The sequence below is a fragment of the Serratia sp. CY33525 genome (assembly GCF_052169115.1).
Classification (GTDB): Bacteria; Pseudomonadota; Gammaproteobacteria; order Enterobacterales; family Enterobacteriaceae; genus Serratia; species Serratia sarumanii.
On the sequence record NZ_JBJNLK010000004.1, the window covers coordinates 392835 to 448488 of the forward strand.

Here is a 55654-nt window from a genome sequence, read left to right on the forward strand (position 1 = left end):
TTCGATGCCGGTATAGAACAACTCCCACGGCTGCTGCGCGGAGCGGCGCACCTGCATGCACTTCATCGGGGCGACGCCCACGCAGTCCACCAGCGCGCTGTTCACCAGCAACACTTCCGTTTGGCCGCCTTTCTCGTTTGCGGGCTGATTCATCGAGGTTCCCTCCTGGCTGCAGCCGGCCAGTGCGGCCAACGCAACAAATAACAACGCTTTAATTTTCAATGTACTGCACCAATAGTCATGTAGGTCGGGCGATCCTAACAAATTGGCTGGGTGAATTGAACCTTGCTGCGCGCCGGTGGCGGCGCCATTCATCGTAAAGAACGTCTTGTTAAGCGAAATGACTCACGCAGGAATATCAATCTCCGGCACGCTTATCAGCCTGGTAAATACCTGCAAATAAATCCCCTGTTCTTATCCGAACCGGTAATTATCCCCGCCGTTTTTTCTGTTAAAAACAGCTGGCTTGCGCAAGCTATACGCCATTTAACCGAATCGATAAAGAGGGAGTTTTATGCAAGAGATCGAGGCTAAATATTTTCACCTGATCGCCGGCGCAGGTAACTTTGCCAACAACCGCGGCAGCAATGGACGCGTCAACAACAACGGTGGCAACAAGAACAACAGCAGCAGCAGCAGCAGCACAGCAATAAAGGCGGCAATACCTGCTCACGCTCAGCTGTTTTAACTAATCAGAGCTCCGGCTGAGTCTCTCCGCTCGGTCGGTACTTTCAGCATTTCGGTGATAACGATGTTTAAACTGTTCCGTACCTTGTGCCTGCTGCTCGGCTTTTGGATCGCCACCCTGCTGCTCAGCGGCGCCGGGGTTTCTTTTACTCACGGCTACGCCGCGCCGAAAAACCTGTCGCATTTCGTCGTCTCGCTGGTGGTGGTCGGCGCAATGCTGCTGTGGACCCATAAATTGCTGCGGTTCTTTTTTGCCGAGAAATTTGAGAAGAAGCCGCGTTAAGCCGTGTTCTCATTTTGGCTGTCGCCCGCAATGGTAAAACCGGCATCGCGAATTGCCGCCTTCACCTGCCTGGCGTCCATCACCGCCGTTTTCACATAGCCAAAGAAGGCTACCCGTGCGCCGGGCAAACGGATTGGCGTCGCCAGTTGGGCACTGAGCTCACGATTGCGCTGCGCCATCAGCTCGGCGCGCGCCTGCCAAAACGCGGCGGGATCGGTTGGGGTTTCAGTCGCGGTTTCGAACAGCGACGCCAATTCGCTCAGCGCCTCCCACTCCGCCAACAGGGCGGCAACCACTTCAGGATTAGCCACCTGCCCCCAGTCAGAGGGTAAAGCGCCCTCACGCCACGCCTCAAGATAGGCGGGCAACACCCTCTTCAACTGGCTCAACCGTTCGTTCAACACAGGTTTCCTTTTATAACGCCTAATGCCTTGATATTCCCCATAATGCCACTCTCATTTAACCGGTGATGGGAGCAATGACCGGAGCTTATCAGCGCCATAAATGACGTAATGACTTTTGGTGCGGCTAAATTAGCGATATGTGCGGGTGGGGAATGCGGAGCTGAGGTGTTACGACTGGAAAGAGAAACCAAAGTTTTATTGGCGCTTTAAGTGGAATTTCCTTATAAATCAATCACACAAAAAAAGACCGAATACGATTCCTATATTCGGTCTAGGGAAATGGCTCTTGGGAGAGAGCCGTGCGCTAAAAGTTGGCATTTAATGCAGGGCTTGTTCAGCCGTGCACTTTAAGAGTAGCCTACCGCGCCAGTTTTGCCAGCCGCCCGGCGGCCGCGTGATAGTTTCGTGACGAAATAACTATGCGGCAAATGCGCATCAATCCGCGCGCGCTGGGCAAGGCGTTGGCAAACAAGCGGTTAGTCAGCGCACAGCTTCTCGGCGCGTTCGATAAACGGCGCCAGGCTCATTTTTTTCCCCGGTTCGGCAGGGTCGTCCAGCAGGAGCACCTCCAGCGGCTGCGCACGCTGATGGCCCTTCTTCACCTGCTGCTCCGCTGCGTCGTTGAGCGGGTATTGCATCAGGGTGCTGTTATTCAGCACGAACAGCGCGCCGCCGCTGCGGCACTGCAGCGTCACTTCTTCCTTGGTGAACGCCCACTGTTTGCCGTACTCCAGTTTGGTGATGTTCACCAGTTTGTCTGCCGCCAGCGCGCCGGTCGCGGTTGCCAGCAGCGTAATGCCGAGTAATACCGATTTCATGTGTTGGCCTTAAGGTTGCTATTCACGTCGATTTTCCCGCAGCTTGCCCGGTTGCGGCAAGCCGAAATGTCAAACCGGCGCATAGGTTGCAAATAAACTGACCAGCAGCAGCACCGCCACCCCCAGCCCGACTTCGAGCCAGCAGGCCAGCACCACGCCGCGCTGCGCCAGCGCCGGTACGCGGCTCATTGCTGGCACGATGGCGTAGCGATTGGCCAGCGCCACCATCACCATCAGCGCCACCAGCGCGGTTTTAATCAGCAGCAGGCGCTGATAAGGCGAGCTGAGGTTGAGCGGCCAACCGCCGAGAATGATCAGGCTGTTGACGATACCGGTGACGATCACCGCCGCCACCGCCAGGTGTCCCCAGCGCGAGAAACGGATCAGCGTGGTGATGGCGTCGCTGCGCCACTGCGGCGGCTGCAGATAGCGCAGGCAAACCAGCAGCGGCGCCAGGCTGCCGAACCAGTAGCCGGCGGCCAGCAGGTGTACCGCATGGTTGGCGCGGTGCAGCGCGCCCAGCGCGCCTTCGTGCATCGCCGCGTGGCCGATGAACGCCAGGCTGACCAGCAGCAGCGCCGAACACAGCGCCAACGCCTGCGCACGTGGCCGTTCCGGCAGCAGCAGGCTCAGGATCGCCAGCAGCGACAGCCCCAGATGCCAGCGCCACACTTCGCCGAAGGTGGTGCCGAGCACCGCCCACCAGACCTCCAGCCGCCAGGCGTCTTCCCAACCGTCGCCCATTTGCCCGGCCTGAATGGCCAGCAGCGCCACGGCGGAAAGCCCGGCAATCCAGGTGCCGGCAAGCAGCAGCGGGCGCACATCGCGGGAGAGGATCGGGGAGAGGCGCTGCGGTGACAATAAGGCGGTGAACAGACTGATGCCGAACATCAGCATCACCGCCGCAAAGTGCACCAAGCGACACAGAACGAACAGGGTCGCCAGACTCACGATCAGTTTACGGTGAAGCTGTACTGGCCTTTGGTTTTATGCCCGTCGACCGAAACCACATGCCAGCTGACGTTGTATTTGCCCGCGCTCAGCTCGCCTTCGATCGGCACATTGACCTGGGTGTTGTTGTTCGGATCGAGCTGCAGCTTGCCGGTTTTCACCACGGCGTTGTCCGGGCCGGTGATTTTCACGCCGCTGAAGTTCGGTTCGATGCCTTCGGAGAAGCTGAGGGTCAGCGCCTTCGGCGCCGGGCTGACGCTGGCGTCGGCCTTCGGCGTTTCCACTTTCAGGTGGGCGTGCGCCAGCGCTTGCTGCGAAGACAGGCCGACGAACAGGACGAAAACGGTGGAAAGCAGGCGACAAGAGGAACGAATTTTACCGATCACAGTGGTATCCCTTAACAGTAAAAGAGGGTCATAAGGGTTAAGGCCACAGCCAAGGCGATGTATCAGCGGCCCCAACCCACCGCAAATGATTGCGCCACGGGTAAACAGAAAAACGGGTTGTATCGGCTAACCCGCTGTTTTGACTCTACCATCCCTGTAGCGTATCGCGGTAAATCATAACGACCGCGCTGCGGCAAGTCGAGCGCATCACTGGCATTTTGCGATCCGGCAGCACGTATCGCCGCATAACCGCGATAAACGCAGGGTAAAAAAAACCGCGCGTCAGGCTCGCCCACGCGCGGTTTTTCGGTGTTTTGTTGCAGATTAAGCCTGGCCGTTGCCGCCCTGGCCCATCGCGCCCATTTTCTTCAGATCTTTGTCGATGAAGAACAGGCCTTTGCCGCTGGTGCCCACCAGCGCCAGCTTATCCAGCACGGATTTGAACAGTTTCTCTTCTTCGTGCTGCTCCGCCACGTACCACTGCAGGAAGTTGAAGGTGGAATAATCGTGTGCGGTCATGGCGGCGTGCGCCAGTTCGTTGATCTGACGGGTGATCAGCTGTTCGTGTTCGTAGGTCTGCTGGAACACGTCCGCCAGCGATTCGAACGCCACCGGCGGCGCGGCGATGCTGCCCAGCAGCGGCAAAGAGCCGGTGTCGCTCAGGTAGTCGAACAGGCGTTGCATATGCTGCATCTCTTCCTGAGAGTGCTCTTTAAGAAATGCGGCGGCGCCTTCAAAGCCTTTATCGCTGCACCATGCGCTCATTTGCAGGTACAGGTTGGCGGAGTAGAACTCCAGATTCAGTTGCTCATTCAGCTTTTGAGTCATTTCTTGCGTCAGCATAATGATTCCTTTTATTTTGCAGGTCATGAATTTAATTTCCGCGCATTATGCCCTGCTGCCGTAAAAATAAAAACACCTTATTTACATCCGATCAATATTAATTATTTACTTGATTAAAATCAAATACATAAAAACATATTCAGATTCGCGCTAATTATTATGATAATTATTCCCATCTTTTATTTTAATCAAAAAGCGAATCATTCTTATTTAAAAGAATAAATAGATTGCATTACTCTTTGGAAAATATCGTCCGCCGCGGCGGCGCTACGGGCTTGCCAAGCGTCGCCGGGTGGATTACCTTCTGCGCAGGTTCAATGCGGCAAAGTAAGTAAGGAGCATAGCGTGGGTTACAATCTGGCCGAGCTGTCCAAAGAAGAGATGGACAGGGTGAACGTGGATCTCGCCGCCTCAGGCGTGGCGTATAAAGAGCGCTACAACATGCCGGTGATCCCGGAAGTGGTGGAGCGCGAGCAGCCGGAACCGCTGCGCGACTATTTTCGCGAGCGTGTGGCGCACTACCGCGCGGAATCCCACAAGTTTTCGCGCCTGCCGTACGAGCCGAAGGCCAAATAACAAAACCCGCCGTTACGGCGGGTTTTTTGCGTCACTTGCCGGCGAACCGGTCGGTGGCGATCATCAGCTGGTGCAAGATGCCCGGCTCGTCATACGAATGCCCCGCCCCTTCCACGATATGCAATTCCGCTTCCGGCCAGGCCTTGGCCAGATCCCAGGCGTTCTGCACCTGGCAGGCCATATCATAGCGGCCGTGGACGATCACCGCCGGGATATGGCGGATCAGCGGCACGTTGCGCAGCAACTGGTCATCGCTCTCCAGGAAGCCCAGATGGGTGAAATAGTGGTTTTCAATGCGGGCGAACGCCAGCGCGAAATCATCCTCGCCGAACGAAGCGGATTCGCGGCTCGGCAACAGCGTGACCGTCTCCCCTTCCCACACGCTCCACAGCTTGGCCGCTTCGAGTTGCACCTGCGGATCGGCCGAGGTCAGCCGCTGCCGGTAGGCGGCGATCACATCTTTACGCTCTTCATCCGACAGAATGGACAGCACGCGCTCCCATTTGTCCGGGAAGAAGCGTGACGCGCCGTCCTGGTAATACCAATGCAGCTCCTGCTTGCGCAGGGTGAAAATGCCGCGCAGCACCATTTCACTGACGCGCTCCGGGTGGGTCTGCGCATAGGCGAGCGCCAGCGTCGACCCCCAGGAACCACCAAACACCAGCCATTGATCGACGCCGGCCATTTCGCGCAGCCGCTCGATATCGGCCACCAAATGCCAGGTGGTGTTGTTGTCCAGGCTGGCGTGCGGACGGGAGCGGCCACAGCCGCGCTGATCGAACAGCAGCACCTTGTAGCGTTCGGGATCGAACAACTGGCGATGATGCGGGGAGATGCCGCCGCCCGGCCCGCCGTGAATGAAGACCGCCGGCTTACCGTTCGGGTTGCCGCTCAGCTCCCAGTAGATCCGGTGGCCATCCCCAGTGTCCAGCCAACCGCTGTCGTATGCCGCTAACGGCGGGTACAAACCTCGTAATTGTTCCATGGCGCTTTCCGTCTCTCTGTGAGTCATGCTTTCATCAAAGCGGAACCCGCCCGGCAGGTCAACGGTAAAACCCGAAAACTCGAACGCGCGCCGAGAACTCGGCGCGCGTTTGCTCAAAATCACAACGACCTGCCTGCAAAATGCCCACAGGCCCTATCGGTTGAGGGGCGCATTCGCCCCCCGGGAACTCAGTTAGCCACCTTTGCGCATATGCGGCTCGCGCATCTCCTGCGCGGTTTTCGCCTCGATGCTCAGTTCCGCCGTCGGGCGCAGCAGCAGGCGCGCCAGCCCGATAGGTTCGCCGGTTTCCCGGCAGTAGCCGTACTCGCCGTTCTGCAACCTTGCCAGCGCCGCATCGATTTTCGGCAGCAGGCGGCTTTCGCGATCCAACTGGCGGAACAGCAGGCGCAGATCCTCTTCGCGCGCCGCCTTGTCGGCTTCATCGCCCGTCGCTTCGCCGCCGTCGATCTCTTTTTTCAGCTCATCGATGTGCAGCAGCAGCTTTTGCCGCTCATCTTGCAGCAGCTGGCGGAAAAACGCCCGTTGAACCGAGTTCATATAATCAGAATCCGGCATGGCCAGCAGTTGCTGCGCATCCGGTAACGTCATGACTGTCATTGCGCTCTCCCAACACCAAAAGTGTAACATTATAACATAATATTTATTTTTAGCACCCGGTCATCCAAAAACAAAATTTCATGCAAAAACAGCCAGTTAACCTAAACCTGCACTTTGCCGCTTGCATCCTCTTGGCTTTAGGCGGTTAATGGCTGAGCAAGCCACCCAATCATAGGTAACGAGAGGCCATCATGAGTAAGGGAATGGATAGCAAAAAGAATGCGAAGAAGAAGCCGTTGAAAACCCCAGCTGAGAAACGTGCGGAGAAACGCGCCAAAAAAGCGCATCCGTCTGGTGAGTAAGCGCCCTTCCATCCGTCATTAAACCCGCCAAGGCGGGTTTTTTATTGGCTGCAGCAAGGCGCGGTTGGCACGGCCGCCTGCGCCGGTTAAGCTGAGGCCTGACGGCAACGCGGAGGAAAACATGACGTTACGCGTAATAGATACCGAGACCTGTGGGCTGGACGGCGGCGTGGTGGAAGTGGCCTCCCTCGATCTGCTCGACGGCCAATTGACCAACCCGATGAGCGATCTGGTCAGCCCGGATCGCCCCATCAGCCTCGACGCGATGGCGATTCATCACATCACCGAACAGATGGTGGAAGGCAAACCGCGCATTGCGGTGGCGATCGGCCGCTATCAGGGCAGCCCCTACTATGTCGCGCACAACGCCGCTTTCGATCGCGGCGTGCTGCCGGAGATGAACGGCGCCTGGATCTGCACGCTCAAGCTGGCGCGCACGCTGTATCCGGACATCAAGTACGGCAACCAATATCTGCGCTACGCGCTGAACCTGGACGTGCAGCTGCCGGCAGACGCCACGCTGTACCCGCACCGCGCGCTGTATGACTGCTACGTCACCGCCGCGCTGCTGCAACGCATCATCAAGGATTCGGGCTGGACGCCGGAGCAAATGGTGCAGATCACCGAACAACCGGTGCTGCTGAAGAAGTTCAAATTCGGCAAGTATCGCGGGCAGGAGATCGATCGCATCGCCCAAGAAGATCCCGGCTATCTGCGCTGGATGCTGAAATCCATCGACGATCTGAGCCCGGACATGAAACACACGCTGAAATACTATTTGCTTGGCTAACACGGCGGGCGGCGCAGGCCGCCCGCCGAATGTCGTTACTCCGCCAGCGCCAGAATGAAGGCGTACTCCAGCGCAATATCCTCATAGGCCTTGAAGCGCCCGGACTTGCCGCCGTGGCCGGCATCCATGTCGGTATACAGCAGCAGCTGCCGATCGTCGGTTTTCAGCTCGCGCAGCTTGGCCACCCACTTGGCCGGCTCCCAATACTGCACCTGCGAATCGTGCAGGCCGGTGGTCACCAGCAGATGCGGGTATTCCTGCGCCTTCACCTGATCGTACGGGCTGTACTGCTTGATGTAGTCGTAATAGGCCTGCTCGTTCGGGTTGCCCCACTCGTCATATTCGCCGGTGGTCAGCGGGATCGACTCATCCAGCATGGTGGTCACCACGTCGACGAACGGCACCTGCGCCACCACGCCGTGGAACAGCTGCGGCGCCTGGTTGATCACCGCCCCCATCAGCAGGCCGCCGGCGCTGCCGCCCATGGCGAACACCCGCTTGCCGTCGCCGTAACCCTGGGCGACCAGCGTTTCGGTCACGTCGATAAAATCGTTGAAGGTGTTCTGCTTGTTGAACAGCTTGCCGTCTTCATACCACAGTTGCCCCAGCTCGCCGCCGCCGCGAATGTGCGCCAGCGCGAACACGAAACCGCGATCCAGCAGGCTCAGGCGGCTGGCGCTGAACGCCGGATCCATGCTGCTGCCGTAGGAACCGTAGCCGTACACCATCAACGGGTTGGCGCCGCGCTGGAAGCTGTCCTGGCGATACACCAGCGAGACCGGCACCTCGACGCCGTCGCGCGCCTTCACCCAGACTCGCTCGCTGCGGTAGTTTTCCGGCGTGAAGTTCTTCACTTCCTGCTGTTTGAGCATCGTCCGCTCGCCGCTGTCCATATTCAGTTCGTACAGCGTGGTCGGGGTGGTCATCGACGAATAGCCGTAGCGCAGCAGCGCGGTTTCCGGATCCGGGTTGTACGCCAGCCAGGTGGTGTAAGTCGGATCGTCGAAGGCGATGCGCTTCTCTTCGCCAGTCTGCCAGTGGATCTGGCGCAGCAGCGTCAGGCCGGCGCTGCGCTCCTCCACCACCAGCCAGTCGCGGAACAGGCTAAAGCCCTCCAGCATCACGTCGGCGCGCGGGGCGATCAGCGTCTGCCACTGCGCTTCGTCCGCCTGTTCGCTTTGGTACAGGCCGAAGTTCTTGCCGTCCTTATTGGAGCGGATGTAGAAATGCTGGTGATAGTGATCGATGGCGTATTCGTGATCCTTGCGGCGCGGCACGAACAGCTGCGGCTTGGCGTCCGCACGGTCGGCGTCCAGCAGCAGGATCTCCGAGGTGGTGGTGCTGCTCAGGTGGATCAGGATAAAGCGCTCGGAGGTGGTCTTCTCCAGCCCGACGTAGAAGGTATCGTCCAGCTCTTCGTAAATCAGCTCGTCCTGCTGCGGATCGCTGCCCACCACGTGGCGATAAACCTGATACGGCAACAGCGTCTTGGCGTGCTTGCGCACGTAGTACACCGTCGAGGAGTCGTTGGCCCACTCGAAGCTGCCGGAGGTGTTCTCCAGCACTTCGTCCGCCCAACTGCCGTCGGCCAGGTTCTTGAAGCGAATGTCATACTGGCGGCGCGACAGGAAATCCTCCGCCACCCCCAGCCGCTGGTTGTCGGGGCTGACGTCCAGCCCGCCCAGGGTGTAAAACTCGTGATTCTCGGCGCGCTGGTTGCCGTCGATAAGCACCTCCCAGCGCTCGCTCTCGGCCTGCGGCTGGCGCACGGAAATCGCGTATTCATTGCCCGGCTCATAGCGCGTCTGATAGCGATAGCCGTGGCGCACGTAAGGCACCGAATGTTCCTGCTGCGGAATGCGCGCCACCATCTCTTCGTACAGGGTTTCGCGCAGCGCCTGCTGCGGTTTCAGCATCGCATCGGTGTAGGCGTTTTCCGCCTGCAGGTAGTCCAGCACCTGGCGGTCTGCGCGCTCGTCGTCGCGCAGCCAGTAATAGTCATCCACGCGCGTGTCGCCGTGGATGGTGATGGGATAAGGGCGTTTTTCCGCTTTCGGTGGGGTCATCATTGCTAAATCATCCGCTTACATAGATTGCGGCAAGAGTGACATGATTCCCCCCGGCTTGCCAAGCGGCGCTACGCCAGCTCGCGCTTTTTCTCGTTGACGTCGCTCTCGATGCCCTGCTTGACGTCCGCCGGGATCTTCAGCGCCTGCGCCAGCGCGTCGAGGTAGCCGCGCTCCATAAAGTGATCGACGTCGATCACCAGGCAGCTCAGATAGTAAACCTCCAGCGCCTCGTCTTCGTTTTGCACGCTGCGGGCGATCAATTCCGGGTTGAGCGGCTGCTCGATCGCTTCCTGCACCCAGCCCTGCGCCTCTTCCCCCACCTGCAGCTGCGCCAGGCTGTGATCGATGGCACGCTGCTCGTCGGCATCGATATGGCCGTCGCTCTTGGCCGCGAACACCAGCGCCTGCACCAGGCGTTTGGCGCGCAGATCCACCGGCGTGGTTTGCAGGCCGAACTGCGGTTCGTCCTGATGGGTCTCTTTCACCCGCTGCTTATACTTGTTCCACAGCACCGCGCCCACGGCCGCGCTGCCGCCGATAATCAGCGCATTCTTGCCGAACTTGCCCACCAGCTTGCGCGAGGACTTGTTGGCCAACAGCACGCCGACCAGGCCGCCCAGCGCCGTGGGCGCCAGCAGCTTGCCGATGCCTTCCGCCCCGCCCATCGCGCCGGCCTTCTGCCCGATCAACGTTTGAATCTGCTGCATCCAGTTACTTTTCATCATCTGCCCCTTGCGTGAAAAAGCGCGGCGCGCAGGCGCGGCCGAGCCGTCGGTAAACCGCCAGATTAAGGGATCTTTTGTCAATTTACGTCTGGGGGATGCAAACCTGTGTTTAGCGGGCCGGGCGGCCCGCCTGGGTAAGCTGCGGCGTTACGCTTCTTCGTCGCCCGCTTCGTCGTCCTGCTCGTACTCCGCCAGCTCGTCGCGCATCGCCTGGATGGCGTCGCGGGTCATCAGCGCCAGTGTACGGTAAAAACCGGTGGTGGCGTGGGCTTCCACTTTGCCGAGGAAGCGGCCGCACCACGGCAGCAGGAACTCGTCGAACAGGGCGATCTGCGCCTGCGCTTCATCTTCCTGCGATTGATCTTCCAGCCAAGACGCTGCCAGCAGCAGCTGGCCGAAATGATCGGCCGGCGCCTCCGCCAGCGGCATGCCGCGCTGCTGCAGGAAGGTGCGCACGTCCGCTTCGCTGGCGCCTTCGACGTAGTCGGAGCGGAACGGCGACACGCTGCACTCGCTGCCGACGAACATCGCGTTGAAATCGGTCGCCAGCTGGTTGACGTCGCAGCCCTGCTGCAGGCGCTTCAACAGATCATCCTGCTCCAGCGGCCAGTGCTGCTGCAGCTTGCCCTCTTTGATCAGCGCGAACAGCGGCACCAGCAGCGGATCCTGCGGCTGGCGGTAGAACAGCGTACCCAGCACGCGGCAGACAATGGAAAACTCATTCATGATAATGCCTTATACAATACGGAAAATTTTGCCGGGACGATGTCACAAATCGGCCAATTCCGCAATCGCCGGCTTGCCGCGCCGCTCGAGAAAGTCCAGCAACCGGCGCGGGCTGACGTTGAGAATACGCGCCTGCGGGAAGCCCACCTCTTCGATAATGCGCTCGCAGTGCTCAAAGTTACCCAGCGAAAAGGCGACGTGCGAATCCGAGCCCAGCGCCAGCCAGCCGCCAGCATCGCGCACCGCGGCGGCGATCGCCCGGCAGTTGGCCTCGCTGCCCTTGCGGGAGTGGGTGAACGACGAGTTATTCAGCTCCAGCGCCACCTCGTATTTGGCCGCCGCCGCCGCGACGGCGGGAATGTCGATCGGGTAGCGCGGGTTGCCGGGGTGGCTGATGATATGCACGTCCCCCTGCGCCATCGCGGCGATCATCGCTTCAGTATTGGACGCTTTATCCTGCGGCGCAAACACCGGCTCATGGAAACCGGCGATGATGACGTCGGTGGCGGTCAACATCGGGCCGGTGCAGTCGATATCGCCCTGCAGGTTTTTGATGTTGGCTTCAATGCCGCGCAAGATGCCCACGCCGTTCACCAGGCGCGGCCACACGTGCATGTTCATAAAGTGCCAGTAGTGCGGCGCATCGGCCATATCCGGGCCGTGATCGGTGATGGCGAACAGCTTGATGCCCTTCTGCTGGGCTTCGGCGATGTAATCGTGCAGCGTGCTGTAAGCGTGGGTGCTGGCGACGGTGTGCATATGCAAATCAACGGGGTACATTGTTTCTCCTTCCAGAGGGTCCGCCCGCAAAGGCACGGGCAGGCGCGATGACGATAACAGCTTATCAGCTACCGAACGGCGGCAGAAGGATCAGTACCCCCGTTGCCTGTCGACCACGCCGGCCGGGGCATGCCCCGCCTCCAGCGCGCGGATGTTGGCGGCGATCTGATCCATCGCCTGCTGCGGCAACGTGATGGCAGCAATATGCGGGGTAATGGTGACACGCGGATGACGCCAGAACGGGTGATCCTGCGGCAGCGGCTCGCGGGCGAACACGTCCAGCGTGGCGGCGGCCAGTTGCCCCTGCTCCAGCGCCGCCAGCAGATCGGCTTCTACCAGATGCGCGCCGCGCGCGATGTTGATGAGATAGGCACCCGAACTCAGCTGCGCGAACAGCTCGCGGTTGAGAATGCCGACGGTCTCCGGCGTATTGGGCAGCAGGTTGATCAGCAATTTGACGCCGTCGAGGAAGGCAGCGCGCTGCGCCTCCCCGGCGAAGCTTTGCACGCCATCGATCTGCTTGGCGCTGCGGCTCCAGCAGCGTACGCTGAAGCCAAACTCGGTCAGCTTGCGCGCCACGCTCTGCCCCAGCACGCCGGCGCCGAGGATGCCGATGGTGAAATCATCCAGCGAGTGCGGATCGAGCGGCTGCCACTCCTGCCGCTGCTGCAGCGCCTGATACTCGTCGAAACGGCGGAAATAGCGCAGCACATAGCTCAGCGCGTATTCCTGCATCTGCTGCGCCATGCCGGTATCCTCCAGCCGCAGCAGCGGCACGCCGGCAGGCAGCGTGCCGGGGTGTTTTCGCTCCTGATCGAGGATCGCGTCAACGCCGGCGCCGAGGGCGAACACCGCTTTCAGATCGCGGCGGTTGGCCAGCATCTCGTGCGGCGGGCGCCACACCAGCGCGTAATCGGCCGGCCGCTCGTCGCCGCGCTGCCACTCGCGGATCTCGGCCTGCGGCAGGCGTTGCTTGATGCCGGCCAGCCATTCCTGGGCGTTAAACAAGGGGTGGTAATAAATGATGTTCATACTGCGGGCTCCCGTTTGTTTTTATTGGTTTACCTCCAGCCTTCCGCGATTCGCCGCCGGATGCAAGCGTTAAAGCCCAAAATAAAAACAGCCCCGACCAGTGGGGCTGTTGTGCATGTTAGCCAATCAGGCGGCAGTTGGGCCGTCGCGCCGGATAAGGCGCCGCAGCAGCGGAATGAGAATCAGCATCGCCACGCCGACGCCCGTCGCCCCCCAACCCAGCGCGCTGAAGATTTCGCTGTAGCCGGGGTTGGTCTGCAGCGGCGTGCTGCCGCTGTTTTCCGGCATCAGGCCGGAGACGTAGCCCGCCAGCACCGAGGCGACGCCGGTCACCATCATCCAGCAGCCCATCATCACGCCCTGATAGCGCGGCGGCGCCAGCTTGCCGATCATGGCGTAACCGATCGGCGAGATCATCAATTCACCGACGCTTTGCAGCACATAGCTGATGACGATCCATTTAAACGCCACCAGCCCGTCGCCGCCCGCCATGCTGATGCCCAGCGGCAGCACCAGCATGCCGAGCCCGATGCAGAACAGCGATCCGGAGAACTGCAACGGAATGTCGATGTTGCAACCGCGAGCGCGCAAGCGGTTGAACCACCAGGCCAGCAGCGGGCCGCCCACCACGATCACCAGCGTGTTGATGTTCTGGATCCACTGCGGCGCCACCTGAATGCCGTAAACGTTCAGGTTGATGTTGTGCTCGGAGAACAGCATCAGCCCCATCGGCGCCAGCTGGTACAGCGCCCAGAACACCAGCGAGCCCAGCGCCAGGATCAGATAGGCCGCCATTCTGCGGCGCTCATCGCGCGGATGGTGGCGCAGCGTCACCACGCACAGCATCAGGAAGATCAGCGCGCCGAGCACGATCACGAAGTGGCCGCTGAACTCGGCGTGGGTCAGCATCACGCGGATGATCGGCACCAGCGCCACCAGTACCGCCAGCCCGACCAGCATGCGCCAACGGTATTGGCTGCGGCTGGCGTCGCGCAGCGGCGTATTGAGATCCGCCAGAATGCGCCAGCGGCAGACGGCGACAACGATCGCCGCCGCGTTGCCCAGCGTGGCGAACAGGAACAGCGCGCGGTAGTTTTCCGTCAGTTGGAAATACCCGGCGACGGTAAAGCCGACGAAGAACCCGAGGTTCATACCGGCGTAGTTCCACAGGAACGCCGATTCGCGCCGATCATCGTCCGGCTTGAAACGCTGGGTGAGCATCATATTGATGCAGGTAACGTTGAGGCCGCTGCCGGTCAGGAACATCGCCAGCCCCCAGTACAGCCCCCACACGCCCGCGACGGCAATCAGCGCGCAGCCGATCACCTGCAGCACCATGCCGAGCACGAACAGATTGCGGTTACTGAGGAATCGGCCGCCGAGGTAACCGCCGAACATGTGCAGGCCATAGTTGAAGGCGCCGAACACGCCCATCATGGCGTTGGCGCTGCTTTCGTTGAAACCCAATCGCTTGGTGGCGTACAGCACCAGCGTGGAGTAGAGCACGGCGAAGCCTAGCGTGGCGAAGATTTGGATGAAGAACAGCGCCCCCGCACCGGGGGGAATGGCATGGCGCGCTTGCGGCGCCGGTATGGCATCTGAAGGAGTCACAACGAACCTCTACTGCATTATTATGTAATGAGTCTGTCCCTGTCTGCGATATCGCCGGCCTGTCACCCGGCAATCTGCGCGGCGACGTGATGTTCCTTGCCAAAAACGCCGCGCCGACATGATTCCATTTAGCGACACATCTGACTAATAATCCAGTATTAATGCATATAACAGCAAACAACCCAACCTCAATGGCGATATATTGAGCTATCTGCACAGAAAAAGGTCAAGCGATCGTCTTTCATGGATTCTTACCGCTGCCAGCCCTGCCCGCTGGCGGCCGCGAGTGGGAATATCGTTCGGTAAATCAGCAAATTGCTGCAAGTTTGGCTAAACAGTCATGAGAATGAAATAAGAGGGTTGACGCTGAGATCAGATTCTCCTACATTAGCGCCCGTCGACAGCGCAAAGCGTTTTCGACAACAAAACGGTGAGGTGTCTGAGTGGCTGAAGGAGCACGCCTGGAAAGTGTGTATACGCGAAAGTGTATCGAGGGTTCGAACCCCTCTCTCACCGCCAAATTTAAAGAGAAAGCCTGGATTCGCGTCCAGGCTTTTTTATTTGCATGGCGCACCGCCGAGAGGGGCGAGAAGCCTCGACAGGGTTCGACAAAACGCCTGCGTTTTGGACCGCCAACGGCGGCCCGCAGGGTGAGCGCAGCGAATCAACCCCTCTCTCACCGCCAAATTCAAAGAGAAAGCCTGGATTCGCGTCCAGGCTTTTTTTTTGCATGATGCACCGCCGAGAGGGGCGAGAAGCCTCGACAGGGTTCGACAAAACGCCTGCGTTTTGGACCGCCAACGGCGGCCCGCAGGGTGAGCGCAGCGAATCAAGCCCTCTCTCACCGCCAAATTTCAAGAGAAAGCCTGAGCGAAAGTTCGGGCTTTTTTGTATGCATAGCACACCGGCCGAGAGGGTGAGAATCCTAGATAGAGACAATTTATAGAAAATCAGTATGGGTAAACGGAAACCTAGAAGTCTCACAACATATTTGTTAACAGGAAAATAGTTAGCTCACAATCAATTTTGGTGTTCACCTGAAATTTTAATAGAATTAATTAAAATTGCGAGTTATCATCATGAAATTCTCATAAAAAAACAAGCATATAGGAAAACTTGGATTAAATATGATTAGATTAATTAGCGTGAAAAACTTTAGATCAATTCAAAATAATGTAATTCCCATAGAAGAAATAACTACTTTCGTTGGAAAAAATGACGCTGGGAAATCGAACATACTACGGTGCTTAAATTTATTCTTTAATGGCGAAACTGATCAGAGAACGCCATATGAATTTGGCGCCGACTTCAATATCAATGCAAAAGTACATAAGCAAAGGGCAAAAGAAATAGTTATAGAATTAGGACTCAAGCTACCAAAATCATATAGAAGGCCTGGACATCCAGATACAGTATATTGGAAAAAGGTATGGAGGGAGAGTGGTGAACACAAAGATGCTGAAGAAATAAAATATTGCACCATAAAGAATAACTTGTTCACCAAAAAGTTGGAACTCCCCTCTAGGAGCAAAATAAAATCATTACTCGATAACATTAACTTTATATATATACCAGCAATAAAAGACAAGAATTTCTTCATTGAATTGCAAGGAAAAATATACGATATATTGGCTCAATCAGTAGAAAGCGGACTACATTCCTCAGCTTATGGTTTCGAGATGAAAATTCAAGAAGAATTCTCTGAGTTGATTGGCGAGATTGATAACACATTCAACAATAGCAATTCAGTTGCCTTACCAAAAAATCTGAGAGGAATATTCGAAGCCTTAGAGTTTAACTCTGATAAAATACCGCTATCCCGACGCGGGGATGGCATAAAAATTAGACACATACCTGCAATACTTCGTTTCATAGGAAATAAAAGCGGAAACAAACATAAGCAATTGATTACACCTCAAATCTGGGGGTTTGAGGAACCAGAAAACAATGTCGAATTCTTTTCTTGCTTCGATTTAAATGAACAGTTCATCGATGCAGCAAAACATAATATCCAAGTCATACTAACAACACATTCACCAGCTATCTATAACATTGGTGATTCAGTAAAAGACATACCTAATATTAAAGTAACTCGCTTTCATGTTAGCAAATGCGATTCCTCTGGAAGCACAGAATTAGAGATTATTGATGACTATAGTCTACATCAAAATATTGGTTTCATTCCACTCATAGCTCCTATTATCGCCGAAACTGAAAAGAAATGGAAATTAGAAAAAGAAAATCAATCAGCGTCAATCGAACGACTTGAACAAGAGCTAAAAAGGAATAAAAAACATAGGATATTCATAGAAGGTAAATCTGATGGTGCCATTTTCAAGAAAGCATTTGAGACTTACGCCCCTGGATTAATGGATCAAATTCATTTCGAACTGAGTGACAACAGCAGTGCTAACTCAGCAACTGATAATGCCAAAGCGTTTCATTTAATACATAAACATAACAACGACGATAATAAACTTAAAGGAGTTCTCATTCTAGATAATGATTCAGAAGGGATAAAATGCAAAAATAATTTTCATGAATTTATTAACCATGCCAGCTCAAATGTGAAAATCTTCATGTTAAAAAAACCGGAAGAGATTTATACTTTAATTAATGATGGGTTTAAAATTTCCGCAGATCTAGAAAGATGCCTACCTAATGAGATTTGGCAACATGCTCTAACACAAAAGTGGCTAAAAAAAAGACAAGCGAACTCAGAAAAATTCACTGAAAAAAAAATATCGAAGATATTCGATCTTCAAGAAAATCCAGACGATATAATCAACAGGTATGATGAATTCTCCCAAACGTTAATAAATTATGAATTTTCAGACAAAGGAAAGGAGAAAGTTAGCAAATATATTAGCGACTTAAGCGCTATAGAAATAAAAAGAAATGGCATTCTTAAAAACTTTGAGGATATAACTGACGATATTGCAAATCATATTGGTTATGATGTATTAAAACAATAAACGCCCCAGAATGATGAAAATTCATACAAAAAGCATCGAAAAACGGCTAACTCCCACCATCGGAACAGTATTTGAGCGAATACACAAATACACTGAAATTATTCTTGACTGGATCGGCCCCACTCCCTATAGTAGCGCCCCGTTGCAGCGATGATTTCGCAACAAAAAAATATGGTGAGGTGTCCGAGTGGCTGAAGGAGCACGCCTGGAAAGTGTGTATACGCGAAAGTGTATCGAGGGTTCGAATCCCTCCCTCACCGCCATATTCTACGAAGAAGCCTGAACTCGCGTTCGGGCTTTTTTGTTTGCATAGCGCACTGACCGGGAGGGTGAGAGCCCTCGACAGGGTTCGACAGAACGCTTGCGTTTTGGACCGCCAACGGCGGCCCGCAGGGTGAGCGCAGCGAATCTATCCCTCCCTCACCGCCATATTCTACGAAGAAGCCTGAACTTGCGTTCGGGCTTTTTTGTATGCATAGCGCACCGACCGGGAGGGTGAGAACCCTCGACAGGGTTCGACAAAACGCCCGCGTTTTGGACCGCCAACGGCGGACCGCAGGGTGAGCGCAGCGAATCTATCCCTCCTTCCACATAGACAAAAAAGCCCGAACGCAAATTCAGGCTTTTTTATCCCCACTCGCCAACCGCTCAGTGATGCGTGCGCCCCATAGACGCCGGCTGCGCCAACGCGCGGCGCCAGTCGCCCGGCGTTTGGCCAAACTGGCGCTTGAAGCTGCGGTTGAACGACTGCTGTGAGTCGAAGCCGAGCGAAATCGCCACGCTGACGATAGGCTCGCCGCTGTTGGCCAGGCGCTCCGCCGAGACTTTCAGTTTTTGCATGCGGATATACTCCCCCAGCGCGTAGCCGGTCTGGCGTTTGAACATGCGCTGCAGGTGCCATTTGGAATAGCCCGCGCGATCCGCCACGGTGTTGATATCCAGTTTCTCTTCCAGATTGTTGTCGATCCACGCCTTCAAATCGGTAATAAAGCCCGTAGTGTTCATGCTGATGCTCCCATCATTTGGCAGGGTTCCCCTCTGCCCGATGCACATACGTTGCAACAGTTTCGCTTTAAATGCAATTTTTATTATTGCATTTACCGGAAAGCCGCCACTATACTCCACCCAATTAATGTAACCGATATTGATACATTAATGTGACACCAATGTGTTTCAAAACCTAACGTTGCGCCGCTGCATGGCGCAGCCGCCCCCTCACCGCACGCCGGCGCGGGACGAATCCCGGAGAACAGGGCCGGGTATGGGGCCTGACCGCACTTACTCATCGGAATAAAAATAATGGCAAATCAACCAAACTCATCGTTCAACGCCGGCGGCCGCACGCGCGCCGTCGCTCTGGGCCAGCGGCTCTCCGGGGTGGCGCTGCTGGCCGCCCTGCTCGCCGGGTGCGACAACAGCGTCGCGCACAACGCCCCGCCACCGCCGCCGGTGGTCAGCGCCGCCAGCGTGGTGGTCAAACCGATCAGCCAGTGGGATGCCTTCAACGGCCGGGTCGAAGCGGTGCAGAGCGTGCAGCTGCGCCCCCGGGTCTCCGGCTACATCGAACGGGTCAACTACACCGAAGGCGACGAGGTGAAAAAAGGCCAGGTGCTGTTCACCATCGACGATCGCACCTACCGCGCCGCACGCGAACAGGCGCAGGCCGAGCTGGTGCGGGCTCGCAACCAGGCCGCCCTGGCGCGCAGCGAATCCTCGCGCACCGAGAAACTGATCGGCACTCAGGCCATCTCTCAGGAAGTCTGGGAACAGCGCCGGTCGTCCGCCGCGCAGGCGCAAAGCAACGTGCTGGCAGCGCAGGCCCAGCTCGACATGGCGCAGCTGAATCTCGACTTTACCCGCGTTACCGCGCCGATTGACGGGCGCGCCAGCCGCGCAATGATCACCGCCGGCAACCTGGTCACCGCCGGCGACAGCGCCAGCGTGCTGACGACGCTGGTGTCGCTCGACAAGGTCTACGTCTATTTCGATGTGGATGAAGCCACCTTCCTGCGCTATCAGCAGCAGGGCCGGCACGACGCGCGCCTGCCGGTTAAGGTCGGCCTGGTAGGCGAAGACGGCACCCCGCATCAGGGGCTGGTGGATTTTACCGATAACCAGCTGAACGCCGGAACCGGCACCATCCGCATGCGCGCCCTGCTCGACAACCGCGATCGCCGCTTCACGCCGGGGCTGTTCGCCCGGGTACAGATGCCCGGCAGCGCCGAGTTCAACGCCATGCTGATCGACGATAAAGCGGTGATGACCGACCAGAACCGCAAGTTCGTTTACATCGTCGATAAAGACGGCAAAGCGCAGCGCCGCGACATCGACGTGGGCCGCATGGCCGAAGGATTGCGCATCGTGCAGAAAGGGTTGGCAAACGGCGATCGGGTGATCGTCGACGGCATGCAGAAAGTGTTTATGCCGGGCATGCCGGTCGACGCGAAAACCGTCGCCATGAACCCTATCGCCTCCGCACTTAACTAAGCTCCCAGCAGAGACTTCTGACCCATGGACTTTTCCCGCTTTTTCATCGACCGACCGATCTTTGCCGCGGTGCTGTCGATACTGATTTTTGTCGCCGGGGTGATAGCCATCCCGCTGCTGCCGATCAGCGAGTACCCGGACGTGGTGCCGCCCAGCGTGCAGGTGCGCGCAGAATACCCGGGCGCCAACCCGAAAGAGATCGCTGAAACGGTGGCCACGCCGCTGGAAGAAGCGATCAACGGCGTCGAAAACATGATGTACATGAAATCGGTCGCCGGTTCCGACGGCGTGCTGGTGACCACCGTCACCTTCCGCCCCGGCACCGATCCCGATCAGGCCCAGGTGCAGGTGCAAAACCGCGTGGCGCAGGCCGAAGCGCGCCTGCCGGAAGACGTGCGCCGCCAGGGCATCACCACCCAGAAACAGTCCCCGGCGCTGACGCTGGTGGTGCATCTGGTCTCGCCTTCCGGCAAGTACGATTCGCTGTACCTGCGCAACTACGCCACCCTGAAGGTCAAGGATGAGCTGGCCCGCCTGCCGGGCGTCGGCCAGGTGCAGATCTTCGGCGCCGGTGAGTATGCGATGCGCATCTGGCTCGATCCGAACAAGGTCGCCGCGCGTGGGCTGACCGCCTCCGACGTGGTGAGCGCCATGCAGGAGCAAAACGTGCAGGTCTCCGCCGGCCAGCTCGGCGCGGAGCCGATGCCGACGCGCAGCGACTATCTGCTGTCGATCAATGCCCAGGGTCGCCTGCAAACCGAAGAAGAGTTCGGCAACATCATCCTCAAGAGCGGCGACAACGGCGAGATCGTGCGGCTGCGCGACGTGGCGCGCATCGAAATGGGCTCCGGCAGCTACGCGCTGCGCGCCCAGCTCAATAACAAGGATGCGGTCGGTATCGGTATCTTCCAGTCGCCGGGCGCCAACGCCATCGAGCTGTCGGACGCGGTGCGCGGCAAGATGGCCGAGCTGGCGACCCGCTTCCCGGACGGCATGAGCTGGAAATCGCCTTACGATCCGACGGTGTTCGTGCGCGATTCGATCCGCGCGGTGGTGGATACCCTGCTGGAAGCGGTGATCCTGGTGGTGCTGGTGGTCATACTGTTCCTGCAGACCTGGCGCGCCTCGATCATTCCGCTGTTGGCGGTCCCGATCTCCGTGGTCGGCACCTTCGCCGCGCTGTATCTGCTGGGCTTCTCGCTCAATACCCTCAGCCTGTTCGGGCTGGTGCTGGCAATCGGCATCGTGGTGGATGACGCCATCGTGGTGGTGGAAAACGTCGAGCGTAATATCGAAGAGGGGCTGTCGCCGCTGGCGGCGGCGCACCAGGCGATGCGCGAGGTCTCCGGCCCGATCATCGCCATCGCCGTGGTGCTGTGTGCGGTGTTCGTACCGATGGCGTTCCTCTCCGGCGTTACCGGGCAGTTCTACAAGCAGTTCGCCGTCACCATCGCCATCTCGACGGTGATCTCCGCCATCAACTCGCTGACCCTGTCGCCGGCGCTGGCGGCACGCTTGCTCAAACCGCACGGCGCGCCGAAAGACCTGCCGTCGCGCCTGATCGACCGGCTGTTCGGCTGGCTGTTCCGGCCGTTCAACCGCTTCTTCGCCAGCAGTTCGCAACGCTACCAGCGCGGCGTCTCCCGCGTGCTGGGCCGGCGCGGCGCGGTGTTTGTCGTCTACCTGCTGCTGCTGGCCGCCGCCGGGGTGATGTTCAAGACCGTGCCTGGCGGCTTTATCCCGACGCAGGACAAGCTGTACCTGATCGGCGGCGTGAAAATGCCGGAAGGCGCCTCGCTGGAACGCACCGATGCGGTGATCCGCAAGATGAGCACCATCGGCCTGAGCGTGGACGGCGTCACCGATGCGGTGGCTTTCCCCGGCCTGAACGCGCTGCAGTTCACCAATACGCCGAATACCGGCACGGTGTTCTTCGCGCTGGAGTCGTTGAGCACCCGTACCCGCACCGCGGCGCAGATCAACGCCGAGATCAACGCGCGCATTTCACAGATCCAGGAAGGCTTCGCCTTCTCAATCATGCCGCCGCCGATCCTCGGCATCGGCCAGGGCTCCGGCTATTCACTGTACGTGCAGGATCGTGCCGGGCTGGGCTACGGCGCGTTGCAAACGGCGATCAACACCATGTCCGGTGCCATTATGCAAACGCCGGGGATGGGGTTCCCGATCTCCTCATATCAGGCCAACGTGCCGCAGCTGGACGCCAAAATCGATCGCGACAAGGCCAAGGCGCAGGGGGTTCCGCTCAATGCGCTGTTCAGCACGCTGCAGACCTACCTCGGTTCGTCTTACATCAACGACTTCAACCGCTATGGCCGCACCTGGAAGGTGATGGCGCAGGCCGACGGCCAGTTCCGCGACAGCGTGGAGGACATCGCCAACCTGCGCACCCGCAACGACAAGGGTGAAATGGTGCCGATCGGCAGCATGGTCAACATCGGCACCACCTACGGCCCGGATCCGGTGATCCGCTATAACGGCTTCCCGGCGGCGGATCTGATCGGCGACGCCGATCCGCGCGTGCTCTCTTCTACCCAGGCGATGGGCGCGCTGACGCAGATGGCCGGCAAGCTGCTGCCGAACGGCATGAACATCCAGTGGACCGATCTGAGCTATCAGCAATCGACCCAGGGCAACGCCGCGCTGGTGGTGTTCCCGGTGGCGGTGCTGCTGGCGTTCCTCGCGCTGGCGGCGCTGTACGAAAGCTGGACGCTGCCGCTGGCGGTGATCTTGATCGTGCCGATGACCATGCTGTCAGCGCTGTTCGGCGTGTGGCTGACCGGCGGCGACAACAACGTGTTCGTGCAGGTCGGGCTGGTCGTTCTGATGGGGCTGGCCTGCAAGAACGCCATTCTGATCGTCGAGTTCGCCCGCGAGCTGGAAATGCAGGGCAAAGGCATCGTCGAGGCGGCGCTGGAGGCCTGTCGCCTGCGGTTGCGGCCGATCGTGATGACCTCCATCGCCTTCATCGCCGGCACCATCCCGCTGATCCTCGGCCACGGCGCCGGCGCCGAGGTGCGCGGCGTCACCGGCATCACGGTGTTCTCCGGCATGTTGGGAGTCACCCTGTTCGGGCTGTTCCTGACGCCGGTGTTCTACGTCACGCTGCGGCGCCTGGTGGCGCGCAAAACGCAGCCGCAGACCGTCTGAACGCGGCGTTAAAATGTAAAAAGGTCGGGCATTGCCCGACCTTTTTTTATGCATGCGAACCGCGATTATTTGTCTGCGGTTTCAGCCTCTTGCGCGGCGGCGTACTCCGCGCAGGCGCGCTTGTCGCCCCGCTCCAGTTCGGCCAGCGAATCGGCCACGGTATGGCGCGCCAGCACCGCAAGCGAAGCCTGTTCGGCTTCGTTCACCACCGATTTGAAATACCAGCAGGCGTTGGCGCTCACCAGGCAACGGGCCGGCACTTCAGGACGGGAAGCCCAGATGCGCTTGTCGTCGATCACCGCCAGATAGATGTCCCGCAGGGTGATCTCTTCCGCCGGGCGGCCAAGGTGGATAGAGCCGTTGCGGCCCAGGGTGGAAACGATGATGCCGTCTTTGGTCAGCGGCACCATCAGTTTGCGGATAAAGCTGGGGTTGGCTTCCAGAGCGGCGGCAAGGGTGGCGCTCGTCGAACGCATGCCCTGCTTCTCAGCTACGGCGACGCTAAGGACCATTTGCAACGCTGTCGGAAAGCGAAAATCTAACATGTCGTTATCTCTGCGAGACGAAATACTCAGGTTTGGCCGGTGTGGCGATTGGCGCCGATAACACCGCTTAATTGCACAATAATATAACAAACGCGGGGGCTTTTTTGAAGTTTTGCCCAGTGATATCGCACGCAGACATTAGAACGATCGCAAATTGTTGAGCGGGCAGAAAACAGAAACCCGCGTCAATGTTAACGCCGCTCGCTTAACCGGGTTAAACGATCAGAACTAACACTGCCCGCGGGCTTAATTCGAATGTGGCGATCAGGCTCTGTTCAGCACCAGCTGGCCGTTTTTATCCAACGGGATTTGCGTGCCCGGATCGTGATCCATGCGGATCTTGCCCTGCTGATTGCCGATCTTGTAGGTCACGTCATAGCCCAGCATTTTCTGAGACTTGTCATAGACCGTTTTGCAACGCTGCTGCACGCTGGTGGTGACGTCGTTATTCTGCATCGCCCCTTGCACCTGGTTACCGGCATAGCCGCCGCCCAGCGCGCCGACCACGGTCGCCACGTCGCGCCCGCGACCGCCGCCGAACTGGTGGCCGATCACGCCGCCCGCCACTGCGCCCAGCACAGAACCGGCGATGCGGTTTTCATCCTGCACCGGCGCACGGTGCGTAACGGTGACGTTGCGGCATTCCTGACGCGGCGTTTTGATGGTTTCTTTAATCGGCGTTGCGGCGAGCACCTGCGCATATTGCGGACCGGCAGAAAAGACGTCCAGGCTGGCTACCGCGGCAATCCCCAGAGCGGCAGCGATACCAATTCCAACACCGGCTAACATTGACTTGTTCACAGGAAACCTCCTGAAAGTGTTACCACGCATTTTTTCCGGGGTCTGTGACCGGCTGCACCGCGCTTATTATTTTGCGCATGGGCGGCTTGCGGTATCCCGGTTTACGGCGTGCGCGACGCGCCGTCTGTAAACGAGGTAAAGTCTGCACAATGATCTGAAGCCCCGCAATAAGACAAGGGGACCAAAAATGCGGGAAAACGGCCGTTTTTCCGCTGTTTAGGAGGAATCTTAAGAATTTTACCCATACCGACGACAGCTTATGCTGAAGAATCAAGCAACCGCCGCCGATCGCCTCGCGCCGCCATAAAAAAACCCGCGCGGGCGAACCGGCGCGGGTTGGTCGACAAAGGCGGGATCAGTGCATTTTCAGACGTGGGCGGATCACCCGGTTGATGCCGCCCACCAGCATCATCAGGCCGGTTTTGATGTAACCGTGCAACGCCACCTGGTGCATGCGGTACAGCGAGATGTAGACGAAGCGCGCGATGCGCCCTTCCACCATCATCGAGCCGCGCATCAGGTTGCCCATCAGGCTGCCGACGGTGCTGAAGCGCGACAGCGACACCAGCGAGCCGTGGTCTTTATACACGTATGGCTTCAGCGTCTGGCCGTTCATCAGCGCCAAGATATTGGTGGCGCAGCGCGAGGCCATCTGATGCGCCGACTGGGCGCGCGGCGGCACGAAACCGCCGCCCTCTTTCGGGCAGGAGGCGCAGTCGCCGATGGCGAAGATGTTCGGATCGCGCGTGGTCTGCAGCGTTGGCTCCACCACCAGCTGGTTGATGCGGTTGGTTTCCAGGCCACCGATATCCTTCATGAAGTCCGGCGCCTTGATGCCGGCTGCCCACACCATCAGATCGGCGTCGATGAACTCGCCGCCCTTGGTGTTCAGGCCTTTGGCATCGGCGCTGGTCACCATGGTGTTGGTCAGCACGCGCACGCCCAGTTTGATCAGCTCCTGGTGCGCCGCAGCAGAAATGCGCGGCGGCAGCGCCGGCAGAATGCGCTCGCCGGCTTCTACCAGCGTCACGTTGAGCGCGCTGTTGTCCAGGCCTTCGAAACCGTAGCTGTGCAGCTGCTTCACCGCGTTGTGCAGTTCGGCGGACAGCTCGACGCCGGTGGCGCCGCCGCCGACGATGGCGATGTTGACCCGCTCTTTTTGCCCCGGCTGCGCCGAGAACTTCAGGAACAGGTTGAGCATTTCGTTGTGGAAGCGGCGCGCCTGATGCGGGTTATCCAGGAAGATGCAGTGCTCTTTCACGCCCGGCGTACCGAAATCGTTCGAGGTGCTGCCCAGCGCCATCACCAGAATGTCGTACGGCAATTCGCGCGCCGGCACCAGCTCACCGCCCTGCTCGTCGCAGATCTGCGCCAGCTGCAGCGTTTGCGTCTCGCGGTTGATGTTGGTCAACGACCCCAGTTGGAAGCTGAAATGGTGGTTGCGCGCGTGCGCCAGGTAGCTGAGCGCATCCACGCCGTCATCGAGGGAACCGGTCGCCACTTCGTGCAACAGCGGTTTCCACAAATGGCTGTGGTTGCGATCCACCAGCGTGATCTCCGCTTTGTTCTTGCGGCCAAGTTTATGGCCCAGGCTGGTCGCCAGCTCCAAGCCACCGGCGCCGCCGCCAACAATAACGATTTTCTTCTTTGGCGTTGTCAAAATACCCCCTAAATGTGAACCATTTGTTATTCCAGGGTAAATAAATAATATCCTTAGAATACATAGGGTTCGCTTAAAATAAATCGGCTCTCTGAGGCCAGAATAACATGTGAGGTTATTTGGTCATACCAAAATTGATGTACATCAAATTTTTTTGGTTAAAGGCTGGACGCGAGGATTTTTTGGCGATTGTGATTCAAATAGTTAGCGCTGAGTCACAGTTTTAAATTTTGCCGATTGCCACGCAAGATCTTGCCTGGGCGCACAAAAAAGCCGCACTTTCCGCCGGTGAAAAACGGGAAGCGCGGCTCGCGGCGGCGTTATGAAACTGTTAACCCAGCGCCTTGAACGCCTTGAGCCGCTGCAGATGGGGGGAGATATTTTTGAACTTGTGCGTCTGCTGTTCATCCCACACGATCTCGTAGTAGTGATGCAGCAATTCGGCGCTGCGCCGGTTATCCAGCACCTCGTCGTGCCGCGACAGCACCACCAGACAGCGATCGCGGTTCTTCTCGCGGAAATCCTCCACGCACTTGGTGGCGATATCGCGATACTCTTCCGGCCGGTCTATCTTGCCATGCATGTGCTCTTCCGGATACAGGTTCGGGTTGAACATCGCCTGGCGAATGCCGCACAGGAAGCCGATGCACTCCGCCCAGAAGCCGCCGAGGCCGACCCCGCAGATCAACGGGTGCGCGTCGCCGCCCTGCTGCACCGCCTTGTCCACCTCTTTCAACAGATGCTGCATGTCGTGACGCGGATGCAGCGTGCTGTAGCTGATGAAGCGCACGTCCGGATCGATAAACTGCAGCTGTAACACCTTTTCATGATTGCCGGGACTGGTGGAATCGAAGCCGTGCAAATAGATAATCATGTGGATCCTCGCAACAAGCCAAGGGCCGCGGGCGCGGCCCTCATCATTTCCGCTCTGCGCCGCGATGCGGCGCCTGGATTCACCCCTGCGAACGCTGCTTGTGCTCCTCCCAGCGTTCGCTCAGCGCGCTGAGCGCCTTGTGCGCCTGCTGCCAGCGCTCGGAGTCGCGCAGTTCCTGACGGGTGAACTGACCGCGATGATATAACCGCTTCACCTTCTCTGCTTTGACCGGGGACAGGTTATCCAACACGCTGACCGCGCCTTCGCGGTGGTTGCACACCAGGATCATGTCGCACCCGGCATCCAGCGCCGCCTGGCCGCGCTCGGCGTAGCTGCCCATGATGGCGGCGCCTTCCATCGACAGATCGTCGGAGAAAATCACGCCGTCGAAGCCCAGCTCCTGACGCAGGATCTGCTGCAGCCAGTAAGGCGAGCCGCTGGCCGGGCGCGGGTCCGCTTCAGTATAGATGACGTGGGCCGGCATGACGGCGTCCAACAGTTGGCGGTTGATCAGCTCGCGGAAGATCGCCATGTCATGCTCGCGGATCTGCGCCAGCGGCCGCGGATCGCGCGGGGTTTCCTTGTGCGAATCGGCGCTGACGGCGCCGTGCCCAGGGAAGTGTTTGCCGGTGGTTTTCATGCCGGCGCTGTGCATGCCGAGGATAAAGCGTTCGGCCATCGCCAGCGCCTGCTGCGGATCGCTGTGGAACGAACGCTCGCCGATCGCCGCGCTGCCGTGGCCGATGTCCAGCACCGGCGCGAAGCTGATGTCGATATCCTGCGCGATCATTTCCGCCGCCATCAGCCAGCCGGCCTCCTGCGCCAGCCGGCCGCCTTCCTGCGCATCGTGCAACGCGGCGAACGACTGCGCCGCCGGCAGGCGGGTGAAGCCCTCGCGGAAGCGCTGCACGCGCCCGCCCTCCTGGTCTACCGCCACCACCAGCCGATCGTGCGAGGCGGCGCGGATCTGGCGCACCAGCTCACGCAGCTGCTCCGCATCGTGGAAGTTGCGGGTAAACAGGATCAATCCGCCAACCAGCGGGTGTTTCAGAATCTCGCGTTCTTCTGCATCCAGCTCGTAGCCGGCGACATCTAGCATTACTGGGCCCACGGGCACCTCACTTCATTATTGTTCGTTCAGAATTCGGATGATGATAAACAGAATCGCCGGCGCACTGCAGCGCCCCAGCGTAAAAATTCGGCGTCGCCGCTCTGTTGCCAGCGCACTTCAAACCACAGCAGCATCAGATAATCCACCCACGGCAGCCAGCCCCGCACCTGGGCCTGCAGCCGGGCGGCGTCGTGATAGCCCTGGCGCGCGTAGTGCTGCAAAAAGCGCTGCTGCTGCCCGGCCGACCAACCATTGCCGCGAAACAGCGCGGCGATATCCAGCGCCACGTCGCCGTCGGCGGCATACTCCCAGTCGATCAATCGCAGCCCCTCGCCGGTGGCGAGCAAATTGCCCGGGTGGATGTCCATGTGCAGCGGCGCCAGGCGCAGCGGCCGTGGCGGCACACTTAGCAAAAAATGGCGCTGCAGGCGCAGCCAGGCGGGGGTTACACGCCGCGTATCCAGCTGCGGCCAGTAGCGGAGGAACTGCCGCCGCAGATCCAGCCGGTAACCGCTGAGCGGCCGCCGATGCAGTTCCGCCGCCATCGCCGCCAGCTCGCCGCGCTCATTCAGCGCCGCAAACTCGGCATCTGTGACGACGTCACCTTCGAGCCATTCGAGGATAAGCCACTGATTATTCTGTGCGAAAACCCGCGGCCCCAGCCCCGGCGCGCAGCGGCGCAAGACCCGCGCTTCCCGCCGTCGGCTCACGCCCAGCGCGCGTTTTTCCGCACTGTGCTGGCGCGCCAACAGCGTGATGCCCGCGCCGTCGATGCGCCAGCTCTCGCCGGTCAGCCCCTGCACCGGGCTGAAATGACAACCGGCGGTATTCACCGCCGGCAGTCTGGTTTCCATCAATCGTCGCAGCGCGGCCTCAGCGTTTAACGGCGCCATTGCCCGACCAGACGATCTCGCCGGTTTGCACCAGCATCAGCTGCATATCCAACGCCGGCGACTTCACGTCGCCGCTGACGTCGCTGTACAGCACGTACTGCGCGCCGACGATGCGCGCCAGGCCAATCGCCTTGCTGCGCGAACCGAAGCTGTCATCCGCCGACAGGCCCAGCGTTTGTCTGGCGCTGGTCAGCTTCGCTTCCGGCACCACGCTGAAGGTGGAATTCGACGCCAGCGCCTTGTACAGCGCCGCGGTAGCTTTGCCCATCTGCAGCGAACCGTTGGTGTTGTTCTTGACGCTGTCCAGCAGCAGCACGCTGCCGGCCGTGACGCCATCGGCCTTCAGCATCTGCCCCACCAGCGGCTGAACGCTGCCCAGCCAGTCAAGCTGCTGGATTTTCGGCGGCTGCGGCACCGGCTCGGTGGTTGGCGGCTGCGGCTGCTCGACCGGCGGCGTCGGCTGTTCCGGTTCGACGGTGACCGGCGGCAACGGTTGTTCCGGCTCAGGCGGGCGCGACAGACAGCCGCTGAGGGTTAATGCGGCCAGCGCCACTAAGACGTACTTTTTCATGCTTTTTCTCCAAACCTGGCAAGCGCTTACAGGTACAGATACAGACGCGCGCTTTTAGCGTCCAGATTGCCGTTAATCGAGTAAATTTTGGCGTCCGAGTCGGGCGCCACCACGATCTCGCGCGGTTTCTCGAAGGGGCGAATATCCAGCCCCTGCGCGTCGTACCAATAGAAGCGGTAATGTACGGTGACCGGCGTCATTTGGCTGTTGTTGAGCACCGAGGTCGCCATCACCCGCCCGGAGGCATTCGAAATCGAGGGCGTATCGGCCAAAATGCCGGCGGTCAGCACCGAAGGATCCATCACCACCGTCTGCCCTTGGTTGACCGCGATGCCGGGCGGTGAACTGCATCCCATCAGCAACGCGGCGGGCAGCGCCAACGCCATCAGACCACGGAGAGTTTTTTTACCGCGCATGATTTCCTCGCTTAACGTGACAGCAGCGGCCCCAGCGAGCGGCCACCGACCAGGTGCATGTGAATATGATAGACCTCCTGACCGGCGTGGCGGTTGCAGTTGACGATCAGGCGGTAGCCGTCCTCGGCGATGCCTTCCTGTTCGGCGATCTTCGCCGCGGCGGTGATCATGCGGCCCAACGCGGCTTCATGCTCCACGGTCACGTCGTTGATGGTTGGGATCAGCACGTTGGGAACGATCAGCACATGGGTGGGTGCCTGGGGAGAGATGTCACGGAAAGCGGTGACCAGGTCGTCCTGATAAACCACATCAGCAGGGATTTCGCGGCGGATAATTTTACTGAAAATCGTTTCTTCGGCCATCTGGCGTTCCTTGTTTTACACAATTAGCTGTACGCAGTATGAGTGACAAATTCTACTGCTTTCAACCTGATTGCGCACTTTCCACGTCGAGTGCTGCAGATTCGCGCAGCCCGGCGCCGCGCTTGTGCATCTTTTCACTTTGATTATTCACTATTGTTGCTTTACTTGCCCCGCGCCGCCGCCAATAGTAACCCCATGATTAACAAAGGATAGAGGGTGCTATGCCACTGAGGATTTCGGCGCTGTGCGCGCTGTTGCTGAGCGCCGCCGTGCAGGCGGCTACGGCGGGCGGTATCGATCTGCAGGCTAACCGAGAGCCGATACGCGCGGAGAAAAACCCGGCCGCTATCGCACTGATTCCGGCAAACTTTCACTTCGCGGTGCCCGGCAAGCTGACGGTGGCGGTGGCGTTCGAGAACTCTCCGCCGCTGGCGCTGTTCGCCGAGGACAATAAAACGCTGATCGGCAGCGATCCGGACATCGCCCGCCTGGTGGCCGACAGCCTTGGGCTGGAGCTGAATCTGGTGCCTACCTCGTGGGAAGATTGGCCGCTGGGCATCAGCACCGGCAAATACGACGCGGCGATCTTCAACATCGCCGTCACCAAACTGCGCAAGACCAAATTCGACTTCGCCACTTATCGGGTGGACACGCTGGGCTTTTACGTCAAATCCACCAGCCACATCACCTCGATCAACCGGCCGCAGGACGTCGCCGGGCTGCGGGTCATCGTCGGATCCGGCACCAATCAGGAAAACATACTGTTGGGATGGGATAAGCAAAACCGCGCCGCCGGGTTGCCGCCGGTGCAGCCGATCTACGTCACCGACGACGCCGCCACCAACCTGAGCATTCAGTCCGGGCGCGCCGATGCGTTCTTCGGCCCCCACTCCACCGGCGCCTACAAGGCGGCGCTGACCGGCAAGACCAAAATGGTCGGCATCGGCCCCAACGTGGCCTACGTCGCGGTCACCACCAAAAAAGGCAACGGGTTGGTGAACGCCATCAACGCCGCCATCAACGGCGTCATCGTCAGCGGCGAATACGCGCAGGTGCTGGAGCGCTGGGGCGAAGGCGATGAAAAGGTCGAGCGCTCCGCCATCAACCCGCCGGGCATCGGCGACTAGCCGCCGATCAGCTGCGGCGCGTGTCGGCGCATCCACTCGGCCAGCGAATCCAGCGTCGGCCGCAGCGATTTACCGAGCGCGGTGACCTGATACTCCACCCGCGGCGGCACTTCGGGAAACACCTGCCGCGTCACCAGGCCACGCTGCTCGAACAGCCGCAGCTGACGCGTCAGCTCTTTTTGCGCAATGGGCGCCACCGCCCGCTGCAGCTCGCTGAATCGCACCGGGCCGTCGATCATTATCAGTCGGTACAGGATGGGTATCGCCCACTTGCCCGACACCAGATTGACGAAGTCCACCATCGGGCAGGGTTCGCCCGCCGGCGGCAACGCCGCCAAATTATTTTCCGCCGCGAATGGCGCTTGCGCCGTCATTTCATCCCACCTCGTCCTTTAGTATCCAAAAGGTGCCTACTATGCAAAAGGAACTATAGCGCAAATAATGCCGCAACTGACGCTAAAGAGGAATCGGTTATGGCACGACTGCAAGGCAAATACGCATTGATTACCGGCGGCACCAGCGGCATCGGGTTGGAAACCGCCCGCCAGTTCATCGCCGAGGGCGCAACGGTGGCGATCACCGGGCGCAGCCAAAGCGCCCTGGACGCGGCGGGCCAGGCATTGGGTGGCAAGGCGCTGTTGCTGCTGAGCGACGCCGGCGATATTCCGCAGCAGCGCGAACTGGCGCAGCGGCTGGGGCAACGGTGGCCGCGGCTGGACGTGCTGTACATCAACGCCGGCGACGTTACGCATCGCCCGCTGCAGGAGTGGGATGAGCAGAGCTATCAGCGGCTGATGGACATCAATCTGAAGGGGCCGTTTTTTCTGATCCAGGCGCTGCTGCCGCTGCTGGCCAACCCTTCTTCGGTGATCCTGTGCGGTTCGGTCAGCGCCCATATCGGCCTGCCGCAGAGCAGCGCCTACGCCGCCAGCAAAGCCGGCTTGCTGTCGCTGGCCAGAACGCTGTCCGGCGAGCTGCACGCGCGCGGCATTCGCCTTAACGGCCTCAGCCCCGGCCCGACCGAAACCCCGGCGTTGGGTAAGCTGGGGTTGGCGGAAGCGGATGAACAGGCATTACGCGACGATATCCGCGCGCTGGTACCGATCGGCCGCATGGGCAGCGCGCTGGAGCTGGCCAAAGCGGCGGTGTTTCTGGCGGCGGACGAGTCGGCCTTTATGGTCGGCGCCGAGCTGCAGATGGACGGTGGTGTGGGAAATTTATAATTTAGCGACGCGGCCGCGCCCCGCGCGGCCCGCAAGATCACCCCAAACCGGGAATATCGACGCCGAAGGTCTGCAACAACAGCACCACGTTGAGCAGCACGATCACCACCGTGCCGACCACCGCCGCCAGGCTGGTCCAGCGGCCGTTGGCGAACTCGCCCATGATGTCGCGGCGGCGGGTGAACATCACCAGCGCAATCATCGGCGCCGGCAGCGCCAGGCTTAGTACCACCTGGCTATAGACCAGCGCGTCGGTGGCGTTGACGCCCATCGCCACCACGATAAACGCCGGCACCATGGTGACCAGGCGGCGCACCCACACCGGGATGCGGAAGCCAACGAAGCCCTGCATGATCATTTGCCCGGCCATGGTGCCCACCACCGAGCTGGAAATGCCGGAGGCGATCAACGAAGCGAGGAAGATGCCGGCGGCCGCCGCGCCGAACAGCGGCGTCAACGTATGGTAGGCGGTGCCAATTTCGGCCACGTCGCTATTACCGGCGTGGAAGGCGCTCGAGGCCATGATCACCATCGCAATATTCACCAGCCCGGCGAGCGCCAGCGCGATCACCACTTCAATATTGGAAAAACGCAGCAGCTTGCGCCGCTCGCCGTTGTCGCTGGCCGGGCTGCGGTGCTGGGTCAGCCCCGAGTGCAGGAAAATGGCGTGCGGCATCACGGTGGCGCCGATAATGCCGACGGCGATGGTCAGCGCTTGCGCGTCCGGCAACTGCGGCGTCACCATGCCGAGGCCGGCCGCTTGCCAGTCCACCGGTACGATGAACATCTCCACCAGATAGCACAGCGCGATGATGCCCACCAGGCCGCCGATCATCAGCTCGACCGGGCGGAAACCTTTCTTTTCCACCATCAACAGCGCATAGGTGATCACCGCCGTCACCCCCATCCCCGCCAGCAGCGGCATATGGAACAGCAGCGCCAGCGCGATCGCCCCGCCGAGAAACTCCGCCAGATCGGTGGCCATCGCCGCCACTTCGCTGAGCAGCCACATGCCGATCACTACCGGCCGTGAAAACTGGTCGCGGCACATCTCCGCCAGATTGCGGTTGGTGACGATGCCGAGCTTGGCCGACAGCGCCTGGAACAGCATGGCGATCAGGTTGGCCATCACCACCACCCACAGCAGGCTGTAGCCGTATTTCGCCCCGGCCTGAATATTGGTGGCGAAGTTGCCGGGATCCATATAGGCAATAGAGGCAATCACCGCCGGGCCGGCGAACAGCAACGGCGTAAAGGCGCCGCGCTTGCGTCCGGCAAGGGCGGCGCCAATCGCGATGTTGGTCCGTTCGGTTAACGATGGAGTGGTTGCCGCGTCACGCATGAATTACCCTCAATCTTTCACTGGTTATTTTTCCACCTATCATGCTGACAATGTAGCATCGGCTACACTTTATGCAACAGGCGAAATTCATTGGCTTTGTGTAGAGATATTTCTAACTACCACAATGCGTGGCATCGAATTGATAATGTGTGCTATTTGGACTAACTTAGGGCAACCCTCCCCGCATTGCCGGGAGACGCCATTTTTATGCTTACAGGACGCCCCACGCTATGGTTACCCGCGCGCCAGATAACGCCGACCGCCACGCCCAGACCGACATGCCGGACGAGGCCGAGCACGCCCTGCGTTTTAGCCGCGCCCGCGAAGCGCAGTCCAATGCGCTGATCGAAGATTACGTTGAGCTGATCGCCGATTTGCTGCAAAGCACCCGCGAAGCCAGAACCACCGACATCGCGCGCCGCTTCGGCGTGTCTCACCCGACGGCGATCAAAAATATCGCGCGGCTGAAAAGCGCCGGGCTGGTGGAATCGCGCCCTTATCGCGGGGTGTTTTTAACCGAGGAAGGCGAGCTGCTGGCGCAGAAGGTGCGCCGCCGTCACCGCATCGTGGTCGATCTGCTGATGTGCGTCGGGGTGCCGAGCGAAACCGCCGAGCTGGACAGCGAAGGGATTGAGCACCATATCTCGGACGAAACGCTGGCGGTGTTCGAGCATTACCTGCAAAAGCACGCCAAGCCCTGACTCCCGGAGCGCCGATGAGCTACGCCGTGCAGCAAATCCACGATCTGCGCCTGGTGGTGTTCGCCGAAGCCGGGCCACCATTGAAAGACGAAAATGACGTCAGCCTGTTTATCGCGCCCGCCTTTGAACACGATGCCGGGATGATTGCCCTCCCCGTCAACCGCCTCGACGCCGCCTTTTTCCAGCTCAGAAGCGGCATTGCCGGCGCCGTATTGCAGAAATTTATCAACTACCGCCTGCGCGTTGCGCTGCTGGGCGATATCTCCCCCTGGCTGGCGCAAAGCAATGCGCTGCAAGATTTCGTGCGTGAAGCCAACCGCGGCGAACAGGTCTGGTTCCTCCCTTCTCTCGCCGAACTCGAACAGCGCCTTGGCGCCTGACGGCAGGCAATAAAAAAGGGAGGCTTTCGCCTCCCTTGGTAACTCCCCTGCCTGAATCAGTGATTACGGATGTATTCGTCCATATCGGTTTTCAGGTTGTCGGACTTGGTGCCGAAGATGGCCTGCACTCCGGAGCCAGCGACGACTACGCCGGCTGCGCCCAGTTTCTTCAGGCCCGCCTGGTCAACTTTGGACACGTCGGCCACGCTGACGCGCAGACGGGTGATACAAGCATCCAGGTTAGTGATATTTTCTTTACCGCCGAAGGCCTGAACCAGCGCCGCTGACATTTCGGAACCGCCCTGCGCAGTCTGCTCGGCAGCGGTGTCTTCACGGCCCGGAGTTTTCAGATCCAGCTTGGCGATCAGCACGCGGAAGATGGTGTAGTACACCAGACCGTAGACGATGCCGACGATTGGGAACAGCCAGATTTTGCTGCTGTTGCCGCTCAGTACGATAAAGTCGATCAGGCCGTGCGAGAAGCTGGTGCCGTCACGCATGCCCAACAGGATGCAGATTGGGAACGCCAGGCCAGCCAGGATAGCGTGGATCACGTACAGGATCGGCGCGACGAACATGAAGGAGAACTCGATCGGCTCGGTGATACCGGTCAGGAACGAGGTCAGCGCGGCGGAGATCATGATGCCGCCGACTTTCGCGCGGTTTTCCGGCTTGGCCGAGTGCCAGATGGCGATGGCCGCAGCAGGCAGACCGTACATTTTGAACAGGAAGCCGCCGGACAGTTTGCCCGCGGTAGGGTCGCCCGCCATGTAGCGAGGGATATCACCGTGGAATACCTGGCCCGCCGCGTTGGTGAATTCACCGATTTGCATTTGGAACGGTACGTTCCAGATGTGGTGCAGACCGAATGGCACCAGAGCACGCTCAACCACGCCGTAAATGCCGAAGGCCACGACCGGGTTCTGATAAGCCGCCCACTGCGAGAAGGTCTGGATAGCCGTACCGATCGGCGGCCAGATGAAGGACAGCACTACGCCCAGAACGATCGCCGCCAGACCGGAAATGATCGGCACGAAACGCTTACCGGCAAAGAAGCCCAGGTATTCCGGCAGTTGAATGCGGAAGAAGCGGTTGAACATATAGGCCGCGATGGCGCCGGAGATAATCCCCCCGAGCACACCGGTATCCGCCAGGTGTTTGGCCGCAATCTCTTCAGCCGGCAGGTGCAGCACCAGCGGCGCAACCACCGCCATGGTTTTCACCATGATGCCGTAGGCCACCACCGCCGCCAGCGCGGAAACGCCGTCGTTGTTGGTGAAGCCCAAAGCGACGCCGATGGCGAAAATCAGCGGCATGTTGGCGAAGACCGAACCGCCCGCTTCCGCCATCACGTGGGAGACTACCGCAGGTAGCCAGCTAAAGTTGGCGGAGCCGACGCCCAGCAGGATACCTGCGATAGGCAACACGGACACCGGCAGCATGAGCGATTTACCTACTTTTTGCAGGTTTGCAAATGCGTTCTTGAACATAGTTGAGTGTGCTCCTGAGTAATAATGCTTTGCTACTTCTTGTCGCGATGATTCGCGCTGCAAGGGGGGGAGAAAAACCCCTGCAATTCAGGGTGTCTGAGCACCCCTTGAATTTATTACGCAGAGTAAAATAAATAGCCTGCGCAATGTTTGATGACAATCACGTTTCGATGATCGAGCCGCGGTAACTTTGTATAAACCGGCTGTTTTTTGGCAAAACAGACCAAAAAACACGCATCAATCACCTTGAAACGGGAGGGAACCTTACCCGTTTCAGTGATTAATTACGAGCTTAAAAAAAATTACGCAGACAATGACCTACAGCTATAGCCTAGGTCAAAGATCACAGTTCGAGGTGAAATAAACGTGAAAAGTTGGCGGTGGTGGCTTCGGCCAGTTGTTCCAAGCTGACGCCCTTCAATACCGCCATGTATTCAGCCACATCGCGCACATAGGCGGGTTGGTTTTCTTTGCCGCGATGCGGCACCGGCGCCAGATAAGGCGAGTCGGTTTCCACCAGAATGCGATCCAGCGGCACATAGCGCGCCACCTCGCGCAGCTGTTCGGCGTTGCGGAAGGTGACGATGCCCGAGAAGGAGATGTAGAAGCCCAGATCCAGCAGAGCTTCGGCCGTGGCCAGATCTTCAGTGAAGCAGTGGAGTACGCCGCCGCAGTCCTGTGCGTTCTCTTCACGCAGGATCGCCAGCGTGTCCGCGCGCGCATCGCGAGTGTGGACGATCACCGGCTTGTTCAGATCCCGGCCGATGCGGATATGTTCGCGGAAAGAGTCCTGCTGCAGCTCAAGGTTGTCTTTCTGGTAGAAGTAATCGAGCCCGGTCTCCCCCAGCGCCACCACCTGCTCCGCCGCCGCCAGGCGACGCAGTTCGGCGTAATCATACCCCTCTTCCAGATTGAGCGGATGCACCCCGCAGGAGAAGGCCACGTCGTTGCGCTCGCCGATCAGCTCGGTCATGGAACGGTAACCCGGCAGCGTGGTGGCAACCGCCAGCACATAGCCGACGTCGCGCGCCTTGGCTTTGGCCAGCGCATCGTCCACATTCTGGTGCAGCGTTTGATAATCCAGACTGTCAAGGTGGCAATGAGAATCGACTAACAACATAATTTTTAACTCTTTTACTTTACAGCGAATGAGGTTGGGAATAGCCGGCGGCGCCAAGCATCTGTTCCCAGCGAAGTAACTGTTCGGTCAGCAGCAGCTCGCGGTTGACGCCCACCACGCTGAGCAGCTGATGGCGGCAGTTCAGCCACTGCTGCACGATCTGCTGCAGCGAGGCGCTGCTCAGCAGGCTGGCCAGTTGATGCACCAGCGGCTGCTGATCCTGATTCAATACATAGTGATGCGCGCCCTGCTGCCACTTCATCGCGTCCACCAGCAACGCGCACAGCCAGTGCAGGCGCTCGGCGACGTCTTCATGGTTCAACACCGGCAGCAGCGACAGCATATCGCGCTGCGGCAACGCGGCGCTCAACGCGGCGCACAGGGCGCTGCGCTGTTGCCACTGCTGCGGCTGCAACAGCTGTTCGGCGGCCAGCGGCGCGCCGTCGTGCAGGCGCAGCGCCGTGAGGCGGTCCGTCTGAGAGCCGGCCGCCTGCCGGCCCAGCCACTGCAGGCTGAGCTGCTCATCCGGGCTGGCCAAATGCCAATACAGGCAACGGCTGCGCAGCGTCGCCATCAGCCGCGACGGCTCACGGCAACCCAGCAGAAAATAAGTTTTCTCCGGTGGCTCTTCCAGCGTTTTAAGCAGCGCGTTGGCCGCCGCTTCGGTCAGCTGTTCCGCCTGCGGCAGCCAAATCACTTTAGCGCCGCCCTGCTGCGCGTGGGCGTACAGCGTTTCAATCACCTGGCGGATCGGCTCGATGCCCAGGCTGCTCTTACCCTTTTCCGGCGCCAGCACGTGATAATCCGGGTGGTTTCCCGCCAGCATCAGCCGGCAGCTGTGGCACTCGCCGCAGCTTTTTTCACCGTTGCGCTGCTGGCAGATCAACCAGCGGCTCAGGCCGTAGGCCAGCGCATCGTCACCGTTGCCCGCCGCCGCGTGCAGCAGCAGCGCATGATGGCCGCGGCCGTCGGCGTACTGCCCAATCAGCTGGCGATAAGGGCCGTTCAGCCACGGGTACCAGTTCATTATGCGCCTTCCTGCTGCCGCAGCCAGTGGCCGACGCAGTCGCGGATCGCCGCGGTCACCTGCTCCAGCGGCTGGGCGGCGTCGACGGTGACGATGGTTTTATCCTGCGCCGCCAGCTCGAGATAGCGAGCGCGGGTGCGTTCGAAGAACGGCAGCGCCTCCTGTTCGATGCGATCCAACTGACCGCGCGCCTGTGCGCGTTGCAGGCCGACCAGCGGCGGCAGATCGAGATACACCGTCAAGTCCGGGCGAAAATCCCCCAGCACGGTGTCGCGCAGCGAGCTCATCAGCTGCGGATCCACGCCGCGGCCGCCGCCCTGGTAAGCCTGTGAAGAGAGATCGTGGCGATCGCCCACCACCCAGGCGCCGCGCGCCAGGGCCGGTTTGATCACGGTTTCCACCAGCTGCACGCGCGCGGCGTACAGCATCAATACTTCGGCCTTGATGGTCGGCAATTCGCCGTCGATGCCGCGCTTGAACAGATCGCGCAGCTTCTCCGCCAGCGGCGTGCCGCCCGGCTCGCGGGTGAAGACGATGTCGCTGACGCCGTGTTCGCGCAGCACATTGACCACCGTATCGCGCGCGGTGGTTTTACCCGCGCCTTCCAGCCCTTCGATAACAACGAATTTACTTTTCATTCTTTTCCTTTAACGCCTGACGGTACACGCGCACCGCCTGGTTATGGCTCGCCAGATTGGTGGTGAAGGTATGCCCACCCTTGCCGTCGGCGACAAAATAGAGATAAGGCGTTTTGGCCGGATTGGCGGCCGCCTGCAGCGAGGCCTCACCCGGCATGGCGATCGGCGTTGGCGGCAGGCCGGCGATCACATAGGTGTTGTACGGCGTCGGCGTCTCCAGATCCTTGCGCGTGATGTTGCCATTATAGCTTTCGCCCATGCCGTAGATCACCGTCGGATCGGTCTGCAGGCGCATGCCGATGCGCAAGCGGTTGACGAACACCGACGCCACCTTGCTGCGCTCTTCCGGCACCGCGGTCTCTTTCTCGACGATAGAAGCCATGGTCAGCAGCTCTTCCGGCGTTTTATACGGCAGGCTGGTGTCGCGGCCGGCCCAGGCGGCCTGCAGCGCTTTGTTCATGCGCACGTGTGCGCGTTTGAGCAGCGCGATGTCGCTCATGCCGGCGGTATACTGATAGGTATCCGGGTACAAATGCCCTTCCGGCGTTTCTCCCGCAGGAATGCCGAGCGCGGCGGCGATCTCCGCTTCGCTCTTGCCCGCCAGGGTGTGTTTCAGGTATTTGGACTGCTGCAGCACCTGCTGCCAGTCACGCAGGCGTGAGCCTTCGATAAAGCGTGCGGTGAACTGCGCCTCTTTGCCGCTGGCCAACAGTTTCAGCATCTGGCGCACCGTCATGCCCGGCGTGAACCGGTAGGTGCCGGCTTTAAACTCCGCCAGCTCCGGCTCCAGCTTCAGCAACCACTGGAACCAGCGGCCGTTGCGCACCAGCTTATCGCGCACCAATAGCCCTTCCAGCGCTACCCGGCCGGTGCCGGCCGGCAGTTTGAAGATGGTTTCTTGTTGGATAGCCAGTGGCGTATCGGCAAAGCGTTCGATCTTCTGGTAGCCCCAAAACAGCAGCGCCAATACCAGAACAACAATAATAGACAGGACCTTCAGCTTTCTTTTCTTCATCAATCAGCCATGGTTAACAGTGTGGACGCAAAAAATCATACAGCTGGCGCGAAGCATAGCGCCATGATTGCGCAGCGTTTACCGGCAGCAGCGGCATCAGCGCATTGCTCACCAGGACTTCGTCGGCATCGGCCAGCGTCTCCAGCGGTTCACTGACGCAGTGCAGACGGTATTCCGAGCCTGCCAGCAGCGCGATCACCCGCCGCCGCATCAGGCCGGCGACACCTGCCTGGCTCAGATCCGGGGTAAATACCGCTTTTCCCTTACGCCAGAACAAATTAGCCGCACAGCATTCCACCAGCATACCGGCAGTGTCAAGCACCAGCGCCTCGTCGGCGGCCGTCTGGTCAAGATGCGCGCGGATCAGCACCTGCTCCAGGCGGTTCAAATGCTTCAACCCCGCCAGCAACGGATTGCGCGCCAGCGCCACCGGGCTGAGCGCAAGCGTGATGCCCTGCTCGCGCCACTGCAGATAGTGCGCAGGGTAGCTGCTGCGGGCCACGATGCGCGTCGGGTTTTCGCACCCCGTCGGGCTGTAACCTCGCCCGCCGCTGCCGCGCGTCAGTATCGCTTTGACCACGCCGAGCGGAATTGATTCGGCCGCCAGCGCCATCTCCCGCTCGAAAGCCAGCCAATCGGTGGCGGGCAGCATCAGCCGCTGCGCCGCTTGCTGCAGCCGCTCCAGATGCCAGGGCAGCAGCTCGATTTTACCATCGATAACCCGGGCAGTAGTAAAGCAGCCATCGCCGAACTGCAGGCCGCGATCGCTCGGCGCCAGCGCATCGTGGCGTTGTCCGTTAATCCAGTACATGCTTCCTCCTGTTGCCGGGTGATTTCATTACGCTCGCAGGATAGCAGGCGGCGAGACGATACGCAGCCCCGCCGGCGGCCAAACGGCGGGCGTAAAAAAGCCCGGTTAAAAAACCGGGCTTTTCCTCAGCTATCCGCAGCGCGAATTACACTCGGCGGAAGATCAGCGAGCCGTTGGTGCCGCCGAAGCCGAAGGAGTTACACAGGCTGAACTCCATATCGCTGACCTGGCGCGCTTCGTGAGGCACGAAGTCCAGATCGCAACCTTCATCCGGGTTATCCAGGTTGATGGTTGGCGGTACCGCCTGATCGCGCAGCGCCAGCACGGTGAAGATAGACTCGATCGCGCCTGCCGCACCCAACAGGTGGCCAGTCATCGATTTGGTCGAGCTCACCAGCACGCGCTCTGCATCGGCGCCGAAGACGGATTTCACCGCCTGCGCTTCCGCCTGGTCGCCCGCCGGCGTAGAGGTGCCGTGCGCGTTGATGTAGCCGATTTGTGACGGGGTCACACCAGCGTCAAGCAGGGCATTTTCCATCGCCAGCGCAGCGCCTGCGCCGTTTTCCGGTGGCGACGTCATGTGATAAGCATCGCTGCTCATCCCAAAGCCCACCACTTCGGCGTAGATTTTCGCGCCGCGCTTTTTCGCGTGCTCGTACTCTTCCAGCACCATCATGCCGGCGCCGTCGCCCAGCACAAAGCCGTCGCGGTCTTTATCCCACGGACGGCTCGCCGCCTGCGGGTTGTCATTACGGGTGGACAGGGCGCGCGCTGCGCCAAAGCCGCCGACGCCCAATGGGGTGCTGGCTTTCTCTGCCCCACCGGCCAGCATCACGTCCGCATCATTGTAGGCAATGATACGCGCCGCATGGCCGATGTTGTGCACACCTGAAGTACAGGCGGTGGCGATGGAAATACTTGGGCCACGCATGCCGTACATGATTGTCAGGTGACCGGCAATCATATTCACGATGGTGGATGGCACGAAGAACGGACTGATTTTCCGTGGGCCACCGTTAACCAGTGAACTGTGGTTTTCTTCGATCAAACCCAGGCCGCCGATGCCGGAACCGATCGCGGCTCCAATGCGGCTGGCGTTAGCCTCGGTGATGTCCAGGCCTGCATCCTGCATGGCTTGCATGCCGGCAGCGATACCGTACTGGATAAAGGCGTCCATCTTGCGCGCATCTTTGCGCGAGATGAAATCCTCGGAATTAAAATTCTTTACCAGGCCAGCAAACTTGGTCGCATAGGCAGTGGTATCGAAATGGTCGATCAGGCTGATGCCACTCTGACCGGCAAGAAGAGCGTTCCACGTGGACTCTACCGTATTGCCGACAGGAGACAACATGCCCAGTCCGGTCACAACTACTCGACGCTTAGACACGTTTGTCCTCCAGGGAGGGAAAAATATGACACTAGGGATAGAAAAAACTTAGGCGGTCGAGCGACCGCCTAGATATGTTCTCTTACTGCTGGCTAGCGTTGATGAAATCAATAGCTGCCTGAACAGTAGTGATCTTCTCAGCTTCTTCGTCTGGAATCTCGGTGTCGAATTCTTCTTCCAGTGCCATTACCAGCTCAACGGTGTCAAGAGAATCAGCGCCCAGATCTTCAACGAAAGAAGCGTTGTTCAAAACTTCTTCCTGTTTAACACCCAGTTGCTCAACAATGATTTTCTTAACGCGTTCTTCGATAGTGCTCATACTCTTAAATTTCCTATCAAAACTCGCTTTCGCGATGGTTTTCGTAGTGTATAAAATGCTGAAAAAGATGCAACTAAATCCCGGCTGGTCAAACCACGATTTTACGCTATTTTGCGGTTTTTGCCTCAAATAACGCAAATGGTTTTCACATTTTTTAAATCATGTACATGCCGCCATTGACATGTAACGTTTCACCGGTGATATAGCCGGCCTCATCAGAGGCCAAAAATGCAACAGCGCTGGCGATTTCTTTAGCATCGCCCAGCCGGTTGGCTGGAACTGATGACAAAATGCCTGCGCGTTGATCATCTGTCAACGCCCGTGTCATGTCCGTCTCAATAAAGCCAGGTGCCACGACGTTGACCGTAATGCCACGCGAAGCAACTTCACGTGCCAAAGATTTGCTAAAACCAATCAGACCGGCTTTAGCCGCCGCGTAGTTCGCCTGCCCTGCGTTCCCCATGGTGCCGACAACGGAACCGATGGTGATGATACGGCCAAACCGCTTTTTCATCATAGCGCGCATTACCGCTTTTGACAGGCGGAATACGGAAGTCAGGTTGGTGTCGAGGATATCCTCCCACTCATCATCCTTCATACGCATCAGCAGGTTATCACGCGTGATGCCGGCATTATTCACTAAAATGTCGATTTCGCCAAATTCGGCGCGAATCGATGCCAGCACGCTGTCGATAGATTGCGCATCAACAACGTTCAACATAAACCCTTTGCCGTTTGCGCCCAGGTAGCTGCTGATCGCTTCAGCGCCGCTCTCGCTGGTCGCGGTGCCGATCACTTTGGCGCCGCGTGCCACAAACGTTTCTGCAATAGCTCGGCCAATACCGCGGCTCGCGCCGGTGACCAGAACGATTTTACCTTCGAAGCTCATCATTTTCCTCTTTATTGTTCAAGCGCCGCCGACAGGCTGGCGGTGTCGTTCACCGCCGCAGCCGTCAGGGTGTCAACAATACGTTTAGTCAGACCGGTCAGCACTTTGCCCGGCCCCACTTCCAGCAGCGACGTCACTCCCTGTGCTGCGATAAATTCTACGCTCTCGGTCCAACGCACCGGGCTGTACAGCTGACGCACCAGCGCGCTGCGGATCGCTTCCGGATCGTTTTCGGTGCGCACGTCGACGTTGTTCACCACCGGCACCTGCGGCGCGTTGAAGGTGATGTCCTGCAGCGCCACGGCCAGCTTGTCGGCGGCCGGTTTCATCAGCGCACAGTGCGAAGGCACACTCACCGGCAGCGGCAGCGCGCGCTTAGCACCGGCGGCTTTGCAGGCGGCGCCTGCGCGCTCAACCGCTTCTTTGTTGCCGGCGATAACCACCTGGCCCGGCGAGTTGAAGTTGACCGGAGAAACCACCTGCCCCTGCGCAGACTCTTCACACGCTTTGGCGATCGCGTCGTTGTCCAGACCGATGATGGCGTACATCGCGCCGGTGCCTTCCGGCACCGCTTCCTGCATCAGCTTGCCGCGCAGCTCAACCAGACGGATCGCCGCCTTGAAGTCCAGCACGCCGGCGCAGACCAGCGCCGAGTATTCGCCCAGGCTGTGACCAGCCATCAGCGCCGGCGCTTTACCGCCCTGCTGCTGCCAAACGCGGAAAATCGCCACCGAGGCGGCCAGCAGAGCCGGTTGGGTCTGCCAGGTTTTGTTCAGCTCTTCCGCCGGGCCTTGCTGCACCAGCTGCCACAGGTCGTAACCCAGGGCGGAAGACGCCTCGCCGAAGGTCTCCTCGACGATCGGGAACTGTGCGGCCAACTCGGCCAGCATGCCAACGGTCTGCGACCCCTGGCCCGGGAAAACAAAAGCAAATTGCGTCATTTTTTCTTCCTGTCCAAATCAGAAACGAACCAGCGCCGAGCCCCAGGTAAAGCCGCCGCCGAAGGCCTCCAGCAGCACCAGTTGGCCACGCTGAATTCGCCCGTCGCGCACCGCTTCGTCCAGTGCGGAAGGCACCGAGGCGGCAGATGTGTTGCCGTGACGATCGAGCGTCACCACCACTTTGTCCATCCCCATGCCCAGTTTTTTCGCCGTTGCGCTGATGATGCGCAGGTTGGCCTGGTGCGGCACCAGCCAATCCAGCTCGCTGCGGTCCATGTTGTTGGCCTGCAGCGTCTCGTCGACGATGCGCGCCAGCTCGGTAACCGCAACCTTGAAGACTTCGTTGCCCGCCATGGTGACATAGGCCGGCTTGTCTTGATTCTGGCGATCCTTGTACGGCAGCGTCAGCAGGTTGCCGTAGCTGCCGTCGGCATGCAGATGGGTAGACAGAATGCCCGGCGCTTCAGAAGCCCCCAGCACCACCGCCCCTGCGCCATCGCCAAACAGAATGATGGTGCCGCGATCTTCAGGATCCAGCGTGCGCGACAAGACGTCCGCGCCGATAACCAGCGCATGTTTGACCGCGCCGTTCTTCACGTACTGATCGGCCACGCTGAGCGCGTAAGTAAAGCCGGCACAGGCCGCAGCCAGATCGAACGCCGCGCAGTCTTTGATACCCAGCATTTGCTGCACCAGGCACGCCGCGCTCGGGAACGCGTGAGTGGTCGTGGTGGTCGCCACGACGATCAGCCCAATGTCTTCTTTAGCCACACCTGCCATTTCCAGCGCTTTCTCAGCGGCCTGGAAGCTCATCGTCGCGACGGTTTCATCCGCAGCGGCGATGCGACGTTCGCGGATACCGGTACGCGTGACGATCCATTCGTCAGAGGTATCCACCATTTTTTCCAAATCAGCATTGGTGCGCACTTGTACGGGCAAATAACTCCCCGTACCGAGAATCTTTGTATACATGTACGATCAGTCACTCTTAGGTAATACAGCCTCAAGGCGCGCAGCAATCCTTTCCGGGACTTGCCGCTGCACCGCCTGCACAGCCTGTTCGATTGCGACTGCAAACGCGTGAGGGTTCGCAGCGCCGTGGCTCTTGACTACGGTGCTGCGCAATCCTAACAGACATGCGCCATTATACTGGTCGGGGTTCAGGTGGCCGAACCGCTTAACCACCCGTTTTTGCAACCAACGGCCCAACAATTTCAGCCACCACGCTCGCTTGTTGCCGTCGCCGGACGATTTCAGCAGCGATAAGAACACCCTGACCACCCCTTCCATGGTTTTCAGGGTGACGTTGCCCACGAAGCCATCGCACACCAACACGTCGGTCTTGCCGGTGAGCAGCTCGTTTCCTTCCAGGTAACCAATATAGTTGATTGCCGGAGTATTTTTTAGCACAGCGGCCGCTTCGCGGATATTATCCAGGCCTTTGGTCTCTTCTTCGCCAATATTCAGCAGCGCCACCCGCGGTTGCGCAATGCCGATCACCTCTTCCGCCATCACCGCGCCCATCACGGCAAACTGCACCAGCATGGTGCTGTCGCACTCGACGTTGGCGCCCAAATCCAGCACCACGGTTTTACTGCGTTGCTGATTCGGGATCGCCGTCATCAGCGCCGGGCGCTCGATGCCTTCCAGCGGCTTGACCAACAGCTTCGCCAATCCCATCAGCGCACCGGTATTGCCGGCGCTGACGCAGCCCTGCGCTTTACCGCTGCTGAGCTGCTCGAGCGCAATACGCATCGACGTGCCGCGGCTGGCGCGTATCGCTTGTGAAGGTTTGGCGTCGCCGGCAATCACGGACTCGGCGGGCACGACTTGCAGACGCTCCAGAAGAACCGGATCGGCGTGGGCAAGCAAAGGGGAGATGACGTCGGGATTGCCGACCAGCAGGAGGTGAAGCTGTAAATTAGAGGCCAGTGCCTGCAACGAAGCAGGCACTGTGACGCAGGGACCGAAGTCCCCGCCCATTGCATCTAACGCCAGGGTTAGACGAGTCAAGGTATCGCTACTTAGCCGATAACCTTGCGACCGCGGTAGAAACCGTCGGCAGTGATGTGGTGACGACGGTGAGTTTCACCGGATACTTTGTCTACAGACAGAGTAGTCGTGGTCAGAGCATCGTGAGAACGACGCATGCCACGCTTGGAACGGGTTGGTTTATTCTGTTGTACGGCCATGGACCTTACTCCTCAATTACTTACGCTTTAAACTGGCTAATACGGCAAACGGATTCGGTTTCTCCGCCTCGGGAGGCAGTTGGCCAAATACCATGTCCGCTTCGGACACTTCACAGTGTTCAGATTCATGTACCGGAACGACAGGCAGTGAAAGAATAATTTCGTCTTCAATCATCGCCAACAGATCGACTTCGCCAAACTCGTCAACTTCGATCGGTTCGTACGCTTCCGGTAATGCCTCAGCCTGCTCATCATTGACGACCGGGCTAAAACAATATGTTGTGTGAACCTGATGTTCGAACGGGACTCCACAGCGTTGGCACATCAACGTTACCGTGACGTCCGCATGCCCTGTTATCACCGCGAGGCGTTGATTGTCGATATTGAACGACAACGACACCTCGACATCACTGTCCACACTGACCACGGAGTCGGCAACACGAGTAACCTGCTCAGGCGCATAGACACCAGCATAGTCCAGGCGTTTCTGAGCGGTACGTACCGCATCAATGGTCAAGGGTAATTTTACCTTTTGCATAGGGCGCGCATATTAACTTTGTAACGACATAGAGTCAAAGAAAAAGGCCGTAAAACGGCTCCTTTCACCAATATTCGCTTCCACAGCGGCCGACAGTTTAAAATGCCGTACCCATTTACGCTACGGTTTGCGAAAAAAATTATGCAGAGATTGCTTTTAGCCTCCACCTCACCCTATCGAAAAATGCTGCTGGAGAAGTTACGGCTGCCCTTCGACTGCGCCGCACCCGAGGTGGATGAAACCCCACTGCCGGGCGAAAGCGCCGAAGCGCTGGTGCTGCGCCTGGCGGCGGCGAAGGCTCAGGCGCTGGCCCTCGCCTATCCCGAGCATCTGATCATCGGCTCCGATCAGGTCTGCGTGATCGATGGCAACATCACCGGCAAGCCCCATACCGAGGAAAACGCCCGGGCGCAGCTGCGCCAGGCCAGCGCCCAGGCCGTAACCTTCTATACCGGCCTGGCGCTGTACAACGGCCGCAGCAAGCAGCTGCAGGCCCTGTGCGAGCCGTTCCACGTGCATTTTCGCGCGTTGAGCGAAGCGGAGATCGCCGCCTATGTACGTCTGGAGCAACCGCTGAACTGCGCGGGCAGTTTCAAGAGCGAGGGATTGGGGATCGCGCTGTTCGACAGGTTGGAAGGCCGGGACCCGAACGCCCTGATCGGCCTGCCGTTGATCGCGCTGTTTGAGATGTTGCGGGCTGAAGGCATCAACCCGCTGGTCTGACGCGGATTACTTGGCCACCTGCCGGCGCAGCACCTGCAGGCAGTGGCGCAGCTCTTGGTCTATCGGCGCTTCGATGCGCATCGTTTCGCCGGTGGCCGGATGCTCGAAGCGCAGCGCCGCGGCGTGCAGGAACAGCCGCTTCAGGCCGGTACCCGCCAGCTGGCGATCGAACTCGCGGTCGCCATAGCGATCGTCAAAGGCGATCGGATGCCCGGCATGCAGCGTGTGCACGCGGATCTGGTGAGTGCGCCCGGTGATCGGGCTGGCCTTCACCAGCGTGGCGAATTCGTAACGCTCTTCCACCTTGAAGCGGGTTTCCGAAGGCTTGCCTTCGCTGCTGACGCGCACGATGCGCTCACCGCTTTGCAGAATGTTTTTCAGCAGCGGCGCCTGTACGGCCTTGCAGTGGGACTGCCACTGGCCGCGCACCAGCGCCAGATAATCCTTCTGCATCCCCTTCAGCCGCAGCTGTTCATGCAGCGAGCGCAGCGCGGAGCGCTTCTTGGCCACCAGCAGCACGCCGGAGGTGTCGCGATCCAGACGGTGCACCAGCTCGAGGAAGCGGGCTTCCGGGCGCAGCGCGCGCAGCCCTTCGATCACGCCGAAGCTCAGGCCGCTGCCGCCGTGCACCGCGGTGCCGGAAGGCTTGTTGAGGATCAGCAGGTGGTCGTCTTCATACAGAATGCAATCGGCCAGTGCGGCTACCTTATCCAGCTTGGCCGACACCGGCGTCTCTTCGCGCTCGGCCACCCGCACCGGCGGCACGCGCACCACGTCGCCGGCCGCCAATTTGTATTCGACCTTGATGCGCCCTTTATTGACCCGCACCTCGCCCTTACGCACGATGCGATAAATCATGCTCTTCGGCACGCCTTTCAGGCGAGCGAGCAGAAAGTTGTCGATTCTCTGACCGGCTTCGTCGTCGGAAATCGTGATGAATTGTACTGCTGGATTGTTCGTTTTCATGGTGCGGGATTCTAAATAGAGCGCGTGAATAGCGCCACATCTTTTTCTGTGCTTAACTGTCTCTCTGACGGCGGGCGAAACCCCAGCGGACAATAAGGCAGCAAGCCGGTTTGAACGTTTGCGATTTCTTCCGCAGTTAAGGAAAAGTCACCTTGCTATAACGGCATCAGCAGTGGAATAATGCAGTCACTTTCCGCGTTGATTCTCGTTAAACAGGGAAAACGGTGGAATTATAAAATTTGTCTGATCGCGCAAAAACGCAGCAATGGCGTAAGACGTAATGCGAAATCAAACAATTAGCGGGCTGCGGGTTGCAGCTTGGCCGGCAAATGGAATCAGATCTGTCGACGTAAATCAGAGGCTATTCCCCTAGTAAAAGTGCTGTCTTTCACAAAGAAAAGCAGGCTTACCGAGATAATGCGCCCCTATGCAGGCGACAACCGTGAGGTTGACGGCTTTGCGAGAAGACACGGGGCTTTCGGTTTAACTCCGGCCATGAGGTTATTTTGCCCGCAGCTTTGTCGATAATGTAAAAATAACGAGTAAGTTAAGATGAAAAGAATGTTGATTAACGCAACTCAGCAGGAAGAGTTGCGTGTTGCCCTCGTAGATGGACAGCGGCTGTATGATTTGGATATCGAAAGTCCGGGTCATGAGCAGAAAAAAGCGAATATTTACAAAGGCAAAATCACCCGCATTGAACCAAGTCTTGAAGCAGCGTTCGTGGACTACGGCGCAGAACGACATGGTTTCCTCCCTCTTAAAGAAATCGCCCGCGAATACTTCCCTAGCAATTACTCTTCCCATGGCCGCCCGAACATCAAAGATGTGCTGCGCGAAGGCCAGGAAGTCATCGTTCAGGTAGACAAAGAAGAACGTGGCAACAAAGGCGCCGCCTTGACCACCTTCATCAGTCTCGCGGGCAGTTATCTGGTGCTGATGCCGAACAACCCGCGCGCCGGCGGTATTTCCCGCCGCATCGAGGGTGACGATCGCACCGAGCTGAAAGAAGCGCTCTCCTCGCTGCAACTGCCGGACGGCATGGGCCTGATCGTTCGCACCGCGGGCGTAGGCAAATCCGCCGACGCACTGCAGTGGGATCTCTCCTTCCGCCTGAAGCACTGGGAAGCGATTAAAAAAGCCGCCGAAGGCCGCCCCGCGCCGTTCCTGATCCACCAGGAAAGCAACGTTATCGTGCGCGCCTTCCGCGATTACCTGCGCCCGGACATCGGCGAAATCCTGATCGACAACCCGAAAATTCTCGATCTGGCCAAAGAGCACATCGCTGCGCTGGGCCGCCCGGATTTCAGCAGCAAAATCAAACTGTACAGCGGTGAAATCCCTCTGTTCAGCCACTACCAGATCGAATCGCAGATCGAATCCGCCTTCCAGCGTGAAGTGCGCCTGCCGTCCGGCGGCTCGATCGTCATCGACAGCACCGAAGCGCTGACCGCCATCGACATCAACTCCGCCCGCGCCACCCGCGGTGGCGACATCGAAGAGACGGCGTTCAACACCAACCTGGAAGCGGCGGACGAGATCGCTCGCCAGCTGCGCCTGCGTGACCTTGGCGGCCTGATCGTCATCGACTTCATCGACATGACGCCGGTTCGCCACCAGCGCGAAGTGGAAAACCGCCTGCGCGATGCCGTGCGCCAAGACCGCGCGCGCATCCAGATCGGCCGCATTTCCCGTTTCGGCCTGCTGGAAATGTCCCGTCAGCGCCTCAGCCCGTCGCTGGGCGAATCCAGCCACCACGTGTGCCCACGCTGTAACGGCACCGGCACCATTCGCGACAACGAATCGCTGGCGCTGTCCATACTGCGCCTGATCGAAGAAGAAGCGCTGAAGGAAAACACCAAAGAAGTTCACGCTATCGTGCCGGTTCAGGTTGCTTCGTACCTGCTGAACGAAAAGCGCGAATCCGTCAGCGCGATCGAAAAACGTCAGGGTGGCGTGAAAGCCGTCATCGTGCCTAACGATGAAATGCAAACCCCGCACTACTCGGTGCTGCGTGTGCGCAAGGGCGAGGAAACCTCTACCCTCAGCTACCTGCTGCCGAAGCTGCATGAAGAAGACATGGAGCGCCCGCTGGAAGACGCGCCGATGGAACGCAAGCGTCCGGAGCAACCGGCCCTGGCTTCCTTCTCCCTGTCCGCCGATGCGCCACCGCCGGCTGAAGAACCTGTCGCCGTGGCCAAGCCTGCCGCTGCCGCCGCCAAAGCTAAAGCCGCAGCGCCGGCCGCCGCCAAGCCGGGCTTCCTGGGCCGCCTGTTCGGTGGTCTGAAGAGCCTGTTCGCCGGTGAGGAACAACCTGCCGTCGAAGAAACCAAACCGGCCGAAACGCCGAAGGCGGAAAGCAACGGTGAAAACCGTCGTCAGGATCGTCGCGGTCAGCGTCGCCAAGGCACCGGCCGTAAAGAGCGCGGTGAGCGTGGCGACCGTCCGGAACGCGGCGAGCGTAAAGAGCGCGGTGAAGGCCGTGACAATCGCGAGCGCGACAACCGTGAGCCACGTGAGAACCGCGAAGGCCGTGAATCGCGTGAATCCCGCGATGAACAGCGCCGTAACCGCCGCAACCAGCAGCAGAACGCGCCGGTAGCGGAGGAAACCGCCTCGGAAGACAGCGCTAAAGCACCGCGCGAAGATCAGCAGCAACGCCGTGAGCAGCGTGCTGAACGCCAGCGTCGTCGTCAGGAAGAAAAACGTCAGGCGCAGCAGGAAGTGAAAGCGCTGGAAAGCGTTGAAGCTGTCGAGAGCACCGACGAAGAGCAGGAAGAACGCCAGCAGCAGAACATGCAGCGCCGCCAGCGCCGCCCTCTGTCGCAGAAGGTGCGCATCCTGTCCGCGGAAGAAGAACTGCAGCGTGCAGCGGAAGAGCTGCTGGCGCCGAAAGCGCCGGTAGCGAAAGCCGAAGTCGCGCAGCCGACCGCCGACGACAGCGTCAAGCTGCTGCCGGAAACCGTTGCCGCTCAGCCGGAAGACGATGCCCAGGGCGAAAACCGTGGCAACGGCGAAGGCATGCCGCGCCGTTCCCGTCGTTCACCGCGCCACCTGCGCGTCAGCGGCCAGCGTCGTCGTCGTTACCGCGATGAGCGTTACCCGCTGCAGTCCCCAATGCCGCTGGCGGGCGCGTTCGCTTCGCCGGAAATGGCATCGGGCAAAGTCTGGGTAAGCTACCCGGTTGCTCAGGTTGAAGAAGCCGAAGTGCAGGCCGAAGCCGTAGAAGTAGAACAGGCAGCGGCAACGGTTGTTGCCGCAGCGGTTGAACAGCACAGCGTTGCCGTGGAAGAAACTCAGGCTGCGGCCAGCGTCAACGAGCCGGCACCAGAAGCCGCCGTTGAAACTGCGGCCGTTACCGTAACGGAAGAAGCTGCAGCCGTAGCGCCTGTCGTTGCCACCCCGGCCGAGGAAACCCCGGCGCCGGTGGAAGCCGCGCCGGCACCTGTCGCAGTTGAAGAACCGAAAGCGGAAGAGACTGCCCCGGCAGTGGAAGCCGAGCCGGTAGCTGAAACCGTTGCGGCAGAACCTGTGGTTGAAGACGAGCCTGTGGTCGACGCTGCGCCGGCAGAAGCTGCGCAAGCGGAAGAAACGCCAGTGGCAGAAGCAGCGCCTGCGCCAGCCGCCGTGGAAGCCGCTCCGGTCGAAAAAGCCCCGGCGCCAATCGCCGCAGAACCTGCGCCAGTGGTTGCTCAGCAGCCGGCACCGGTGAAAGCCGTGCAGGACGTACTGTACAAACACATCGCCACTGCGCCGATGACCAAAGCGCCTGCGCCGGCCTACGTGCCGGAAGAACGCAAGCACAGCGACTGGCAGCGCCCTTCCTTCAACTTTGAAGGCAAAGGCTCGGCAGGCGGCCATTCGGCGGTGAGCCAGGCCACCGCGCCGGCCACCAAGCCGCAGCCGGTTAACGAATAAGTTAATCTGCAGCTCTAAAAAAAAACCCGCCATCGGCGGGTTTTTTCTTGCCTGCAAAAAGGCTCAGGCTATCTTTTTCAGTTTTTTGATGTCTAAAACATCCAACTTGCCGTCAAGCCGGCTGACGAACTGCTGAAAATGCGCCGTCTCATTATGCTTATCCAGCGCTTCGCTGCTGGCCCAACGCTCAAAGAACACGAAAACGCCCGGCTTTTCCAGATCGCGATGCAAATCATATTGCAGGTTGCCCAACTCCTGGCGGCTCGGCTCGAGAATGTCGTGCACCGCTTCGCTGACGGCGTCTTCAAATCCCGCTTTCGCTTGCAGGGTGGCGATAACGCGTACTTCCATTGCTTTCTCCCTTTCCACTTGATGAAGGTCGACGGTATTGGCGTCGGCATCGTTGAAATCCCTGTTACTATGCGCCCGCCGCGCTATTGATTTCAACTTGTCGCCAACAAACAGATGCATCTCAGGCGCTTTCCGCTTATCCTTACACCCCGGCGTGAATAAACCCATTATTCGCTTTTCATTAGACGTATTTGACCGCCGGAGCCTAGCTAGATGACCGCACAACCTCAAGTTCTGAAAATCCGCCGCCCAGACGACTGGCATATCCACCTGCGTGACGACGAGATGCTGAAAACGGTGGTGCCCTATACCAGCCAGGTATTTGGCCGGGCGATCGTGATGCCGAACCTAGTTCCGCCCGTAACGACCGTGGCCGCCGCGCGCGCCTACCGCGATCGCATTCTGGCGGCGGTCCCGCAGGGTCACAACTTCACTCCGCTGATGACCTGCTATCTGACCAACTCCCTGGCGGCCAGTGAACTGGTCAACGGCTTTGAGCAAGGGGTGTTTACTGCCGCCAAGCTGTATCCGGCCAACGCCACCACCAACTCCAGCCACGGCGTCAGCGACGTGACCGGCATTTACCCGCTGTTCGAACAGATGCAAAAAATCGGCATGCCTTTGCTGATCCACGGCGAAGTGACCGACCCTGCCGTCGATATCTTCGACCGCGAGGCGCGCTTTATCGAGCAGGTGATGGAACCGATCCGCCAGCAGTTCCCGGAGCTGAAGATCGTCTTCGAGCACATCACCACCAAAGAAGCGGCGCAATATGTGCAGGCAGGCAATCGTTTCCTCGGCGCCACCATCACGCCGCAGCACCTGATGTTCAACCGCAACCACATGCTGGTCGGCGGCATTCGCCCACACCTGTTCTGCCTGCCGATCCTCAAGCGCAATGTCCATCAGGAAGCGCTGCGTCAGGCGGTCGCCAGCGGCTCGGATCGTTTCTTCCTCGGTACCGACTCCGCGCCGCACCTCAAGCATCGCAAAGAGTCCAGCTGCGGCTGCGCCGGCTGTTTCAACGCGCCGAATGCCATCCCGGCTTACGCCGCGGTGTTCGAACAGCTCGGCGCGCTGGCGCACTTTGAGGCCTTCTGCTCGCTCAACGGCCCGCGTTTCTATGGCCTGCCGCTCAACGAAGACTTCATCGAGCTGCAGCGCGTGCCGACCACCCAGCCGGAAGAGATCGCCCTGGGCAATGAATCCGTGATCCCCTTCCTGGCCGGTGAAACCCTGAACTGGTCGCTGAAAGACTGATATTTTTTCTTCGCCCTCTTGCCCCCGCAGTCGGTTAACTGTATAAATAAACAGTAAATCGCTTCGGGGGCAATTATGCGTGTTGAAGTCACTATAGATAAAACCCGGCCGCTGCCGTCGGGCGCCATTGAGGCGCTGACCGGTGAACTGGGCAAACGGGTCAATCGCCAGTTTCCAGACGCCGTCGTGCACGTACGTTATGCCGGCGCCAACGGGCTCTCCGTGCTGGGGGGCGCCAAAACCGACCGGGATCTGATCGAGGAAATCCTTCAGGAAACCTGGGAAAGCGCGGACGAGTGGTTCAGCGCAGAATAACACTGCAATGCTGTTTTTGCCGGGGGTCGCTCTCCGGCTTTTTTGTTTCTGGCGCCCAGCCCATTCATCGCTTACCCTTACTCTGGAACAAAATCCGCCTCAGCGCTGTATTTAACGCAAAGGAGTAAGCATGGCCCCGGACAAGGTGAAATCCGAAGACGCAATGACGTTTGGCGAACTGCTGGCGTTGATTGCCGATCAGAAAAGGCGCTTGAACGTACTGGAAGTGGCTTTCTCTTATCTGGCCTTCAGCCTGGATGACAAAGCCAACCAGCGGCTGATCCACAGCCTGAAGCTGGAATCGCACAGCCAGAATCGCGACGCCGAAACGCAAAAGCATTTCGCCCATTTGGCCGAAGAGCTGGAAAAATGTCTGTATGGTGCATCGCCACCTGCCGACGCGGAATAACGCGCCGCGCTGTACTCACCCACTGCAACACATACAAATTTGTAGAATAATTGCTCAAATAAATATTTATTTTGCAAATTTTGGTGACAACCCCCTCCACCGATGAAAGCGGATGCGTATACT

At 59.2% G+C, this 55654-nt stretch carries 58 protein-coding genes, 2 tRNA genes and 1 other RNA gene (1 of these 61 running past the window's edge); 19 read left to right on the forward strand and 42 right to left on the reverse strand.

The genetic code is table 11. From position 1 onward, the window contains the following. A protein-coding gene (locus tag ACJ8IM_RS13265) for a DUF4377 domain-containing protein (RefSeq protein WP_033638116.1) crosses the window boundary here: on the reverse strand, window positions 1-222 show its 5' portion. 129 nt of this gene lie to the left of the window's left edge; 222 of the gene's 351 nt are visible here — the first part of the coding sequence; it begins with the start codon at window positions 220-222; its stop codon lies beyond the left edge, outside the window. Window positions 223-514: 292 nt separating this feature from the next. Between ACJ8IM_RS13265 and ACJ8IM_RS13270 the strand changes: the two genes are divergently transcribed. After that, window positions 515-688: a hypothetical protein gene (locus tag ACJ8IM_RS13270; RefSeq protein ID WP_154231887.1), complete on the forward strand. Its 174-nt coding sequence runs from the start codon at window positions 515-517 to the stop codon at window positions 686-688. Between the two features lie 63 nt (window positions 689-751). Continuing rightward, window positions 752-970, forward strand: coding sequence for a hypothetical protein (locus tag ACJ8IM_RS13275; RefSeq protein ID WP_033638114.1), 219 nt, complete (start codon window positions 752-754; stop codon window positions 968-970). On the opposite strand, the gene ACJ8IM_RS13280 is transcribed toward ACJ8IM_RS13275, so the two are convergent. From ACJ8IM_RS13280 to ftnA, 5 genes are all read right to left on the reverse strand, one after another. Then, window positions 967-1371, reverse strand: coding sequence for a hypothetical protein (locus ACJ8IM_RS13280; protein ID WP_033653832.1), 405 nt, complete (start codon window positions 1369-1371; stop codon window positions 967-969). The genes ACJ8IM_RS13275 and ACJ8IM_RS13280 overlap by 4 nt on opposite strands. A 479-nt stretch (window positions 1372-1850) precedes the next feature. Continuing rightward, complete coding sequence (locus ACJ8IM_RS13285) at window positions 1851-2192, reverse strand: YebY family protein (protein WP_025302452.1); 342 nt, start codon at window positions 2190-2192, stop codon at window positions 1851-1853. A gap of 69 nt (window positions 2193-2261) precedes the next feature. Then, entirely contained in the window at window positions 2262-3143 is an 882-nt protein-coding gene (gene copD, locus ACJ8IM_RS13290; protein ID WP_033653831.1) for a copper homeostasis membrane protein CopD, read from the reverse strand. A 2-nt stretch (window positions 3144-3145) separates the two neighbouring features. Beyond that, a complete protein-coding gene (gene yobA, locus ACJ8IM_RS13295) occupies window positions 3146-3529 on the reverse strand; it encodes a CopC domain-containing protein YobA (RefSeq protein ID WP_004940886.1) in 384 nt (127 codons plus the stop codon). A gap of 324 nt (window positions 3530-3853) precedes the next feature. Further along, window positions 3854-4372 (reverse strand): non-heme ferritin, encoded by a 519-nt coding sequence (ftnA, locus tag ACJ8IM_RS13300; RefSeq protein ID WP_025302449.1) that lies wholly within the window; start codon window positions 4370-4372, stop codon window positions 3854-3856. A gap of 345 nt (window positions 4373-4717) precedes the next feature. Here ftnA and ACJ8IM_RS13305 point away from each other — a divergent pair, with 345 nt between their 5' ends. Continuing rightward, on the forward strand, window positions 4718-4948 hold the full coding sequence (locus tag ACJ8IM_RS13305; RefSeq protein ID WP_033642715.1) for a DNA polymerase III subunit theta: 231 nt from the start codon (window positions 4718-4720) through the stop codon (window positions 4946-4948). Between the two features lie 31 nt (window positions 4949-4979). On the opposite strand, the gene pip is transcribed toward ACJ8IM_RS13305, so the two are convergent. Both pip and dksA read right to left on the reverse strand, forming a co-directional pair. Next, the gene (gene pip / locus ACJ8IM_RS13310; RefSeq protein WP_033646426.1) at window positions 4980-5933 is read right to left on the reverse strand and encodes a prolyl aminopeptidase; all 954 of its coding nucleotides are present in this window, start codon (window positions 5931-5933) and stop codon (window positions 4980-4982) included. A 192-nt stretch (window positions 5934-6125) separates the two neighbouring features. Further along, entirely contained in the window at window positions 6126-6551 is a 426-nt protein-coding gene (gene dksA, locus ACJ8IM_RS13315; RefSeq protein ID WP_033653830.1) for an RNA polymerase-binding protein DksA, read from the reverse strand. Between the two features lie 423 nt (window positions 6552-6974). Here dksA and exoX point away from each other — a divergent pair, with 423 nt between their 5' ends. Continuing rightward, on the forward strand, window positions 6975-7643 hold the full coding sequence (gene exoX / locus ACJ8IM_RS13320; protein ID WP_033653829.1) for an exodeoxyribonuclease X: 669 nt from the start codon (window positions 6975-6977) through the stop codon (window positions 7641-7643). A gap of 35 nt (window positions 7644-7678) precedes the next feature. On the opposite strand, the gene ACJ8IM_RS13325 is transcribed toward exoX, so the two are convergent. The 6 genes from ACJ8IM_RS13325 to ACJ8IM_RS13350 form a co-directional block, all read right to left on the reverse strand. Then, window positions 7679-9712 carry a S9 family peptidase gene (locus ACJ8IM_RS13325; RefSeq protein ID WP_033653828.1) on the reverse strand — a complete coding sequence of 678 codons (2034 nt, stop codon included), beginning with the start codon at window positions 9710-9712 and terminating at the stop codon, window positions 7679-7681. Window positions 9713-9780: 68 nt separating this feature from the next. Beyond that, entirely contained in the window at window positions 9781-10434 is a 654-nt protein-coding gene (locus ACJ8IM_RS13330) for a tellurite resistance TerB family protein (protein ID WP_033638740.1), read from the reverse strand. 150 nt (window positions 10435-10584) lie between these two features. Further along, window positions 10585-11163, reverse strand: a complete 579-nt coding sequence (locus ACJ8IM_RS13335) for a TorD/DmsD family molecular chaperone (RefSeq protein ID WP_033646428.1) — start codon at window positions 11161-11163, stop codon at window positions 10585-10587. Between the two features lie 42 nt (window positions 11164-11205). Continuing rightward, the gene (locus tag ACJ8IM_RS13340; RefSeq protein WP_033638063.1) at window positions 11206-11943 is read right to left on the reverse strand and encodes a phosphatase; all 738 of its coding nucleotides are present in this window, start codon (window positions 11941-11943) and stop codon (window positions 11206-11208) included. A gap of 90 nt (window positions 11944-12033) precedes the next feature. Beyond that, window positions 12034-12975: a glyoxylate/hydroxypyruvate reductase GhrA gene (gene ghrA, locus ACJ8IM_RS13345; protein ID WP_033646429.1), complete on the reverse strand. Its 942-nt coding sequence runs from the start codon at window positions 12973-12975 to the stop codon at window positions 12034-12036. A gap of 126 nt (window positions 12976-13101) precedes the next feature. Continuing rightward, window positions 13102-14568 carry a peptide MFS transporter gene (locus ACJ8IM_RS13350; RefSeq protein WP_086581149.1) on the reverse strand — a complete coding sequence of 489 codons (1467 nt, stop codon included), beginning with the start codon at window positions 14566-14568 and terminating at the stop codon, window positions 13102-13104. Between the two features lie 447 nt (window positions 14569-15015). Here ACJ8IM_RS13350 and ACJ8IM_RS13355 point away from each other — a divergent pair. The 4 genes from ACJ8IM_RS13355 to ACJ8IM_RS13370 all read left to right on the forward strand — a co-directional run bounded on the left by ACJ8IM_RS13355 (window position 15016) and on the right by ACJ8IM_RS13370 (window position 17990). Next, window positions 15016-15105 (forward strand) — tRNA-Ser (locus ACJ8IM_RS13355). Window positions 15106-15713: 608 nt separating this feature from the next. Then, complete coding sequence (locus ACJ8IM_RS13360) at window positions 15714-17561, forward strand: ATP-dependent nuclease (RefSeq protein ID WP_072008445.1); 1848 nt, start codon at window positions 15714-15716, stop codon at window positions 17559-17561. Between the two features lie 173 nt (window positions 17562-17734). Beyond that, window positions 17735-17824, forward strand: a tRNA-Ser gene (locus tag ACJ8IM_RS13365). 46 nt (window positions 17825-17870) lie between these two features. After that, window positions 17871-17990: non-coding RNA, RtT sRNA (locus ACJ8IM_RS13370), on the forward strand. A 219-nt stretch (window positions 17991-18209) separates the two neighbouring features. Here the strand turns inward: ACJ8IM_RS13370 and ACJ8IM_RS13375 are convergent. Then, window positions 18210-18566 (reverse strand): helix-turn-helix domain-containing protein, encoded by a 357-nt coding sequence (locus ACJ8IM_RS13375; protein WP_004928813.1) that lies wholly within the window; start codon window positions 18564-18566, stop codon window positions 18210-18212. Between the two features lie 294 nt (window positions 18567-18860). Here ACJ8IM_RS13375 and sdeA point away from each other — a divergent pair, with 294 nt between their 5' ends. Together sdeA and sdeB are read left to right on the forward strand one after the other, a co-directional pair. After that, window positions 18861-20048, forward strand: coding sequence for a multidrug efflux RND transporter periplasmic adaptor subunit SdeA (sdeA, locus tag ACJ8IM_RS13380; protein ID WP_033655051.1), 1188 nt, complete (start codon window positions 18861-18863; stop codon window positions 20046-20048). 24 nt (window positions 20049-20072) lie between these two features. Next, complete coding sequence (sdeB, locus tag ACJ8IM_RS13385) at window positions 20073-23216, forward strand: multidrug efflux RND transporter permease subunit SdeB (RefSeq protein ID WP_033655052.1); 3144 nt, start codon at window positions 20073-20075, stop codon at window positions 23214-23216. A 65-nt stretch (window positions 23217-23281) separates the two neighbouring features. Here sdeB and ACJ8IM_RS13390 read toward each other — a convergent pair whose 3' ends face one another. The 9 genes from ACJ8IM_RS13390 to hinT form a co-directional block, all read right to left on the reverse strand. Beyond that, a complete protein-coding gene (locus ACJ8IM_RS13390) occupies window positions 23282-23761 on the reverse strand; it encodes an RrF2 family transcriptional regulator (RefSeq protein WP_025302433.1) in 480 nt (159 codons plus the stop codon). A gap of 264 nt (window positions 23762-24025) precedes the next feature. Next, complete coding sequence (locus ACJ8IM_RS13395; protein ID WP_004928798.1) at window positions 24026-24562, reverse strand: glycine zipper 2TM domain-containing protein; 537 nt, start codon at window positions 24560-24562, stop codon at window positions 24026-24028. A gap of 355 nt (window positions 24563-24917) precedes the next feature. Continuing rightward, complete coding sequence (locus ACJ8IM_RS13400; protein ID WP_004928794.1) at window positions 24918-26222, reverse strand: NAD(P)/FAD-dependent oxidoreductase; 1305 nt, start codon at window positions 26220-26222, stop codon at window positions 24918-24920. 331 nt (window positions 26223-26553) lie between these two features. After that, on the reverse strand, window positions 26554-27096 hold the full coding sequence (gene ycfP, locus ACJ8IM_RS13405) for an alpha/beta hydrolase YcfP (RefSeq protein WP_033655053.1): 543 nt from the start codon (window positions 27094-27096) through the stop codon (window positions 26554-26556). A 79-nt stretch (window positions 27097-27175) separates the two neighbouring features. Beyond that, window positions 27176-28195: a beta-N-acetylhexosaminidase gene (gene nagZ, locus ACJ8IM_RS13410; RefSeq protein WP_033646434.1), complete on the reverse strand. Its 1020-nt coding sequence runs from the start codon at window positions 28193-28195 to the stop codon at window positions 27176-27178. 38 nt (window positions 28196-28233) lie between these two features. Then, window positions 28234-29100 carry a thiamine kinase gene (gene thiK, locus ACJ8IM_RS13415; RefSeq protein ID WP_033655054.1) on the reverse strand — a complete coding sequence of 289 codons (867 nt, stop codon included), beginning with the start codon at window positions 29098-29100 and terminating at the stop codon, window positions 28234-28236. Further along, window positions 29081-29671, reverse strand: a complete 591-nt coding sequence (lpoB, locus tag ACJ8IM_RS13420) for a penicillin-binding protein activator LpoB (RefSeq protein ID WP_033646436.1) — start codon at window positions 29669-29671, stop codon at window positions 29081-29083. The genes thiK and lpoB overlap by 20 nt, the downstream gene beginning before the upstream one ends. Window positions 29672-29697: 26 nt before the next feature. Then, complete coding sequence (locus ACJ8IM_RS13425; protein WP_033638052.1) at window positions 29698-30087, reverse strand: YcfL family protein; 390 nt, start codon at window positions 30085-30087, stop codon at window positions 29698-29700. Between the two features lie 11 nt (window positions 30088-30098). Continuing rightward, window positions 30099-30449, reverse strand: a complete 351-nt coding sequence (gene hinT / locus ACJ8IM_RS13430) for a purine nucleoside phosphoramidase (protein WP_033655055.1) — start codon at window positions 30447-30449, stop codon at window positions 30099-30101. Between the two features lie 221 nt (window positions 30450-30670). On the opposite strand from hinT, the gene ACJ8IM_RS13435 reads away from it, so the two are divergent. Continuing rightward, a complete protein-coding gene (locus ACJ8IM_RS13435) occupies window positions 30671-31576 on the forward strand; it encodes a transporter substrate-binding domain-containing protein (RefSeq protein ID WP_033655056.1) in 906 nt (301 codons plus the stop codon). On the opposite strand, the gene ACJ8IM_RS13440 is transcribed toward ACJ8IM_RS13435, so the two are convergent. After that, entirely contained in the window at window positions 31573-31950 is a 378-nt protein-coding gene (locus tag ACJ8IM_RS13440) for a winged helix-turn-helix transcriptional regulator (RefSeq protein WP_072265263.1), read from the reverse strand. The two genes, ACJ8IM_RS13435 and ACJ8IM_RS13440, sit on opposite strands and share 4 nt — an antisense overlap. A gap of 99 nt (window positions 31951-32049) precedes the next feature. On the opposite strand from ACJ8IM_RS13440, the gene ACJ8IM_RS13445 reads away from it, so the two are divergent. Further along, window positions 32050-32799 carry an SDR family oxidoreductase gene (locus tag ACJ8IM_RS13445; RefSeq protein ID WP_033655057.1) on the forward strand — a complete coding sequence of 250 codons (750 nt, stop codon included), beginning with the start codon at window positions 32050-32052 and terminating at the stop codon, window positions 32797-32799. Window positions 32800-32836: 37 nt separating this feature from the next. On the opposite strand, the gene ACJ8IM_RS13450 is transcribed toward ACJ8IM_RS13445, so the two are convergent. After that, complete coding sequence (locus ACJ8IM_RS13450; RefSeq protein ID WP_004928764.1) at window positions 32837-34141, reverse strand: Nramp family divalent metal transporter; 1305 nt, start codon at window positions 34139-34141, stop codon at window positions 32837-32839. 230 nt (window positions 34142-34371) lie between these two features. Here ACJ8IM_RS13450 and mntR point away from each other — a divergent pair, with 230 nt between their 5' ends. Both mntR and ACJ8IM_RS13460 read left to right on the forward strand, forming a co-directional pair. Next, on the forward strand, window positions 34372-34842 hold the full coding sequence (gene mntR / locus ACJ8IM_RS13455; RefSeq protein ID WP_033638048.1) for a manganese-binding transcriptional regulator MntR: 471 nt from the start codon (window positions 34372-34374) through the stop codon (window positions 34840-34842). Window positions 34843-34856: 14 nt separating this feature from the next. Continuing rightward, window positions 34857-35222 (forward strand): DUF4180 domain-containing protein, encoded by a 366-nt coding sequence (locus ACJ8IM_RS13460; RefSeq protein ID WP_033655058.1) that lies wholly within the window; start codon window positions 34857-34859, stop codon window positions 35220-35222. A 56-nt stretch (window positions 35223-35278) separates the two neighbouring features. On the opposite strand, the gene ptsG is transcribed toward ACJ8IM_RS13460, so the two are convergent. The 14 genes from ptsG to yceD all read right to left on the reverse strand — a co-directional run bounded on the left by ptsG (window position 35279) and on the right by yceD (window position 47589). Beyond that, window positions 35279-36712 (reverse strand): PTS glucose transporter subunit IIBC, encoded by a 1434-nt coding sequence (ptsG, locus tag ACJ8IM_RS13465; protein WP_016928184.1) that lies wholly within the window; start codon window positions 36710-36712, stop codon window positions 35279-35281. Window positions 36713-37055: 343 nt separating this feature from the next. Continuing rightward, window positions 37056-37832 (reverse strand): metal-dependent hydrolase, encoded by a 777-nt coding sequence (locus ACJ8IM_RS13470; RefSeq protein ID WP_016928186.1) that lies wholly within the window; start codon window positions 37830-37832, stop codon window positions 37056-37058. 19 nt (window positions 37833-37851) lie between these two features. Next, window positions 37852-38859, reverse strand: coding sequence for a DNA polymerase III subunit delta' (gene holB, locus ACJ8IM_RS13475; protein ID WP_033638046.1), 1008 nt, complete (start codon window positions 38857-38859; stop codon window positions 37852-37854). After that, the gene (tmk, locus tag ACJ8IM_RS13480) at window positions 38859-39497 is read right to left on the reverse strand and encodes a dTMP kinase (protein ID WP_033646442.1); all 639 of its coding nucleotides are present in this window, start codon (window positions 39495-39497) and stop codon (window positions 38859-38861) included. The genes holB and tmk overlap by 1 nt, the downstream gene beginning before the upstream one ends. Beyond that, a complete protein-coding gene (gene mltG, locus ACJ8IM_RS13485) occupies window positions 39487-40512 on the reverse strand; it encodes an endolytic transglycosylase MltG (protein WP_033646443.1) in 1026 nt (341 codons plus the stop codon). The genes tmk and mltG overlap by 11 nt, the downstream gene beginning before the upstream one ends. Before the next feature lie 13 nt (window positions 40513-40525). Beyond that, window positions 40526-41323, reverse strand: a complete 798-nt coding sequence (pabC, locus tag ACJ8IM_RS13490) for an aminodeoxychorismate lyase (protein ID WP_015377453.1) — start codon at window positions 41321-41323, stop codon at window positions 40526-40528. Window positions 41324-41468: 145 nt separating this feature from the next. Further along, window positions 41469-42710: a beta-ketoacyl-ACP synthase II gene (gene fabF / locus ACJ8IM_RS13495; RefSeq protein WP_033638042.1), complete on the reverse strand. Its 1242-nt coding sequence runs from the start codon at window positions 42708-42710 to the stop codon at window positions 41469-41471. 82 nt (window positions 42711-42792) lie between these two features. Next, window positions 42793-43029 carry an acyl carrier protein gene (gene acpP / locus ACJ8IM_RS13500; protein ID WP_004719003.1) on the reverse strand — a complete coding sequence of 79 codons (237 nt, stop codon included), beginning with the start codon at window positions 43027-43029 and terminating at the stop codon, window positions 42793-42795. A gap of 154 nt (window positions 43030-43183) precedes the next feature. Beyond that, on the reverse strand, window positions 43184-43918 hold the full coding sequence (fabG, locus tag ACJ8IM_RS13505) for a 3-oxoacyl-ACP reductase FabG (protein ID WP_016928193.1): 735 nt from the start codon (window positions 43916-43918) through the stop codon (window positions 43184-43186). An 11-nt stretch (window positions 43919-43929) separates the two neighbouring features. Next, entirely contained in the window at window positions 43930-44859 is a 930-nt protein-coding gene (gene fabD / locus ACJ8IM_RS13510; RefSeq protein WP_015377451.1) for an ACP S-malonyltransferase, read from the reverse strand. A gap of 18 nt (window positions 44860-44877) precedes the next feature. Continuing rightward, complete coding sequence (locus ACJ8IM_RS13515) at window positions 44878-45831, reverse strand: beta-ketoacyl-ACP synthase III (protein WP_025302411.1); 954 nt, start codon at window positions 45829-45831, stop codon at window positions 44878-44880. A 6-nt stretch (window positions 45832-45837) separates the two neighbouring features. Next, window positions 45838-46872, reverse strand: coding sequence for a phosphate acyltransferase PlsX (plsX, locus tag ACJ8IM_RS13520; protein ID WP_071883797.1), 1035 nt, complete (start codon window positions 46870-46872; stop codon window positions 45838-45840). A gap of 11 nt (window positions 46873-46883) precedes the next feature. Further along, the gene (gene rpmF, locus ACJ8IM_RS13525) at window positions 46884-47051 is read right to left on the reverse strand and encodes a 50S ribosomal protein L32 (protein ID WP_004927778.1); all 168 of its coding nucleotides are present in this window, start codon (window positions 47049-47051) and stop codon (window positions 46884-46886) included. A gap of 16 nt (window positions 47052-47067) precedes the next feature. Next, the gene (yceD, locus tag ACJ8IM_RS13530) at window positions 47068-47589 is read right to left on the reverse strand and encodes a 23S rRNA accumulation protein YceD (RefSeq protein WP_004927780.1); all 522 of its coding nucleotides are present in this window, start codon (window positions 47587-47589) and stop codon (window positions 47068-47070) included. A gap of 141 nt (window positions 47590-47730) precedes the next feature. On the opposite strand from yceD, the gene ACJ8IM_RS13535 reads away from it, so the two are divergent. Further along, window positions 47731-48312: a Maf family protein gene (locus ACJ8IM_RS13535; protein ID WP_051917653.1), complete on the forward strand. Its 582-nt coding sequence runs from the start codon at window positions 47731-47733 to the stop codon at window positions 48310-48312. A 6-nt stretch (window positions 48313-48318) separates the two neighbouring features. Here the strand turns inward: ACJ8IM_RS13535 and rluC are convergent, their stop codons facing one another. After that, window positions 48319-49278, reverse strand: coding sequence for a 23S rRNA pseudouridine(955/2504/2580) synthase RluC (gene rluC, locus ACJ8IM_RS13540; RefSeq protein WP_033655061.1), 960 nt, complete (start codon window positions 49276-49278; stop codon window positions 48319-48321). 552 nt (window positions 49279-49830) lie between these two features. Between rluC and rne the strand changes: the two genes are divergently transcribed. Then, complete coding sequence (gene rne, locus ACJ8IM_RS13545) at window positions 49831-53196, forward strand: ribonuclease E (protein WP_101455819.1); 3366 nt, start codon at window positions 49831-49833, stop codon at window positions 53194-53196. Between the two features lie 63 nt (window positions 53197-53259). Here the strand turns inward: rne and ACJ8IM_RS13550 are convergent, their stop codons facing one another. Continuing rightward, the gene (locus ACJ8IM_RS13550; RefSeq protein WP_033647446.1) at window positions 53260-53547 is read right to left on the reverse strand and encodes a putative quinol monooxygenase; all 288 of its coding nucleotides are present in this window, start codon (window positions 53545-53547) and stop codon (window positions 53260-53262) included. A gap of 213 nt (window positions 53548-53760) precedes the next feature. Here ACJ8IM_RS13550 and pyrC point away from each other — a divergent pair, with 213 nt between their 5' ends. The 3 genes from pyrC (at window position 53761) to ACJ8IM_RS13565 (ending at window position 55531) form a co-directional block, all read left to right on the forward strand. Then, entirely contained in the window at window positions 53761-54807 is a 1047-nt protein-coding gene (gene pyrC / locus ACJ8IM_RS13555; RefSeq protein WP_047568077.1) for a dihydroorotase, read from the forward strand. Window positions 54808-54882: 75 nt separating this feature from the next. Beyond that, window positions 54883-55122, forward strand: coding sequence for a DNA damage-inducible protein I (gene dinI, locus ACJ8IM_RS13560; RefSeq protein ID WP_033638037.1), 240 nt, complete (start codon window positions 54883-54885; stop codon window positions 55120-55122). Between the two features lie 130 nt (window positions 55123-55252). Then, on the forward strand, window positions 55253-55531 hold the full coding sequence (locus ACJ8IM_RS13565) for a hypothetical protein (RefSeq protein WP_033646451.1): 279 nt from the start codon (window positions 55253-55255) through the stop codon (window positions 55529-55531). The last annotated feature ends 123 nt before the right edge of the window (window positions 55532-55654 follow it).

Bases quoted from the DNA above. Each gene is read 5' to 3' on its own strand.
- fabD (WP_015377451.1), bottom strand. From the start codon at position 44,859: ATGACGCAATTTGCTTTTGTTTTCCCGGGCCAGGGGTCGCAGACCGTT.
- holB (WP_033638046.1), bottom strand. From the start codon at position 38,859: ATGAACTGGTACCCGTGGCTGAACGGCCCTTATCGCCAGCTGATTGGG.
- rne (WP_101455819.1), top strand. From the start codon at position 49,831: ATGAAAAGAATGTTGATTAACGCAACTCAGCAGGAAGAGTTGCGTGTT.
- ACJ8IM_RS13425 (WP_033638052.1), bottom strand. From the start codon at position 30,087: ATGCGCGGTAAAAAAACTCTCCGTGGTCTGATGGCGTTGGCGCTGCCC.
- rluC (WP_033655061.1), bottom strand. From the start codon at position 49,278: ATGAAAACGAACAATCCAGCAGTACAATTCATCACGATTTCCGACGAC.
- ACJ8IM_RS13460 (WP_033655058.1), top strand. From the start codon at position 34,857: ATGAGCTACGCCGTGCAGCAAATCCACGATCTGCGCCTGGTGGTGTTC.
- ftnA (WP_025302449.1), bottom strand. From the start codon at position 4,372: ATGCTGACGCAAGAAATGACTCAAAAGCTGAATGAGCAACTGAATCTG.
- hinT (WP_033655055.1), bottom strand. From the start codon at position 30,449: ATGGCCGAAGAAACGATTTTCAGTAAAATTATCCGCCGCGAAATCCCT.
- pyrC (WP_047568077.1), top strand. From the start codon at position 53,761: ATGACCGCACAACCTCAAGTTCTGAAAATCCGCCGCCCAGACGACTGG.
- ACJ8IM_RS13440 (WP_072265263.1), bottom strand. From the start codon at position 31,950: ATGACGGCGCAAGCGCCATTCGCGGCGGAAAATAATTTGGCGGCGTTG.
- ycfP (WP_033655053.1), bottom strand. From the start codon at position 27,096: ATGATTATCTATTTGCACGGCTTCGATTCCACCAGTCCCGGCAATCAT.
- ACJ8IM_RS13360 (WP_072008445.1), top strand. From the start codon at position 15,714: ATGATTAGATTAATTAGCGTGAAAAACTTTAGATCAATTCAAAATAAT.
- dksA (WP_033653830.1), bottom strand. From the start codon at position 6,551: ATGACAGTCATGACGTTACCGGATGCGCAGCAACTGCTGGCCATGCCG.
- lpoB (WP_033646436.1), bottom strand. From the start codon at position 29,671: ATGAAAAAGTACGTCTTAGTGGCGCTGGCCGCATTAACCCTCAGCGGC.
- ACJ8IM_RS13325 (WP_033653828.1), bottom strand. From the start codon at position 9,712: ATGATGACCCCACCGAAAGCGGAAAAACGCCCTTATCCCATCACCATC.
- pabC (WP_015377453.1), bottom strand. From the start codon at position 41,323: ATGTACTGGATTAACGGACAACGCCACGATGCGCTGGCGCCGAGCGAT.
- ACJ8IM_RS13335 (WP_033646428.1), bottom strand. From the start codon at position 11,163: ATGAATGAGTTTTCCATTGTCTGCCGCGTGCTGGGTACGCTGTTCTAC.
- tmk (WP_033646442.1), bottom strand. From the start codon at position 39,497: ATGAAAAGTAAATTCGTTGTTATCGAAGGGCTGGAAGGCGCGGGTAAA.
- ACJ8IM_RS13535 (WP_051917653.1), top strand. From the start codon at position 47,731: ATGCAGAGATTGCTTTTAGCCTCCACCTCACCCTATCGAAAAATGCTG.
- ACJ8IM_RS13340 (WP_033638063.1), bottom strand. From the start codon at position 11,943: ATGTACCCCGTTGATTTGCATATGCACACCGTCGCCAGCACCCACGCT.
- ACJ8IM_RS13550 (WP_033647446.1), bottom strand. From the start codon at position 53,547: ATGGAAGTACGCGTTATCGCCACCCTGCAAGCGAAAGCGGGATTTGAA.
- ACJ8IM_RS13450 (WP_004928764.1), bottom strand. From the start codon at position 34,141: ATGCGTGACGCGGCAACCACTCCATCGTTAACCGAACGGACCAACATC.
- ACJ8IM_RS13390 (WP_025302433.1), bottom strand. From the start codon at position 23,761: ATGTTAGATTTTCGCTTTCCGACAGCGTTGCAAATGGTCCTTAGCGTC.
- sdeA (WP_033655051.1), top strand. From the start codon at position 18,861: ATGGCAAATCAACCAAACTCATCGTTCAACGCCGGCGGCCGCACGCGC.
- ACJ8IM_RS13270 (WP_154231887.1), top strand. From the start codon at position 515: ATGCAAGAGATCGAGGCTAAATATTTTCACCTGATCGCCGGCGCAGGT.
- ghrA (WP_033646429.1), bottom strand. From the start codon at position 12,975: ATGAACATCATTTATTACCACCCCTTGTTTAACGCCCAGGAATGGCTG.
- ACJ8IM_RS13470 (WP_016928186.1), bottom strand. From the start codon at position 37,832: ATGTTGTTAGTCGATTCTCATTGCCACCTTGACAGTCTGGATTATCAA.
- fabG (WP_016928193.1), bottom strand. From the start codon at position 43,918: ATGAGCTTCGAAGGTAAAATCGTTCTGGTCACCGGCGCGAGCCGCGGT.
- ACJ8IM_RS13445 (WP_033655057.1), top strand. From the start codon at position 32,050: ATGGCACGACTGCAAGGCAAATACGCATTGATTACCGGCGGCACCAGC.
- ptsG (WP_016928184.1), bottom strand. From the start codon at position 36,712: ATGTTCAAGAACGCATTTGCAAACCTGCAAAAAGTAGGTAAATCGCTC.
- exoX (WP_033653829.1), top strand. From the start codon at position 6,975: ATGACGTTACGCGTAATAGATACCGAGACCTGTGGGCTGGACGGCGGC.
- thiK (WP_033655054.1), bottom strand. From the start codon at position 29,100: ATGGCGCCGTTAAACGCTGAGGCCGCGCTGCGACGATTGATGGAAACC.
- ACJ8IM_RS13565 (WP_033646451.1), top strand. From the start codon at position 55,253: ATGGCCCCGGACAAGGTGAAATCCGAAGACGCAATGACGTTTGGCGAA.
- nagZ (WP_033646434.1), bottom strand. From the start codon at position 28,195: ATGCTAGATGTCGCCGGCTACGAGCTGGATGCAGAAGAACGCGAGATT.
- ACJ8IM_RS13330 (WP_033638740.1), bottom strand. From the start codon at position 10,434: ATGAAAAGTAACTGGATGCAGCAGATTCAAACGTTGATCGGGCAGAAG.
- ACJ8IM_RS13435 (WP_033655056.1), top strand. From the start codon at position 30,671: ATGCCACTGAGGATTTCGGCGCTGTGCGCGCTGTTGCTGAGCGCCGCC.
- mltG (WP_033646443.1), bottom strand. From the start codon at position 40,512: ATGAAGAAAAGAAAGCTGAAGGTCCTGTCTATTATTGTTGTTCTGGTA.
- ACJ8IM_RS13515 (WP_025302411.1), bottom strand. From the start codon at position 45,831: ATGTATACAAAGATTCTCGGTACGGGGAGTTATTTGCCCGTACAAGTG.
- acpP (WP_004719003.1), bottom strand. From the start codon at position 43,029: ATGAGCACTATCGAAGAACGCGTTAAGAAAATCATTGTTGAGCAACTG.
- ACJ8IM_RS13375 (WP_004928813.1), bottom strand. From the start codon at position 18,566: ATGAACACTACGGGCTTTATTACCGATTTGAAGGCGTGGATCGACAAC.
- pip (WP_033646426.1), bottom strand. From the start codon at position 5,933: ATGGAACAATTACGAGGTTTGTACCCGCCGTTAGCGGCATACGACAGC.
- sdeB (WP_033655052.1), top strand. From the start codon at position 20,073: ATGGACTTTTCCCGCTTTTTCATCGACCGACCGATCTTTGCCGCGGTG.
- yceD (WP_004927780.1), bottom strand. From the start codon at position 47,589: ATGCAAAAGGTAAAATTACCCTTGACCATTGATGCGGTACGTACCGCT.
- rpmF (WP_004927778.1), bottom strand. From the start codon at position 47,051: ATGGCCGTACAACAGAATAAACCAACCCGTTCCAAGCGTGGCATGCGT.
- dinI (WP_033638037.1), top strand. From the start codon at position 54,883: ATGCGTGTTGAAGTCACTATAGATAAAACCCGGCCGCTGCCGTCGGGC.
- ACJ8IM_RS13285 (WP_025302452.1), bottom strand. From the start codon at position 2,192: ATGAAATCGGTATTACTCGGCATTACGCTGCTGGCAACCGCGACCGGC.
- mntR (WP_033638048.1), top strand. From the start codon at position 34,372: ATGGTTACCCGCGCGCCAGATAACGCCGACCGCCACGCCCAGACCGAC.
- ACJ8IM_RS13275 (WP_033638114.1), top strand. From the start codon at position 752: ATGTTTAAACTGTTCCGTACCTTGTGCCTGCTGCTCGGCTTTTGGATC.